The organism is Kluyvera sp. 1366, assembly GCF_054823405.1.
Genome location: NZ_JBTRDW010000011.1, coordinates 1 through 57,671 on the forward strand (window position 1 = coordinate 1; position 57,671 = coordinate 57,671).

The following is a 57,671-nucleotide window of genomic DNA, read 5'->3' on the forward strand; positions in this document are numbered from 1 at the left end:
GAAGTGAAACGCCGTAGCGCCGATGGTAGTGTGGGGCCTCCCCATGCGAGAGTAGGGAACTGCCAGGCATCAAATAGTGAAGAAGCCCCGGACGAGAGTCCGGGGTTTTTTTGCGTCTGAAATCAGCTAAAATCGCATAGAATAGAGCGATTCAGTGTATGAAAATCACGCAAATTTCATCTCAAACTTTCATTTCAAGAAGCAAATCCAGCATAAATACGCCACGACTTATCCCAAATCCCATCTAAAGCTGAAACATTTTCATAAACCGCATGAAGACTCGACATTCTCGACATAACACGTTAATGTCGGGCATCTGGATGTCTAAACGTTTATACGGTTATCAGTACGAGGTGAGCAGGTTATGCCAATCAGGATTCCCGACGAATTACCGGCAGTGAATTTTTTGCGTGATGAAAACGTCTTTGTCATGACGTCGTCGCGCGCCAGTGTTCAGGAGATCCGTCCGCTAAAAGTGCTGATTCTTAACCTGATGCCAAAGAAGATTGAGACAGAAAATCAGTTCCTGCGTCTGCTCTCTAACTCACCGTTGCAGATTGATGTGCAGCTGCTGCGCATTGATAGTCGCGAGTCGCGCAACACGCCGACGGAGCATCTGAACAACTTCTACTGCAACTTCGAAGACATCCAAAACGATAACTTCGATGGACTGATTGTGACCGGCGCGCCGCTGGGATTGGTCGATTTCAATGATGTCGCTTACTGGCCGCAGATTCAGCGCGTGCTGCATTGGGCGAATGAACACGTTACCTCCACGCTCTTTGTCTGTTGGGCGGTTCAGGCGGCACTCAACATTCTGTATGGCATTCCTAAGCAGACGCGGCAGAACAAATTGTCCGGTGTTTATGAGCACCAAATCCTGCATCCCCACGCCTTACTAACGCGCGGGTTTGACGACAATTTCCTGGCCCCGCATTCACGCTATGCTGATTTTCCGAGCCAGCTGATCCGCGATTACACCGATCTCGAGCTATTTGCCGAATCGGAATCCACCGGCGCATATCTGATGGCGAGCAAAGACAAGCGCCTGGCGTTTGTCACCGGCCATCCGGAGTACGATGCCCTGACGCTCTCGGGTGAGTATCATCGCGATTACGATGCTGGCCTGCAGCCGGACGTGCCGTTCAATTACTTCCCGCACGACAACCCAGAGCTGCCACCGCGCGCCACCTGGCGCAGCCACGGCAACCTGCTGTTCTCCAACTGGCTGAACTACTACGTTTATCAGATCACGCCGTTCGATCTGCGCCGGATGAATCCAACACTCGAATAGATCAAACACCTCGTTTGATCCTGCCGCGCTAGCCGAAAGCTATCGCGGCTTTTTTTTTGCCTTCAATTCACCAGTGGAAGTTATTGCCTTTAATTCGAGAGATTAAATTACATAAATATCAATCTGATAAATTAACATAAACATTAAAATGGAAATAGTTTTTGAAATTAAAATAAAAATCATTATGCTCTGATCTTGCAGGTTATAAAACACCCTACATCCGGATCCGATCGTTAAACGATGGATCAACTCAGGAGGCAGCCCGCATGACAGACTCGGTTATCAGCAATACGCTAACCTTCAGCCAGCCCTTTACCCACGCGGAAAAGCAGCTGCTTACCCCAGAAGCGATCGACTTTATACACGCATTAGTGGTGCGCTTTGCACCAGAGCGCGAACGCCTGCTGAAAGCACGCCAGCAACGACAGAAGCGTTACGATCAGGGTGAGTTACCCGGCTTTGATTCGGAAACCGCTTCCATTCGTGAAAATGCGTGGCAAGTTCGTCCTATTCCGCAGCTGCTGCAAGATCGTCGCGTAGAGATCACCGGGCCGCCGGATCGCAAAATGGTGATCAACGCGCTCAACGCGAACGTCAACGTCTTCATGGCCGATTTTGAAGATTCACTGGCGCCAACCTGGCAGAAGCTAATCGACGGACAATTAACACTGCGCGATGCCACCAACGGCACGCTGAGCTTTACCAGTGAAACCGGCAAGATCTATCAGCTGCGCGCCAATCCGGCGCTGCTGATGTGTCGGGTGCGCGGTCTGCATCTGAATGAAAAGCATGTGGAGTGGCGCGATCGGGCCATTCCCGGCGGATTGTTCGACTTTGCGCTCTACTTTTTCCACAACGTTGAAGCGCTGCTGGAGAAGGGCCACGCGCCATGGTTCTATCTGCCGAAAACCGAGCATGCCGCTGAAGTGGCGTGGTGGCGTGAGATCTTCCGCTTCAGTGAAGATCGCTTCGATCTGCCGCGCGGCACCATCAAAGCCACGGTATTGATCGAAACGCTGCCGGCGGTATTCCAGATGGATGAGATCCTGTGGGAACTGCGTGATCACGTCGTTGGCCTCAACTGTGGCCGTTGGGATTACATCTTCAGCTACATCAAAACGCTGGGCCAGCATCCCGATCGTATCCTGCCGGATCGCCAGCAAATCAGCATGGATCAGCCATTCCTCGATGCCTATTCACGCCTGCTGATTCGAACCTGTCATCGTCGTGGTGCGCTGGCGATGGGCGGTATGTCGGCGCTGATTCCGAGCAAAGACGCGGAGCGCAATTTATGGGTGACGCAAAAGGTGCAGGAAGATAAAGCGCGAGAAGCGGGCAACGGTCACGACGGAACCTGGGTGGCGCATCCCGGCCTGGCTGATATCGCGATGGAGGAGTTTGACCGTCGGCTGGGCGATCAGCCCAACCAACTGCACATCACGCGTGAGCAGGATGCGCCAATCACCGCCGAACGTCTGCTGGCGCCCTGTCGCGGCAAGCGTACTGAAGCCGGCATGCGCGCCAATATCCGCGTGGCGCTGCAATATCTGGAAGCCTGGATCAGCGGCAACGGCTGCGTTCCGATTGATGGGTTGATGGAAGATGCCGCCACCGCTGAAATCGCCCGCACCTCCATCTGGCAATGGATTCATCACAAACAAATTCTCAGCGATGGCCAGCCGGTAACGGTGGCGCTGTTTGAACGGCTGCTGGAGGAAGAGCTGGCCACCTTGCAGCAAACCGTTGGCGCAGAACGTTTTCAAAATGGACGCTTCGACGATGCCGCCGCGCTGATGGCGCAAATTACCACCGATGACGAACTGGTTTCCTTCCTCACTCTGCCGGGCTACCGCCTGCTGCCTTGAACCTGGAGATATGACGATGAATCGTACGCAACAGATCAAACAACTGGAATCGAGCTGGAATGATGCGCGCTGGCAGGGAATTACTCGCCCGTACAGTGCGGAGGATGTGGTCAATCTGCGCGGTTCGGTCAATCCCGCCTGCACGCTGGCGGAGCGCGGTGCCACCAAACTCTGGTCGCTGCTGAATGGTGAATCGAGCAAAGGCTACATCAACAGCCTCGGCGCGTTGACCGGCGGACAAGCGGTGCAGCAGGCGAAAGCCGGCATAGAGGCGATTTACCTCTCCGGCTGGCAGGTGGCGGCAGATGCTAACCTGGCCGGGCAGATGTATCCCGACCAATCGCTGTATCCGGTGAATTCGGTGCCAAATGTGGTGGAGCGGATTAATCAGAGCTTCCAGCGTGCCGATCAAATTCAGTGGGCCAGCGGCGTATCGCCAGAAGACAGTGATTTTATTGATTACTTCCTGCCGATTGTCGCCGATGCGGAAGCGGGCTTTGGCGGCGTACTCAATGCGTTCGAGCTGATGAAATCGATGATTCAGGCCGGTGCCGGCGCGGTGCATTTTGAAGACCAACTGGCGGCGGTGAAGAAGTGCGGCCACATGGGTGGCAAGGTATTAGTCCCAACGCAGGAAGCGATTCAGAAACTGGTGGCGGCGCGTCTGGCCGCAGACGTCATGAACGTGCCGACAGTGTTGCTGGCGCGCACCGATGCGGATGCCGCCGATCTGATCACCTCAGATTGCGACCCGCGCGATGCGGCGTTTATCACCGGCGAGCGCACCTCGGAAGGCTTCTTCCGCACGCGTGCCGGGATTGAACAGGCGATCAGCCGCGGGCTAGCGTATGCGCCTTATGCCGATGTGCTGTGGTGCGAAACCTCAACGCCAGATCTGGAGATGGCGCAGCGCTTTGCCGACGCGATTCACGCGCAGTATCCCGGCAAGCTGCTGGCTTACAACTGCTCGCCTTCGTTCAACTGGAAGAAGAACCTCGACGATCGCACTATTGCCCGTTTCCAGCAGGCGCTGAGCGAAATGGGCTATCGCTTCCAGTTCATTACGCTAGCCGGGATTCACAGCATGTGGTTCAACATGTTTGACCTGGCGCACGCCTATGCACAGGGCGAAGGCATGCGCCATTACGTGGAGAAAGTGCAGCAGCCGGAGTTTGCGGCGCGCGATAAGGGTTACACCTTCTCATCGCATCAGCAGGAAGTGGGCACCGGCTATTTCGATCGCGTCACCAACGTCATCCAGGGCGGACAATCCTCCGTGACCGCGCTGACCGGCTCCACCGAAGCCGCACAATTCTGAAGCCGTTGTAAGGTCGCCATTCAATGGCGACCACTTACCGCTAAAGGAGCGTTGCCGATGACGCCGAGAGAATCGCTGATTGCCCACACCATTCTGCAAGGTTTTGACGCGCAGTATGGCCGCTTTCTGGATATCACCGCCGGTGCGCAACAGCGCTTCGAGCAGGCCGACTGGCACGCGGTGCAGCAGGCAATGAAAGCGCGTATCCATCTTTACGATCACCATGTTGGCCTGGTCACCAACCAGCTGCGCATTCTCAATGACACTTCGGACTGGGATGACGCGTTCTGGTTACGGGTGAAAAGCCATTACGAAACCTTGCTGCCCGGCTATCCGCGCCATGAAATCGCCGAAAGCTTCTTCAATTCGGTCTATTGTCGCCTGCAGGGCCACAGCCATTTGTCGTCCGAGCGTCTGTTTATCTTGCCGTCGCAGCCCTATGCGCCTGCACCGGTTGCGCCGCGCCCGCTGTCGCGCCTCTATCGTCCGCAGCAGAATTGGCAGGAAACACTGCGTCAGGTGCTGAATGACATTCCGCTGCGTCTAACGTGGCAGGATCAAACGCGCGATATCGGCTGGATTGTGCGCCATCTGCACGAGCAGTTTGGTGCCACACAGCTGGCGACGGCGACGCTGGATGTCGCCAGCGAACTGTTTTACCGCAACAAAACCGCGTGGATTGTGGCGCGCCTGCAGCTGAGTGATGGCATGGTGCCCTGTTTGCTGCCGATTCAGCGCGATGATGCTGGCCGTTTGTGGATTGATACCTGTCTCACCGACAGCGATGATGCCAGCATCGTGTTTGGTTTTGCCCGCGCCTATTTCATGGTGTACGCGCCGGTGCCAGCCGCGCTGGTGGCGTGGCTGCAACCGATTCTGCCGGGAAAAACCGTGGCAGAGCGCTACATGGCGATTGGCTGTCAGAAGCACGGTAAAACCGAATGCTACCGTGAATACCTGCACTATCTGGCGCACAGTCAGGAAGATTTCACCGTCGCACCCGGCATTCGCGGCATGGTAATGATGGTGTTCACGCTGCCGGGTTTTGATCGCGTATTTAAGGTGATCAAAGACCGCTTCGCACCGCAAAAAGAGGTCACCGATGCGCAGGTGCGCGACTGCTATCGCATGGTCAAAGAGCACGATCGCGTGGGTCGTATGGCGGATACGCAGGAGTTTGAGCACTTTGCGTTACCGCGCGCGCGAATTCCGGCCGAGCTGATGGCGGAGTTTGAGCGCGATATCCCGGAAAAGCTCGAGCTGCGCGACGATGTGGTGATCATCCGCCATTTGTGGCTGGAACGCCGCATGGAGCCGCTTAATCTGTGGCTGGCTCAGGCTTCGCCGGAACAGCGGCAGCACGCGATTGGCGAATACGGTGATGCGATTCGTCAGCTGGCGGCGGCAAATATTTTCCCCGGCGACATGCTGTACAAAAACTTTGGTATGACGCGTCATGGCCGCGTGGTGTTTTACGATTACGACGAAATCCGCCCGATGACCGAACTGGTGTTCCGCGATGTGCCGCAGGCGCGCTATGAGGAAGATGAGCTGCAGGCCGAGCCGTGGTACAGCGTCGGGCCGGATGATGTGTTCCCGGAAACCTTTCGCTATGCGCTGTGCAGCGAACCCTCGACCGGCAAACTGCTGCAGGCGCTGCATCCGCAGCTGTTTGATCCCAACTGGTGGCGCGCGCTGCAAACGCGCATCCGCGAAGGGCATATTGAAGAGGTCATTGCGTGGCGCGCCAGCCAGCGTTTCAGCGCGCGCTATGCGTCGGTGGCCGCTTAGCGGCCAGAATAGGTTTGGGTCACCTGCTTCGCGGCGCGGATCACCAGCGCACCCAGCTCGGTGATACGGTCGTCAGTCATGCGCGCAATCGGGCCGGAGATTGAGATGGCGGCGAAGGGTTCGCCATGTTCGTCATAAATCGGTGCCGCAACGCAGCGCAGACCCAGCGCGTGCTCTTCATCATCGTGCGAAAAGCCCATCTTACGAATCAGCGCCAGATTCTCCTTCAGGCTGTGCGGCGACATCAGCGTTTTCGGCGTGTAGTGATGCAGCCCTTTTTGATGCAGCAGCGCGGTAACTTGCTCATCGCTCAGATGCGCCAGAAACGCTTTGCCGGCGCCGGATGCATGCATCGGCAGCTTGCCGCCAATCGGCGCGGACATGCGCATCAGCTGCGTACACTGCACCTGGTCGATGATCACCGCCTGATAATCGCTGAGATCCAGCACCGCCAGATTCACCGTCTCGCCGGCATCTTCCATCAGCTTGCGCAGCAGCGGATGCACAATCGCCAGCAGATTGCGGCTCTGCAGGAAGCTGCTGCCGACCACAAACGCGTGCGAACCAATGGTCCACAAACCTAAGTCGCCCACCTGATGCACAAAACCTTGCTGCTGCATGGTGGAGAGCAGGCGATGAGTGGTGGAGTTGGGTAAACCGGCCTGTTGTGCCAGTTCGGTCAGCGCCACGCTGCCGTGGGATTCGGCAATCAGCTCCAGCAGGCGCAGACCACGCGTCAAAGATTGTACTTGCCCGCCGACGGGCGCGCTGGTGGTAGCCGTTGTCGCACGCGGTTTCTTGCCGCGTTTCACGGGCGCAGGGGTTGCCATAACGTCTCCAATTCGCATCAATGCTGGAAACCATTTTCGTTTTTAACCGCATTAATGCAAACGCTGACTTTCTGGTCAGACCTGTCATCGGCAATAGCTGAAAATGTCTCATCTGAGCTGACTTTTGATCACCTGCAAGTTGTGCCAGTATGACTGGCTGGCATATTAGCCAACGCAATGACGTGGACGGGGCGAGAGTGAGCAACAAAACAGAAATGCTGCAGCAGCAGCTGGCGCAACGCATTATGATTCTGGACGGTGGCATGGGCACCATGATCCAGAGTTATAAACTGAGTGAGCAGGATTTCCGTGGCAGCCGCTTTGCCGACTGGCCATCTGATTTGAAGGGCAACAACGATCTGTTGGTGCTAACCAAACCGGAGGTGATCCGCGAAATCCACGATGCCTATCTCGCTGCCGGCGCGGATATTCTCGAGACCAACACCTTCAACTCCACCACCATTGCGATGGCCGATTACGCGATGGAAGCGCTGTCGGCGGAGATCAACTTCGAAGCCGCCAAACTGGCGCGTGCCAGCGCCGACGCATGGACGGCGAAAACGCCGCATCGTCCGCGCTACGTGGCAGGCGTGTTGGGCCCGACCAACCGCACCTGTTCTATCTCGCCGGACGTCAACGATCCCGCCTATCGTAACGTCACCTTTAATCAGCTGGTGGAAGCTTACCGCGAATCGACGCATGCGCTGATCGCCGGTGGCTCCGACCTCATCATGATCGAAACGGTGTTCGATACCCTGAACGCCAAAGCGGCGATCTACGCGGTGCAGGCCGAGATGGAAGCGATGGGCGTGAAGCTGCCGCTAATGATCTCCGGCACCATCACCGATGCGTCCGGTCGTACGCTCTCCGGCCAAACCACCGAAGGTTTCTATAACTCGCTGCGCCACGCCGAACCGCTGTCGTTCGGCCTCAACTGTGCTCTTGGCCCGGATGAACTGCGTCAGTATGTGGCGGAGCTGTCGCGCATTGCGGAAGGCTACGTCACCGCGCACCCGAACGCCGGTTTGCCCAACGCCTTTGGTGAATACGATCTCGATGCGACGATCATGGCTGAGCAAATTGGTGAGTGGGCGCGCGCCGGTTTCCTCAATATTATCGGCGGCTGCTGCGGCACCACGCCGGAACACATCGCGGCGATGGCGGCCGCAGTAGAAGGCGTTGCGCCGCGCCAGTTGCCTGAGATTCCGGTTGCCTGTCGCTTAGCTGGGCTTGAACCGCTGAATATTCAGGCCGATTCGCTGTTCGTCAACGTCGGTGAACGCACCAACGTCACCGGCTCGGCCAAATTTAAGCGTCTGATCAAAGAAGAGAAATACAACGAAGCGCTGGATGTGGCGCGCCAGCAGGTAGAGAACGGTGCGCAAATCATCGACATCAACATGGATGAAGGCATGCTGGATGCGGAAGCGGCGATGGTGCGCTTCCTCAATCTGATTGCTGGTGAGCCGGATATCGCCCGCGTGCCAATTATGATCGACTCCTCGAAATGGGAAGTGATCGAGAAAGGCCTGCAGTGCATTCAGGGCAAAGGCATTGTGAACTCTATTTCGATGAAAGAGGGCGTGGAACCGTTTATCGCGCACGCGCGCAAAGTGCGTCGCTACGGCGCAGCGATGGTGGTGATGGCGTTTGACGAAGCGGGTCAGGCGGATACGCGGGCGCGCAAAATTGAGATCTGTCGTCGCGCCTACAAGATTTTGACCGAAGAGGTCGGTTTCCCGCCAGAAGACATCATTTTCGACCCGAATATTTTTGCCGTAGCGACCGGCATTGAAGAACACAACAATTACGCGATGGACTTTATCGGTGCCTGCGAAGACATCAAGCGCGAACTGCCACACGCGATGATCTCCGGCGGCGTCTCCAACGTGTCGTTCTCGTTCCGTGGCAATGAACCGGTGCGTGAAGCGATTCACGCGGTGTTCCTCTATTACGCCATCCGCAACGGCATGGACATGGGCATCGTCAACGCCGGTCAGCTGGCGATTTACGACGATCTGCCTGCCGAACTGCGTGACGCGGTGGAAGATGTGGTGCTGAATCGTCGTGACGATGGCACCGAGCGCTTGCTGGAACTGGCGGAGAAATATCGCGGCAGCAAAAGCGACGGCGAGCAGGAGAAACAGCAGGCCGAATGGCGCAGCTGGGACGTGGTAAAACGTCTGGAATACTCGCTGGTGAAAGGCATCACCGAGTTTATTGAGCTGGATACCGAAGAGGCGCGCCAGGCAGCAGCGCGGCCGATTGGAGTGATTGAAGGGCCGCTGATGTCCGGCATGAACGTGGTTGGCGATCTGTTCGGCGAGGGCAAGATGTTCCTGCCGCAGGTGGTAAAATCAGCGCGCGTGATGAAGCAAGCGGTGGCCTATCTCGAACCTTATATTCAGGCCAGCAAAGAGGCCGGACGCAGCAACGGCAAGATTGTGCTGGCAACGGTAAAAGGCGATGTGCATGACATCGGCAAAAATATCGTCGGCGTAGTGCTGCAATGTAACAACTACGAAATCATTGACCTCGGCGTTATGGTGCCGAGTGACAAAATCCTCAAAACCGCGATTGCCGAGAACGCCGATATCATCGGGCTTTCCGGCCTGATCACGCCGTCGCTGGATGAGATGGTCAACGTCGCCAAAGAGATGGAGCGCCAGGGATTCACCATCCCGCTGCTGATTGGCGGCGCGACTACCTCGAAAGCGCATACCGCAGTGAAAATCGAGCAGAACTATAGCGGACCAACGGTCTACGTGCAGAACGCCTCGCGCACCGTGGGCGTGGTGTCATCGCTGCTGTCCGAAACGCTGAAAGAAGATTTCGTGGCGCGCACGCGCAAAGAGTACGACACGGTGCGTATTCAGCACGCGCGCAAAAAGCCGCGCACGCCGCCGGTGAGCCTGCAAACTGCGCGCGATAATGATTATGTCATTGATTGGGAAAGCTATACGCCGCCGGTGGCGCACCGCCTCGGTGTGAGTCCGGTCGAAGCCAGCATTGAAACGCTGCGCAATTACATCGACTGGACGCCGTTCTTTATGACCTGGTCGCTGGCCGGCAAATATCCGCGCATTTTGGAAGATGAAGTGGTAGGCGAAGAGGCCAAACGCCTGTTTGCCGATGCCAACGCCATGCTCGATATGCTGAGCAGCACCGGCACGCTCAATCCACGCGGCGTGGTGGGAATTTTCCCGGCCAACCGTGTCGGCGATGACATTGAAATCTACAGCAACGAGAACCGCAATCAGGTGCTGTGCGTCAGTCATCACTTGCGTCAGCAGACCGAGAAAACCGACTTCGCCAACTACTGTTTAGCCGACTTTGTGGCACCGAAATCCAGCGGTAAAGCCGATTATCTCGGCGCGTTTGCGGTTACCGCCGGAATTGAGGAAGATGCGCTGGCCGAGGCGTATGACAAGCAGCACGATGATTACAACAAAATCATGGTGAAAGCGGTGTCGGATCGCCTGGCAGAAGCCTTTGCTGAATATCTGCACGAGCGCGTGCGGAAGGTGATTTGGGGCTTTGCCGCCCATGAAAATCTCAGCAACGAAGAGCTGATTCGCGAGAACTATCAGGGCATTCGTCCCGCACCGGGTTATCCGGCTTGTCCGGAACACACCGAGAAAGCACCGATCTGGCAGCTGCTGGAGGTAGAAAAACATACCGGCATGAAGCTCACCGAATCTTTCGCCATGTGGCCAGGCGCAGCGGTTTCCGGCTGGTACTTCAGCCATCCTGATAGCAAATACTTCGCCGTGGCGCAGATTCAGCGCGATCAGGTGGAAGATTACGCCGCGCGTAAAGGCATGAGCGTGAGCGAAGTTGAGCGCTGGCTAGCACCCAATTTGGGTTATGACGCAGATTAATAGTCGGTAACGCGCAATAAATGGCGCCGCTACGGTATGTGCACCTCTCCGTAGCGGCGCGATTTATCGCGCGGGTTTCACACCACCCGCGCTGATGTTAATTAAATCGCGCATCACGATCTGACGTCAGGTCATACAGCTGATATTTACGACCCAGCATCTGCCCACCATCTCGCGTCAACGGCACCCAGTTCACCTGCGCGCGGCCTCGCGTTGGCGTCACGGTAAACAGATCCATCGGCACCGAAATGTAGAAGCCTTTGGTGAAGTCGCCTTCGCCATAGGCTTCCGCCGACACGTTGGTTTTGGTGGCGTAGAAGCCCACCATCACGCCGCTATCAAACCGCTTCGACACATCAACGGTAACGCCTTTATCCTTCGCCAGATATTCACCGACGCTGGCTTTCACCAATACGTCCTGCATAAACCACGGACGCCAGTACGCGGTGAAATGTCCGGTTGGCGCTTTGTAATCGGTGAACTGCATCATGTTGTCCCAATCACGCTGCTTCACGTAGTTGGCATCAACCCCGAAGGCCCAGTTGCTATCTATCGGACGATACAGCACTTCGCCGCCGACGCCGCCGTACATGGTTTCCAGATAACCGCCGTAAACCTGGCCGTAGAAACCGTTGCCGAGCGCCTGCATGTAGTTGGCTTGCAGATCGTTAACGTAAACGTTGTTCTCAACGTAATCACGAATATGCGTACGCACGCGCGGCAGCGTGGAATCCGCCGGTGCGCCGTTGTAGTTGAACTTATCGTAGTTATTGGCGAGGTTGCCAAACAGGCTGCCGCCGACCAACAGGTGATCGGTAAGCCAGTAATCGGCGTTGGCCATCACGCCAACCTGATACATGTAGAAGCTTTCCGGTCCGCCGACGGACTGATTCAGCACCGGCGACAGGCTGTAGTTCAGACGATCTTTGCGGATAAAGAAACCTTGCTCGGTGGTACCGGGATCGACCGGATTTTCACGCGTCTGCTGCAGCGGCTGTTCATGCCCCAGCGGATAACCCACGAGTTCGTTATGCAGGCTGGCAACGTTGGTGCGCGTGCTCACCTGCGGCATATTGAAGCGCGACTCGGTGACGTCGATGGTATCGATGCCGGCCGGCAGGTTGTTCATGATAATGCGATTGGCGCGATCGACCCCTTCGCGCGTATCGCGATATTTGGTCTGCTCGCCGGACACATACAACGTGCTGCCTTTGGTTTGAATATGCGGGCCATTCAGTCCTGCGTTGTACTTCAGATCGGTCAGCTGGTTTGCCACCACCGTTGGCTGCAACAGATCGCCCTGCGGCTGCGGGTTGTAGGCCGGCTTCTCGCTATCGAGATGCGACTGATGCAGATCGTTGAAATTGGTGCGCAGGGTAAAGCCGAACATAAAGGTGTTGCCGCGCTCGTAGCTGGCGTTGATGTCCGCCCAGTCGGTGAGGCGATAAATCGCGCCGACGTTGACCTTACTGCGCTGATCCAAACGACCGGCGAAATCATCCTGATAATCGTTGCCTTCGTACTCCAGCTTGAGGCGCAGCGGCTGCCACGGTGTTTGATACTCTACGCCGCCAAACAGCGCCGCCGGACCGTGGAACATCTGCGAGCCATTAATTGAACCCGCTTCGCCACCGCCGGTGCGGCTACAGAAGCTGTCGCTGTAGGAGCAGAACGGGTTCTTAATGGTGCCGCTGTTGCCGAGATAACCCCAGCCCAGACCCAAGGTGAAATCGAACGGGCCCCACGCTTTGCTCGCCACCAGATATTCGCTGTCGAACAGCCCGGTACCGCCTAAATCGCGTGAGCCAACCGCCACTTCTGGCAGCCAGTAGCTCTCTTGCCATAGGCGCAGCTTCACATCGAAGGCTTTATCTTTATAGCTTTGGTTGCCGCTGAAACCTTCTACTGCGCTGTAACGGCGGGTACGCACATCGGTATAGCGTACGGTGGTTTCCAGCCACGGGAACAGCTGCAGCGAGGCAGAATAGTAGCGATATTGATCGTTATCGCGGAAGTTGACGCTAAATTCGCCCTCTTTCGCCATACGCGCGGTGGGCGTCTGCATCAGGCCAACGCCACCAAAATCCGATTGAGAAGGACCGACCGGTTCAGGCCAGGTTTCCGCATGCACCTGGCAAGCGGCGGAAACAGAAGCAGCCAACAGGCTGAGAAGTAATTGTTTTTTCATCAGTCTGGTATCCGGTGAGTCAGAACGGAAAGCATGCGCTCATTCAAATCGCTGTGGCCCCATGGCAAGCTCCATGAGGTGAAACCGAGCCAGATAATGCTGCCGGGTTCCACTTCGATATGGCGATGATTCCAGTAGGCGACCGGAACTTGCTGGGTGCTGCCGGACGGCGCAATCACCGTGGCATAGCTGCGTTCCGCGCCGGACAGACGATCGTGGCCTTCGAGGTAATCACGCACTTCGCGGCCCGGCTGCCAGCGCGCTTTACCCGGATTGCTCAACGCCCCCAGCACCAGTACCTGCGTCGGCTGCGCCAGCATATAGAGGTCATAGCTGCCTTGCAGCGTGCGGTTATCCTGTGGACGCAGACGCACGTCATCGGGATCGAGCGAGGTGAACTGGCGGCCCGTTACCTGCAGCGCGCCAAGCTGGTGGATAACCGAGCCGATGGTTGCGGCCAACGACTCGCCGCTGTCTGCTTGCCAGGCGCGCAGATCGGCCAGCAGCTGCTTCTGTTGCTGCTGTGCTACCGCCGTTGCGCCGCGTTCGGCAATCACCGTGCCCGGCCACCAACTGCGCAGTTCAGGATGGGTGAGCAACTGACTAAGATTCTGCGCATCGTTAATTTGCAGTGTGTTTTTTCCCGGCAGTTCGTGCACGGTGACTTGCGCCGCCGCCAGTGCGTGGCCAGCCGTGAGCAGCGTCAATGCTGCCAGCATTGGAGTTATTTTTTTCATGATTTCGCCGGCTTCAGAATGGTGGTTTCAACGGGGAAGGCATCGGCGGCCAGCATCTGGTTGGCCTGCAATACCGTGCCATCACGGTTATCGATCCAGAAGGTGTTCTGCCACTCCGCGCCTACGTTCTCCATGCGCACGGTTTCATGCCAGACGCGGCACGGTACGCGTTCACCGGCGATGTCCAGCACCGTATCGTCACCTCGCTCGAAGCGGGAAACCGCTGTGGCGGCACGCACTTTATCTTGCTCGCGCCACTGCACCACGCGCGTCCAGCTGGCACCGTTTTGCAGATGCAGCGCATCGGCGAGCGGATCCTGCGCCAGGTTACTTACGTCAGCGAGGTTGCTCGGTAAACCCAGGGTTTTGATCAGACGGCCATGCTGCATCACCAGCATCGCTTTATCCTGGGTGATCCACTTCTGTTGGCCGTTTTCGTTGTAACCGAGCACCACGAAGATGCGCGGTCCTTCATTGATGCGGGCATAGAGGCTGGCGTAGGGCAGGTTAGCAACCTGCTCGTTGGTGACCGTGACATCATCCGGGCCATTCACGGCCAGCATCACGGTTTGTTCGAGACCTTTTTGTGTTTGTGTGCAGGCCTGCAACAACAGGCAAAGAAGTAGCAAAGAGAGTCGGCGCACGGTGTATCCCTGTCTAAATAAGCCAAGCAAAAAATAACCACACGGGTGTGTGGTTATGCTTAAAGGTGCTACATCAACGAGTGGTGCTCGTTGTGGTGGTTGTTGTTGTACCGGTATTTGCACCGTCACCGCCGCCAGAAGCAGCAATGCCGAGACCCACTAACGCACCGAGCGCGCCGATACCCACAGCGGTAGACGCGCCGGAAGAGATTGCTCCCGCCTGCGCGCCTGCTGCAGCACCAGCTTCTTCCGGCGCGGCAATCGCAGCGGAAGAAACGGCAACGTAAAGTAAGGCTGCACCGGCAACCATCAGTTTTTTCATAACAACGTTTCCTGCATTTATATGAATCAATGAATGTAGGATTTACCCAGATTTCGGGCGCGTTCAGTATAGGGCAACAAATTACCAGAGTTCAGCATGAGTAAAAGAGGGCAGGAAGTCGGGTTTTTTCTGGTGATAAATACGGCGAATTGGCGTTAGCTGCTTTTTTTTAACGCCTTTTTTCAGGCTAATAGGATAAGTGAATGCCTGCGCATTTCACGGCAGAGTTTTTCACTTTTGCACTAATTATTGGTACGGAATGGGAATAATCGGAATTTACTTACAAGGCTTAAATTAAAATCATAGATCTATCAGATGGATAAACTATTTGTCGGGTTAAATTAGGTCCATTTTTAAGCCAGGTAAGGTGCGGTAAATTGAAATGAATTACGAATTTCCTTACGCCACTTTAAGAATTTTCTAACCCTGTTTAAGGCAGTAATTAATAATATTGCGTGTGAGATGGCTTGGTTGACAAAAAAAAGGCGGCAATTACGCCGCCTTATGTAAATTAGCCGGAAAATTAACGCCAGGATTTGTAGCGATTAATTAAGCCATTAGTGGAGCTATCGTGGCTGCTAATTTCAGCGTCATTTTCCAGTTCTGGCAGAATACGGTTTGCCAGCTGTTTACCCAACTCAACACCCCATTGGTCAAAGGTGAAGATGTTGAGAATCGCGCCCTGAGTGAAGATCTTGTGCTCATACAGCGCAATCAGTGCACCCAGGCTAAACGGGGTAATTTCACGCAGCAGGATGGAGTTGGTTGGGCGGTTACCTTCGAACACTTTGAACGGCACGATGTGCGCGACAGATTCGGCAGATTTACCCGCATCGGTAAACTCTTTCTCCACCACATCGCGTGACTTACCAAACGCCAGCGCTTCGGTCTGCGCGAAGAAGTTCGACAGCAGCTTTGGATGGTGATCGGTCAGCACGTTGTGGCTCAGTGCTGGTGCGATAAAGTCGCACGGAATCAGTTTGGTGCCCTGATGAATCAGCTGATAGAACGCATGCTGGCCGTTGGTGCCAGGCTCGCCCCAGATGATTGGGCCGGTCTGGTAATCCACTGGATTACCTTCACGGTCAACGTATTTACCGTTGGATTCCATGTTGCCCTGCTGGAAGTAAGCAGCAAAGCGATGCATGTACTGATCGTACGGCAGAATCGCTTCGGTTTCGGCACCAAAGAAGTTGTTGTACCAGATACCGATCAGCGCCAGCAGGACCGGCAGGTTCTGCTCGGCAGGCGTGTTGGCGAAGTGCTTATCCATGGCGTGCGCGCCGCTCAACAGCTGCTCGAAGTTCTCGAAGCCGATGGAGAGAATGATCGACAAGCCGATAGCTGACCACAGTGAATAGCGGCCGCCAACCCAATCCCAGAACTCAAACATGTTGTCGGTATCAATACCGAACTCACCCACCGCTTTACCGTTGGTCGACAGCGCAGCGAAGTGCTTCGCCACGTGCTGCTGATCGCCCGCAGTTTTCAGGAACCAGTCACGCGCGCTGTGGGCGTTGGTCATGGTTTCTTGCGTGGTGAAAGTTTTAGATGCCACGAGGAACAGCGTGGTTTCCGGGCTGAGATCTTTCAGCGTTTCGGCGATATGGGTGCCATCGACGTTAGAAACAAAGTGCATGTTCAGGTGGTTTTTGTACGGACGCAGCGCTTCGGTCACCATGAACGGGCCGAGGTCTGAACCGCCAATCCCGATATTCACCACGTCGGTGATGGCTTTGCCGGTATAGCCTTTCCAGTCGCCGCTGATGATGCGCTCGGAGAAGCCTTTCATCTTCGCCAGCACCGCGTTGACTTCCGGCATCACATCTTTGCCGTCCACCACAATGGGCGTGTTGCTGCGGTTACGCAGCGCAACGTGCAGAACTGCACGCTCTTCGGTGCGGTTGATCTTCTCGCCAGAGAACATCGATTTGATGGCGCCTGCCAGATCGGTCTCTTTAGCCAGCGCCTGTAATTTTTCGAGGGTTTCCTCGGTGATGCGGTTTTTTGAGAAATCCACCAGCATCTGGTCATCGAAAGTGGCAGAGAATTTCGCAAAACGATCGGCATCTTGCGCAAACAGGTCGGCGATTTGCACCGATTTCATCTGCTCAAAATGCTGCTGCAGCGCTTTCCAGGCAGCGGTTTGGGTCGGATTGATATTTTTCATGGCAACACTCTAGTTGATATAAGAACCGTCATTCCATCCGGGGCGTCCTGCTGGCCCGGCATCCATAGCATTCTTGCACGGGGATGAGTATGACCACAGTTACTGGCTAAGGGAAAAAATTTGTGACCGTGGCCGCACTGTTTCAGGTAAATCCGGCAGCGATTGTCGGTGCTGCGCCAGCAGAATTCCCTGTGCCGCATCAGAAAAAAGCCGCTTTTGTCTGATTCGGACACTACTTTAGGCCGCTGTTGGTGGGCGCGTTTGTTCAACGATGCGTTTACCGAAGTGTAAAAGTGAGAAATCCTCAAAGTGCGGGGATGGACAGGGGGGAAAATAATCAGTAATTTATGCGCGCTACTTACACCTCCGGGTGTAAGCCAGAAGAGGCGCGTCGCCCAGGCAGTGTGTTTGAGGATCCGTATCCGCAGAGAACACATCAGGGGGTGTGACGCCGAGGTGGGGCAACACGCGGGGTGTTGCACTGTCGGCTGCAGGGGCTGAATCCTCTGGGTTGTCACCAGAATCGTCCACAGTCGGACGGTTCGCAAGGTGAAGCGCTTTTGGTGACTTGTCTACTACTGATCTTGTCTGCCCAATTCTGCTCTTCTCTTGTGCCTAGGCTGCTACTATGTCTTCCGCCCCAAAACGGAAGAAAGATAACCTGACACGGGGTTCGTAATATGTCCCAAAATCTTATCGTGGCTAAATTTGGCGGCACCAGCGTTGCCGATTTTGATGCTATGAACCGCAGCGCAGATGTTGTGCTGTCGGACGCCAATACCCGCTTAGTGGTGCTCTCTGCCTCCGCTGGCGTGACCAATCTGCTGGTAGCCCTTGCTGAAGGCCAGGAACAAGCGCAGCGCGCTTACCTGCTGGATGAAATCCGCCGTATTCAATATGCCATCATCGATCGTCTGCAATCGCCGGATGTGATCCGCGATGAGATTGATCGCATGCTGGAAAACATCACCATGCTGTCTGAAGCCACCTCGCTGGCGACCTCACATGCGCTAACCGATGAGCTGGTGAGCCACGGTGAGCTGATGTCGACGCTGCTGTTCGTGGAGATTCTGCGCGAGCGTCAGGTCAACAGCGAATGGTTTGACGTGCGTAAAGTGATGCGCACCAGCGATCGTTTTGGTCGCGCAGAACCCGAAGTGGCGACGCTGAAAGAGCTGGCCGCAACGCAGCTGCAGCCGCGCATTGCGGAAGCGCTGGTGGTGACGCAGGGCTTTATCGGTAGCGAAATCAAAGGGCGCACCACCACGCTTGGTCGTGGCGGCAGCGACTATACTGCTGCGCTGCTGGGCGAAGCGCTGCAGGCCGCGCGCATTGATATCTGGACCGATGTGGCCGGTATCTACACCACCGATCCACGCGTGGTGTCCACCGCTAAACGCATCGAAGAGATTACCTTCGAAGAAGCAGCGGAGATGGCGATCTTTGGTGCCAAAGTGCTGCATCCGGCCACTTTGCTGCCGGCCGTGCGTAGCGATATTCCGGTGTTTGTCGGTTCGAGCAAAGATCCGGCCGCGGGCGGTACGCGCGTGTGCAACGAAACCAAGAATCCACCGCTGTTCCGTGCGCTGGCGCTGCGTCGTAAGCAGACGCTGGTAACGCTGCACAGCCTGAACATGCTGCATGCACATGGCTTCCTCGCCGAAGTGTTTAACATTCTGGCGCGCCACAGCATCTCCGTTGATCTGGTGACCACTTCCGAAGTGAGCGTGGCGCTGACGCTGGACAGCACCGGTTCAACCACCACCGGCGACAGCTTGCTGACCCAGGCGCTGTTGACCGAACTCTCTTCACTGTGCCGTGTGGAAGTGGAAGAGAATCTGGCGCTGGTGGCGATCATCGGCAACAACCTGTCAAAAGCGTGCGGCGTCGGCAAAGAAGTGTTTGGCGCACTCGAGCCGTTCAACCTGCGCATGATTTGTTACGGTGCCAGCAGTTATAACCTTTGCTTCCTGGTGCCGACCCCAGATGCCGAGGAAGTGGTACGTGCGCTGCATAAGAATCTTTTTGGTTCTTAAGGCCAGTTTTTAGCATGCGGAATCAAGCCGGACCGGGTCCGGCTTTTTTTATTGGTGAAATTTTTTAAACAATAATTCAAGCCCAACGACATTCACTGCTTCGCGCCAGACATTTCTGATGAACCCCGTCATATCTCGCGAGAACCGTCTCAAATACGCTGCTATCGCCTAAAAATCACCCTAATCCCTTATTCTTCGGTTGCGCTTCAATCGCCAAAAACGATAATCCCGCCGCGAAAACATTAAATTATTTGAGGGAACAGAGATGAAAAGATTAGTGGCTGAAACGCTGGGCACTTTCGTGCTGGTGTTGGGCGGTTGTGGCAGTGCGGTTTTGGCCGCGGCGTTTCCAGAATTGGGTATTGGTTTTGCCGGTGTTGCGCTGGCGTTTGGTCTGACGGTATTGGTGATGGCATGTGCCGTCGGCCATATTTCGGGCGGCCATTTTAACCCGGCGGTGACCATCGGTCTGACGGTTGGCGGACGTTTCCCGGCGGCGCAGGTTGTGCCTTATATTATCGCGCAGCTGGTGGGTGCGGTTGCGGCTGCCGGCGTGCTGTATTTGATCGCCAGCGGTAAAGCCGGTTTCGATGCCGTGGCCAGCGGCTTCGCGTCGAACGGTTACGGTGAACATTCGCCGGGGGGCTTTAGCCTGCAGGCGGGCATGATCGCCGAGCTGGTGCTGACCGCCGTATTTCTGATTGTGATCATGGGCGCGACCGATAAACGTGCTCCGGCTGGCTTCGCGCCCATTGCAATCGGCCTGGCGCTAACGCTGATTCACCTGGTGAGCATTCCCGTCACCAATACCTCAGTCAACCCGGCGCGCAGTAGCGGTGTGGCGATCTTCCAGGGCGGCTGGGCATTGGAACAGCTGTGGATGTTCTGGTTGTTACCGATTATCGGTGCCGCGATTGGTGGTGCGATCTACCGCTTTGCACTGGAAAAAGCAGAGTAACTTTGCCGTATTTCCGCGGATCGGCAGCAGCCGATCCGCATTTTGCCACGCAAGCGACTTCCCGCCTTACGTCAAGATAATGAAATGTTATGATCCCGCGTCCGTCGCTGTGGTCGTTCCCTGCGCGACATTTCATCTGTGGCAATATAAAAAAATTCCTAAGGAAGTCTGGTTATGCTCGGCAAACTTACCCGCCTGTTCCCGCTTTGGGCCGTGCTGCTCTCGGTCGCTGCGTATTATTCTCCTGGCACCTTTCTCGGCATTGGGCCGTGGGTGACTTACCTGCTGATGCTGATTATGTTCGGCATGGGCGTGACGCTAAACATTGATGATTTCAAACGCGTGCTGGTGCGTCCGGCGCCGGTGATCGCCGGGACTTTCCTGCATTATCTGGTGATGCCGCTGGCCGCGTGGGGCCTGGCGAAGCTGTTCCAGATGCCACCGGATCTGGCGGCAGGCATGATTCTGGTCGGCAGCGTGGCCAGCGGCACCGCTTCAAACGTGATGATTTATCTGGCGAAGGGCGATGTGGCGCTGTCGGTGACCATCTCATCCGTGTCGGCGCTGGTAGGTGTATTCGCCACACCGCTGCTGACACGCTTCTACGTTGATACCCACATTCAGGTGGATGTGGTCGGCATGCTGCTCAGCATCGTGAAAATCGTGGTGATTCCGATTAGCCTGGGTCTGATTATCCATCACTCCATGAATAGCGTGGTGCGCCGCGTTGAGCCTTATCTGCCGGCGTTTTCGATGGTGTGCATTCTGCTGATCATCAGCGCGGTGGTGGCTGGCAGCCAGGGCTTTATCGGTTCTGTCGGCTTGATGGTGATTGTGGCGGTGATCCTGCACAACGCGATCGGTCTGTTGGGCGGTTATTGGGGCGGTAAGCTGTTTGGCTTCGATGAATCGACCTGCCGCACGCTGGCGCTGGAAGTGGGTATGCAGAACTCAGGTCTGGCGGCGACGCTGGGCAAACTTTACTTCTCGCCGTTAGCGGCCTTGCCGGGCGCGCTGTTCTCGGTGTGGCACAACCTGTCAGGTTCGCTGCTGGCCGGTTACTGGTCGGGTAAACCGATCGATAAGAAGCAGAAGTAATATTCAAAAAAGCATCACATTCAATTCATGCACATAGCGTAGCGGCGCAATAAATTGCGCCGCTACGCTGCCTGCGCTCTGAATGTATTACAGCTTCAGATAGGTACGAATCCCATCCAGGAACATCTGCGTCGCCAGCATAATCAAAATCAATCCCATAAGGCGCTCCAGCGCGTTAACGCCTTTGTCGCCCAGCAGGCGTAAAAACAACCCCGACATCAGCAGAATCACCACCGTCACGCCCCACGCGATCAGCAGAGCGCCGACCAGGTGCGTCATTTGGTTGGGATATTGATGCGACAACAGCATCAGCGTCGCCAGCAGGGACGGTCCGGCCACCAGCGGAATCGCCAGCGGCACGAGAAACGGTTCTTCACCGGCCGGCAAGCCACTCGAGCTGCTCTCCTCTGACGGGAAAATCATGCGGATGGCGATCAGGAAAAGAATGATGCCGCCGGAGATCGACACGGTTTCGGTGCGCAGATTGAGAAACGCCAGGATGCGTTCACCGGCGAATAAAAACAGCAGCATCAGAATAAGCGCAATCAGCATTTCGCGCATCAGTACCACGCGGCGGCGTTTGGGTTCCAGATGCTTCAATACCGACATAAAAATCGGCAGGTTGCCCAGCGGATCCATAATCAACAACAGCAATATGGTCGCGGATATCATTTCAGTCATGTGTGGTTAGCCATTATTAGTTGTACTGCTGAAAAAGTTGGCGCAATCGAATTAATTCACTTGCCAGAAGTGCTGCATTTTGTAGAGTTGACGGTCATAGGTAAACCTGATTATTACGCAGACCGGCACGATTATCCGGCCAGTCTTTTCCTCGCACCACACGGCCTCTTTCGAGAGCACCCGAGACGGACAGAAAATGAAGAATGTAGGTTTTATTGGTTGGCGTGGCATGGTCGGCTCAGTGCTGATGTCACGCATGAGCGAAGAACGCGATTTTGATGTCATCAATCCGGTCTTCTTCTCCACGTCACAGCTTGGTCAGGCGGCACCCACATTCGGCGGTAAGTCGACCGGTGCGCTGCAGGATGCTTTTGATATCGAGGCGCTGAAGGCGCTGGATATTATTATCACCTGCCAGGGCGGTGATTACACCAGTGAAGTCTATCCAAAGCTGCGTGAAAGCGGCTGGCAGGGTTACTGGATTGATGCAGCTTCCACGCTGCGCATGAAAGATGACGCCATCATCATTCTCGATCCGGTTAACCATAACGTGATTCGTCAGGGCCTCGATAACGGCATCAAAACCTTTGTCGGCGGTAACTGCACCGTCAGCCTGATGCTGATGTCGCTGGGCGGTCTGTTTGCTAACGATCTGGTTGAGTGGGCCTCGGTGGCGACTTATCAGGCGGCATCAGGCGGCGGCGCGCGTCATATGCGTGAACTGCTGACGCAAATGGGCATGCTGCATGACCACGTGGCGAAATCGCTCCAGGATCCGGCTTCGGCAATTCTGGATATCGAACGCAGCGTGACCGATTTCACCCGTTCTGGCACGTTGCCAACCGACAATTTCGGCGTACCGCTGGCGGGCAGCCTGATTCCGTGGATCGACAAGCAGCTGGATAACGGCCAGAGCCGTGAAGAGTGGAAAGGCCAGGCGGAGACCAACAAAATCCTGCGTACCAGCAGTGTGATTCCGGTTGATGGCCTGTGCGTGCGCGTTGGTGCGCTGCGCTGCCACAGCCAGGCATTCACTCTGAAGCTGAAAAAAGACCTGCCGCTGAGCGAAATCGAACAGCTGCTGGCCTCGCATAACGAATGGGTGAAAGTGGTGCCAAACGACCGCGACATCACCATGCGCGAACTGACGCCAGCCGCCGTCACCGGCACCCTGACCACGCCAGTAGGCCGCCTGCGCAAACTGAATATGGGACCGGAATACCTTTCTGCCTTCACGGTGGGCGATCAGTTACTGTGGGGCGCGGCTGAACCGCTGCGCCGCATGCTGCGTCTGCTGATCGACTAAGCGCAGCGGCAAATCAGAAAGGCCGGGGTTTCCCGGCCTTTTTTTATTATCCAGGCTGCAAAAATTCATGCAAATTGCGCCTGACAAGTGATCCGCTTCCCTTTTTTGCTTGCCCGATAAGTATTTTTCACGATCCTCCCTGGCTTCTGCTATCCCCAAGCTATGATTTAACAGAGATGTGCCGGTTGTTAACTGTTTTTGTTTTTTCGAACTGAATGGTTGTTGTACACGGTGAAGATCTTTCCCACGGACGGTTGTGTCCTCACGGTGTACCTATGGCTCAATGAAAAGCAGCGCACCCGAGGCGATAATCCTGCCGACTCTGGTCGCCTGCGCAAAATCATAGGAAGAAAGTCATGTCAGAGCTTCCCGATCGCCAGGCGATCAATGCCCTTTTTGCCGGGAATTATGCCGATCCCTTTTCACTACTGGGCATGCACCAAACGGCTGCAGGCCTTGAAGTGCGTGCGCTGCTGCCCGATGCCTCCGATGTTTGGGTCATTGAAACCAACACCGGACGCAAATGTGCTCAGCTTACCTGCCTCGACTCACGCGGTTTCTTCAGTGGCGTGATTCCGCGTCGTAAAAACCGCTTTGGTTATCAGCTGGCAGTGAACTGGCACGGCCAGCAAAACCTGATTGATGATGCCTATCGCTTCGGCCCGCTGCTGGAGGAGATGGATGCATGGTTATTGGGTGAAGGCACGCATCTGCGTCCCTACGAAACCCTCGGCGCGCACGGCACCACCATTGATGGCGTGCACGGCACGCGGTTCGCCGTTTGGGCACCTAACGCGCGTCGCGTATCGGTGGTAGGCGAGTTCAACTTCTGGGATGGCCGACGTCATCCCATGCGTTTTCGCCGTGAACTTGGCGTCTGGGAACTGTTTGTGCCGGGCGCGGTAAACGGTCAGCTGTATAAATTTGAAATCGTGGATAATTCCGGCCAGATGCGCATCAAAGCCGATCCCTTCGCCTTTGAAGCGCAGATGCGTCCGCAAACCGCCTCGATGATCTGCGGGCTGCCGCCGAAAACCGAGATGCAGCCGCAGCGTAAGGCCGCCAATGCTTTTGACCAGCCGATTTCGATTTATGAAGTGCACCTCGGTTCATGGCGACGTCACACCGATAACAACTTCTGGCTCAGCTACAAAGAGCTGGCGGAACAGCTGATTCCTTACGTTAAAGAGATGGGCTTCACCCACATCGAACTGATGCCGATTAACGAACACCCCTTCGACGGCAGCTGGGGCTATCAGCCGCTCGGCATGTATGCGCCGACGCGCCGTTTCGGTACGCGCGATGAGTTCCGCCACTTCGTGGCCGCCGCGCATGATGCTGGCATTAACGTGCTGCTCGATTGGGTGCCAGGCCACTTCCCGAGTGATGATTTTGGCCTGGCGAAGTTCGATGGCACCGAACTCTACGAACACAGCGATCCGCGCGAAGGTTTTCATCAGGACTGGAACACGCTTATCTACAACTTTGGTCGCCGTGAAGTGAGCAATTATCTCTCCGGCAACGCCTTGTACTGGATGGAGCGTTTCGGCATTGATGGGCTGCGCGTCGATGCGGTGGCATCAATGATCTACCGCGACTACAGCCGCGCCGAAGGCGAATGGGTGCCGAACCAGTTTGGTGGACGCGAGAACCTCGAAGCGATTTCGTTCCTGCGTCACACCAACCGCGTTTTGGGTCGCGCCGCACCGGGCAGCGTCACGGTGGCGGAAGAGTCCACCGATTATCCCGGCGTTACGCGCCCTTCAGAAGATGGCGGCCTCGGCTTCTGGTTCAAATGGAACCTCGGCTGGATGCACGACACGCTGGACTATATGAAGCTCGACCCGGTGCATCGCCGTTATCATCATCAGCTGATGACCTTTGGCATGATCTACAACTACACCGAAAACTTCGTGCTGCCGCTGTCGCACGACGAAGTGGTGCATGGCAAACGTTCGATTCTCGATCGCATGCCGGGCGATGCCTGGCAGAAGTTCGCTAACCTGCGCGCCTATTACGGCTGGATGTGGGGTTTCCCCGGTAAGAAGCTGCAATTTATGGGCAATGAATTTGCGCAGGGTCGCGAATGGAACCACGACACCAGCCTCGACTGGCACCTGCTGGAAGGTGAGGATAACTGGCACAACGGCGTACATCGTCTGGTGCGCGATCTCAATCACACCTATCGCCATTACGCGCCGCTGCATCAGCTCGACTTTGATGGGCAAGGTTTTGAGTGGCTGGTGGTCGATGACTACGAAAACTCCGTGTTTGTATTTGTGCGCCGCGATCGCGACGGCAATGAAATCATCGTAGCCAGCAACTTTACGCCAGTGGCGCGTCACAACTATCGCTTTGGCGTCAACCAGCGTGGCGGCTGGCGCGAGATCATGAACACCGATCAGCACGATTATCACGGCAGCGACACGCGCAATCACGGCGTGGTACACACCGATGAGATGGAGAGTCACGGTCGGCCGCAGTCGCTGAGTTTGACCTTACCGCCGCTGGCAACGCTTTGGCTGGTGCGGGAGAGCGACTGATGCTGGAGCAGGGGCAGCCGGAACCGTTAGGTGCGCACTATGATGGGCACGGCGTTAATTTCACGCTGTTCTCCCAGCATGCCGAACGCGTCGAACTCTGCCTGTTCGACGCGCACGGTGCTGAGCGCCGTTTCGCGCTGCCCGCGCGCAGCGGTGATATCTGGCACGGCTATTTTCCCGCGCTGAAGCCCGGCCAGCGCTACGGCTATCGCGTCCACGGTCCGTGGGCGCCGCAGCAGGGACATCGCTTCAATCCGGCTAAGCTGTTGGTCGATCCCTGCGCCAAAGCGGTGGCGGGTGAAGTGGCGGACGACGCGCGTTTCAACGGCGGCGAACGCGAGCCGGATGGTTTGGATAACGCCGCCATCGCGCCGAAATCGTTGGTAACTGCCGAAGATTTCGACTGGGAGGACGATCACGCGCCGCGCACGCCGTGGGGCAACACGGTGATCTATGAAGCGCACGTACGCGGCTTAACCCAGCAGCATCCGGAAATTCCGGAAAGGTTGCGTGGCACTTATGCGGCGCTGGGTCATCCTGCTATGGTGAAGTACCTGCGCCACCTCGGCATCACCGCGCTGGAACTGCTGCCGATTGCCCAATTCACCAGCGAGCCGCGCCTGCGTCGTTTGGGATTGAGTAATTACTGGGGCTACAACCCCTTTGCCTTGTGGGCGGTGGATGCGCGTTACGCCTCGGGCGAAAACGGTTTAACGCCGCTGCAGGAGTTTCAGCAGGCGGTTAAAGCACTGCATGCCGCGGGCATCGAAGTGATTCTGGATGTGGTGTTCAACCACACCGCCGAGCTGGAAGAGATCGGGCCAACGATTTCCCTGCGCGGCGTGGATAACGCCAGCTATTACTGGCTGGATGGCAACGGCGACTATCAAAACTGGACCGGCTGCGGCAACACGCTAAATCTCAGTCATCCGCAGGTGATGACGTGGGCGCTGGAAGCGCTGCGCTACTGGGTGCGTGTTTGCCATGTTGATGGGTTCCGTTTTGACCTCGCCAGCGTGTTGGGACGCACACCGGAGTTTCATCAGGACGCGCCGCTGTTTGCCGCCATCAAAGCCTGTCCGCTGCTGTCGCAGGTGAAGCTGATTGCCGAGCCGTGGGACATCGGCCCCGGCGGTTATCAGGTCGGCAACTTTCCGCCGGACTTCGCCGAGTGGAACGACCATTTTCGCGATGCGGCGCGCCGTTACTGGCTGCATGGTCAACTGAATAATGGCGATTTCGCCCGCCGTTTTGCCGCATCCAGCGACGTTTTCCAGCGTGAGGCGCGGCTGCCGCACGCCAGCATCAATCTCATTACCGCTCACGACGGCTTCACGCTGTGCGATGTGGTGAGTTTTAACAACAAACACAATCAGGCTAACGGCGAAGACAATCGCGACGGCAGCAGCAGTAACTTCAGCCATAACCACGGCAAAGAGGGACTGCAGGTCAATTTCGATATTGTCGAACGGCGGCGGCGCAGCGTGCATGGCTTACTGACCACGCTGCTGCTGGCGCAGGGCACGCCGATGCTGCTGGCGGGTGACGAACGCGGTCACAGCCAGCATGGCAACAACAACGCCTATTGTCAGGACAACCCGCTGACCTGGTTGAACTGGCAACAGGATGATTTTGGCCTGGTCGACTTCACTGCTGCGTTAATCCGTCTGCGCCAGCGCATTCCCGCGTTGACGCAGGATCGCTGGTGGCAGGAGGGCGATGGCAGCGTGCAGTGGTGCAATGCCAGCGGCACACCACTGGAAACCGAGCAGTGGGAACAGGGGACGCACCGAATGCAGATCCTGCTCTCCGGCCGCTGGTTAATAACAATAAACGCCACGGAATCGGTGAGTGATATCGCCTTACCAGACGGAGAGTGGCGTGCCATTCCTCCTTTCGCCGGGGAAGATAACCCCATCCTGACAACTGTCTGGCACGGTCCCGCACACGGTGTGTGTGTGTTCCTAAAGCAATCATAAGGAGTCAGACATGGTGAAATTAGATAGAACAGATCATCTGATGCTGGCGCGCCAGCTCCCTACACAAACGGTCGCCCTGATCCTTGCTGGCGGGCGCGGTACGCGCCTGAAAGATCTCACCGCGAAACGCGCCAAACCTGCCGTGCACTTCGGTGGCAAGTTCCGCATCATCGACTTTGCGCTGTCCAACTGCATCAACTCGGGCATTCGGCGCATCGGCGTGATCACCCAATATCAGTCGCATACGCTGGTGCAGCACATCCAGCGTGGCTGGTCGCTGTTCAACGAAGAGATGAACGAGTTTGTCGATCTGCTGCCGGCGCAGCAGCGTGCCGCTACCGAACATTGGTATCGCGGGACTGCCGATGCGGTGACGCAAAACCTCGACATTATTCGCCGCTATAACGCGCAGTACATCGTGATCCTCGCCGGGGATCACATCTACAAAATGGATTACTCGCGCATGCTGCTCGACCACGTCGATCGCGGTGCCAAATGCACCATCGCCTGCTTGCCGGTGCCGTTAGCTGAAGCCACGGCGTTTGGGGTGATGGCGGTGGATGCCGAAAACAACGTGATCGATTTTGTCGAAAAACCGCCGAAGCCGCCGTCAATGCCGGGTGACGATACCCGCGCGCTGGCCAGCATGGGCATTTATGTGTTCAACGCCGATTACCTTTACCAGCTGCTGGAAGAGGATCTGCATGTAGCCGATTCCAGCCATGATTTTGGCAAAGATCTGCTGCCGAAAATTGTCGCCAGCGGCGAGGCGTATGCGCACTCCTTCACGCTCTCCTGCGTGCAGGTTGATGAAAACGCTGAGCCGTACTGGCGCGACGTCGGAACGCTGGAAGCTTACTGGCGCGCCAATCTCGATTTAGCGTCGGTCACGCCTGAGCTGGATATGTACGATCACAGCTGGCCGATTCGTACCCACATGGAGCCGCTGCCGCCGGCGAAATTTGTTCAGGATCGATCCGGTAGCCACGGCATGACAATGAATTCGCTGGTCTCGGGCGGCTGCATCATCTCCGGTTCGGTGGTGGTGAACTCGGTGCTGTTCCCGCGTATTCGCATCAACTCGTTTTGCAATATTGATTCCGCAGTGCTGCTGCCTGATGTGGTGGTTGGCCGATCGTGTCGTCTGCGTCGCTGCGTGATCGATCGCGCCTGCGAACTGCCAGAAGGCATGGTCATTGGCGAAAACCCCGACGAAGACAGCCGTCGTTTTTACCGTTCTGAAGAGGGCATCGTACTGGTGACGCGCGCCATGCTGGCCAAATTGGCCGGAGGCGGTCAGTAAGTGACGAAAGAATATAGAGAAAATTGCCGCGTGGAACGTGTGCGATAACAATAGGGGTTCAGGATGCAGGTTTTACATGTCTGTTCAGAGCTTTTCCCGCTGTTGAAAACCGGCGGACTGGCTGATGTCGTCGGTGCATTACCACAGGCGCAAATAGCCGATGGTACGGATGCGCGGGTGTTGATTCCCGCCTTTCCGGATCTGCGTAAAGGGATTCCTGATACAGAGGTCCTGGCGGAGTTGCAAACTTTTGCGGGACCGGTACGCTTACTTTTTGGACAATTTAACGGCGTTGGTATTTATTTAATCGATGCGCCGGGATTGTATGAACGTCCCGGCAGCCCGTATCACGATACGTCGCAGTTTGCTTACGTCGATAACTACCTGCGTTTTGCGCTGCTGGGCTGGATGGGCGCCGAGATTGCCAGCGGGCTGGATACCGACTGGCAGCCAGATATCGTGCATGCGCATGACTGGCATGCTGGCTTAACCTGCGCCTATATTGCGGCGCGCGGGCGTCCGGCGAAAACGGTGTTCACCGTGCATAATCTGGCGTATCAAGGGCTGTTTTCGGCGCGTCATTTGGATGAGATCCAGATCCCGCGCGCGTTCTTCGACATGCATGGACTGGAGTTCTTCGGGCAAATTTCCTACCTCAAGGCGGGGCTGTTCTTTGCCGATCACATTACGGCGGTCAGCCCGACTTACGCGCTGGAGATTACCCGACCGGAATTTGGTTACGGCATGGAATCACTGCTCGAACAGCGACTGCGTGAAGGGCGCCTGAGCGGGATTTTGAACGGCGTCGATCCCGGCATCTGGGACCCGGCGCACGACCTGCTGCTCACCGCGCGCTACGACAGCGAAACGCTGGAGAGCAAAGCGGAGAACAAGCGCCAGCTGCAAATTGCCATGGGCCTGAAGGTGGATGACAAAGCACCGGTGTTCTGCGTCATCAGCCGCCTGACCAAACAGAAAGGGCTGGATCTGGTGCTGGAAGCGCTACCGGGCTTACTGGCGCAGGGCGGACAGTTGGTGCTGCTCGGCCAGGGCGATGCGGAGCTGCAGCAAGGTTTCCTTGCGGCGGCGGCGGAGCATCCGGGCCGCGTTGGCGTGCAGATTGGTTATCACGAAGCCTTCTCGCACCGCATTGTCGGCGGCGCGGATGTGATTATGGTGCCGAGCCGTTTTGAGCCGTGCGGCTTAACCCAGCTGTATGGTTTGAAATACGGTACGCTGCCGCTGGTGCGTCGCACTGGCGGACTGGCGGATACGGTGCAAGACAGCTCGCTTGAGAATCTGGCGGATGGCGTCGCCAGCGGTTTCACTTTTGAAGACAGTAATGCCTGGTCGCTGCTGCGGGCGATTCGGCGCGCATTTGTTCTGTGGTCTCGTCCTGCACTCTGGCGTTACGTTCAGCGGCAGGCGATGGGGATGGATTTTAGTTGGCAGGTGGCAGCACAAGCCTACCGCGATCTTTATCAACGTTTGCTGTAATGAGAGATTGGGATACTTGATATGAATGCACCTTTCACCTATGCCTCACCCACGCTGACGGTTGATGCACTGAAGCACTCAATCGCCTATAAGCTGATGTTTACTATTGGTAAAGATCCATCGATCGCGAATAAGCATGAGTGGCTCAACGCCGCGCTGCTGGCGGTGCGTGATCGCATGGTGGAACGCTGGCTGCGCTCCAGCCGCGCGCAGCTCTCGCAGGATGTGCGGCAGGTTTATTACCTGTCGATGGAGTTCCTGATGGGGCGCACGCTCGGCAACGCGTTGCTGGCGATGGGCATTTATGAGGATCTCAATCAGGCGCTGGAAGAGATGGGCCTCGACCTCAGCGAACTGATGGAAGAGGAGAACGATCCCGGCCTCGGTAATGGCGGTTTAGGGCGTTTGGCGGCCTGCTTCCTGGATTCGCTCGCCACGCTCGGTTTACCGGGGCGCGGCTACGGCATTCGTTATGACTACGGCATGTTTAAGCAGAATATCGTTGACGGCCAGCAGCGCGAATCGCCGGATTACTGGCTGGAGTACGGCAATCCGTGGGAATTCCAGCGCTTTAACACGCGCTACAAAGTGCGCTTCGGCGGCCGTCTGCAACATGAAGGCGCGCGGGTGCGCTGGGTGGAAACCGAGGAGATCGTGGCGATGGCTTACGATCAAATCATTCCCGGTTTTGATACCGATGCCACCAACACGCTGCGCTTGTGGGGCGCGCAGGCCAGTAACGAAATCAACCTCGGTAAGTTCAACCAGGGTGATTACTTCGCCGCGGTAGAAGATAAAAACCACTCGGAAAACGTGTCGCGCGTGCTCTATCCCGATGACTCCACCTATTCGGGGCGCGAGCTGCGTCTGCGTCAGGAGTATTTCCTCGTCTCCTCGACGGTGCAGGATATTCTCAATCGTCACTGGCAGATGCATGAAACCTGGGACAATTTGCCGGACAAAATTGCCATCCACCTCAACGATACGCATCCGGTGCTGGCGATCCCGGAACTGATGCGCATACTGATCGACGAGCAGAAATTCAGCTGGGACGATGCCTTTGAAGTGACCTGTCAGGTGTTCTCCTACACCAACCACACGCTGATGACGGAAGCGCTGGAAACCTGGCCGGTGGATATGATTGGCAAGATCCTGCCGCGTCATCTCAGCATTATTTTTGAAATTAACGACTACTTCCTGAAAACCATTCAGGAATATTACCCGGATGATTGGGAGCTGTTAGCGCGCATCTCGATCATCGATGAGAACGACGGCCGCCGCATTCGCATGGCGTGGCTGGCGGTGGTGGTGAGCCACAAAGTTAACGGCGTGTCAGAGTTGCACTCCAACTTGATGGTGCAATCACTGTTCGCTGACTTCGCGCGTCTGTTCCCGGGCCGTTTCTGCAATAAAACCAACGGCGTGACGCCACGTCGCTGGCTGGCGCTGGCGAATCCGGCGCTCTCCGAGGTGCTGGACGAGGCGATTGGCCGCAACTGGCGCACCGATCTTGGCCAGCTCAACGAATTGACCACGCAGATCGATTATCCGGCCTTTATCCAGCAGATCGCCGACGCCAAGTTTGCCAACAAAAAACGCCTGGCGGATTGGGTGGCGAAGAACATGGATATCGTGCTCGATCCGCATGCGCTGTTTGATGTGCAGATTAAGCGCATCCACGAATACAAACGTCAGCTGCTGAACGTGCTGCACGTTATCACGCGCTACAACCGCATCAAGGCCGATCCCAGCGCAGAATGGGTGCCGCGCGTTAATCTCTTCGCCGGCAAAGCGGCGTCGGCCTATTACGTGGCGAAACACATCATTCACTTGATCAACGATGTCGCCAATGTGATCAACAACGATCCGCAGGTGAAGAACAAGCTGAAGGTGGTGTTCATTCCAAACTATGGCGTGAGCCTGGCGCAGATCATCATTCCGGCGGCGGATCTCTCCGAGCAGATCTCCACTGCCGGTACCGAAGCCTCTGGCACCAGTAACATGAAGTTTGCGCTGAACGGCGCGTTAACCATTGGTACGCTGGATGGTGCCAACGTTGAGATGCTGGAGCATGTCGGCAAGGAGAATATCTTTATCTTCGGCAACACTACGCCGCAGGTTGAGAAGCTGCGCACCGACGGTTACAACCCGCGTAAGTATTATGAGGATGATCCTGAGCTGCATCAGGCGCTGACGCAAATCGCCAGCGGGGTGTTCAGCCCGCAGGAGCCAGGGCGCTATCGCAATCTGTTTGATGCGCTGGTGAACTTCGGCGATCACTATCAGCTGCTGGCGGATTACCGCAGCTATGTGGACACGCAGGACAAGGTGGACAAGCTGTATCGCCAGCCGGATAAGTGGCAGCGCAGCGCGGCGCTGAATATCGCCAATATGGGTTATTTCTCGTCGGACCGCACCATTCAGGAATATGCGGATGAGATCTGGCACATTTCGCCAGTGAGATTGTAAGGCGAGGATTGCAGAACCAAGTCGCCATGAATGGCGACCCTTCGTGAACACCCAAATCGATACCCAAAATCATTTGGACGGCAGGAAGGCGGCAAATGAGCGAATCCCCGGGAGCTTACTTTAGTAAGTGACCGGGGTGAACGAATGCAGCCAACGCACCTGCCGTTCGAAGGATGAAGGGTATTATTTCAACGTGATGCTTTTGACGATCCCATCTGCATCGCTCTGTGCTTGCTGCTGATTATCTGCTGGCAAGGTAATTTGCAGCGTCAGCAGTTTGCCATCCACTTTCGCCAGAATCACCGAAGACCATGAGGTCTGATTGTTGGCAGAAATCACCGTATCCAGCTGCTGTGCCGGCTGGTCTTTCAGCGTCACCGCTTTGTTAGACACCACCTGCAGCTGTGGGTCGCGACCGCGCTGCTGCTGTTCCAGACGCTGTGCCAGCGCATCAAGCGCTTCGTTGGTGGGATCGCCGGCAATCACGATAATCGCGCGCTGACCGGTTTCGTCGGCATAGACGTGCATGTTGGTGGATTCAGAGCCGAGCTTGCCGCTCTTGTCAGACATGCCCGCCGGTAGAGAGAAACTCAGTTTGCCGTCCATCAGGTTAACCGTCTGGGCCGACTGGCTGGCGCTCGCACCGTTGCTGTTCGCTGCCGCATCATCTTTCTTCTGGTCACATGCCGCCAGGCCGATAACCAACAGGCCAATACCCACATATTTCACTACGTTACGCATTCTTTTCCCTTTTACATGATTCCAGTCAGCCGTTATACAAGCGGATTTAGTTAGCAAAAGCAACCGCCGGAGTGTCAGGAAATCTTAGCGTAATGCGGCATTTAGTGTATGTGCAATTAGCCGAAATTGATCTGCTGCTGCGCGGAACGTTCGGCTAAGCGCTTCAGCATGGCATTTAGCAGCACGCCGTAAGCGGGTAGGAAGAAGATCATGCAGATCAGCACTTTGAAGCTGTAATCCACCAGCGCGATTTCGACCCAATGCGTGGCCATAAACGGATCTGGGCTCTTGTAGAAGGCGATGAAGAAGAAGGCCAGCGTATCGCTGATATTACCGAGGAACATCGCTGCCGCTGGCGCAATCCACCACTGCGATAAACGGCGCAAACGGTTAAAAACGTGCACATCGAGGATTTGTCCCAGCGCATAAGCCATAAAGCTGGCGCAGGCGATACGGGCAACAAACAGATTCACCTCTTCCAGTGACGCCCAACCTTGCCATTCGCCCTGATAGAACACACACGAAACAATGTAGGAGATCACTAGCGCGGGAATCATCACCGCCAGAATAATGCGACGTGCCAGCGGCGCGCCAAAGATGCGCACGGTCAGATCGGTGGCGAGGAAAATAAACGGAAAGCTAAACGCGCCCCATGTGGTGTGAAAACCGAAGATGGAAACCGGCAGCTGGACCAGATAGTTACTGGAGGTGATCACCAGCAGATGGAATAGCGATAGCCAAAACAGCGCATGCATGCGCTGACGTGCAGAGAAGTTAATCATTGTAAGCCTTTTTAGTGATGGGGTGAGGGAACCCAGATTCGTGCATTGGCACGGTGGTAAATAAAAATCGGCGGCATCTTAACGCGTTGCGCAATTTATGCAATGGTTAATTTTAACGCAATCGTTATCGCCTTGCGTTGGCTTATTCGCGCGCTAGAATGAGCGCCCATCCCTAACAACTGACAGAGAATCATGAGCGATCCCTTTTCTGCGCCTGACCATCAGCTTGATGCCCTTGGCCTGCGCTGCCCGGAGCCGGTAATGATGGTGCGTAAAACCGTGCGCAGCATGCAGGCCGGTGAAACCTTGCTGATCATTGCTGACGATCCCGCCACCACGCGCGATATCCCCGGTTTCTGCCGCTTTATGGAGCATGAGTTGCTGGCACAGCAGACCGAAAGCCTACCGTACCAGTTTCTGATTAAAAAAGGCGCCTAACGCTGACGCAGCAAGCGCAGCGCGTTGGCTGTCACCAGTGCGGTGGCACCGGAATCCGCTAAGACCGCCAGCCACAAACCGGTGAAGCCGAGCAGCGTGGTGACCAGAAAAATCGCCTTTAATCCCAACGCCAGCGCCACGTTCTGACGAATGATGGCACGCGTGCGCCGTGCCAGCACAATGGTGCGCGGCAGAATCGCCAGCTGATTTTGCGTTAATGCCACATCTGCGGCTTCCAGCGCCACATCGGTGCCGCTGCCCATCGCAATGCCGATGGTGGCGGCTTTCATGGCGGGCGCATCGTTAATGCCATCGCCGACCATCGCCAATGCGTGCTGTGTGCCTAACGTCCTCACCGCCGCAACTTTATCGGCGGGCAGTAAACCTGCCCGATAATCGATGTTGAGCTTAGCGGCAATGGCCGCAGCCGCGCGTGGATTGTCGCCGGTCAGCATCATGCTGTTAACACCAAGCTTCTTCAGTTCAGACAGCGCGCTGAGGGCTTCAGTGCGCAACTGATCCTGCAAGGCTAACGCGCCAAGAACCTGCTGCTCCTGCAACAGCAGCACCACAGTTTGGCCTTGCGCTTCCAGCTGAGCAATCTGCTGCTGTTGTGCATTATCAAGATGGCTGACTTCGCGCGGCGTCAGCAGTTGATAGGTCACGCCATCTATCGCAGCACGAATACCACTGCCGGCCAGCGTTTGCTGCTGTGCAGCTTGCGGAAGCCTGAGCGCGCGCCGCTCGGCCTCGCTGACAATCGCCCGCGCCAGCGGATGGGTGGAACCCTGTTCAACGGCGGCGGCGATGGTGAGCAAGTTGTTTTCCGCCATCACGCCAAATGGCTGGATGTGGCTGATCTGCGGTTTACCGGCGGTCAGCGTGCCGGTTTTATCGAACGCCATCATATTTACGCGACTGAGCCGCTCCAGCGCCGCGCCGCCTTTGATCAGCGCGCCCTGACGCGCGGCAGCAGCCAGGCCGGAAGTGATGGCAGCGGGCGTGGAGATCACCAGCGCACAGGGGCAACCAATCAGCAACAGCGTCAGCCCTTTATAAATCCACGGCAACCACGCGCCAAAGCCCAGTAGCGGCGGCAGCACCATCACCAGCAGCGCCAGCAGCATAATGGCGGGCGTATAGATGCGGCTAAAGCGATCGATAAAGCGCTCAACCGGCGCACGATGGGTTTCGGCTTCCTCAATCAGTTGCAGGATGCGGTCGATGGCACTTTGGCCCGGCTGGGAAATGACTTTCAGCGTCACCAGACGATCAAGGCTGGTGGCACCGGCCATGATCTGCTCGCCTGGCTCACGCGCTACCGGCAGCGATTCGCCGGTCAACGCGCTTTCATCAAAGCTGGCGCTGGCGTGCAGCAGTTCGCCATCGGCGGGTAAACGTCCGCCGGCCGCCACTTCAATCACATCGCCGGGCTGCAGCGCTTCTAAGCGGACGTTTTCCCGCTGTGTGCCGTTAATGCGCGTGGCGATAGCGGGACGCAGCGCCATCAGCGCGGTGACGCCAAGGCGTGCGCGTGTGGCGGCGTACGCTTCGAGGCGTTCACCCAGTTGAAACAGCAGCAGCACCATCGCGGCTTCGGCGTGCGCGCCAATCACCAGCGCACCGGCGGCGGCAATGGTCATCAGCATCTCAATGCTGAACGGCGAACCACTGCGCAGGAGCTTCCAGGCGCTGCGCGCGATCGGCGCTAAACCTATCAACGTGGTGGCAATAAACAGGCGATCGCCCCAAACCGGCGAAAGCTGGCTCAGCAGCCAACTGGCGAGCATCAGTACGCCAAGCAGCAGCAAACCGGCGTTTTCCTGCCAGCGGCTTTCGGGTTGTGGAGGCGATGGGGAATCACTGGCGCTCAGCGCGAAGCCGGCATTTTTCACCACCTGTTCAATGGTGGCGCGGATATCCTGGTCGGCATCGACCACCAGTTTTTCACTGGCAAAAATCACGCGTGCTTGCTGAACCTGCGGTACACGTTGCACGGCAGTTTCGATTTTACGCGCGCAGCTAGGGCAATCCATGCCCGCAATCTGCCAGCGGAATTGATGTGAAGAGAGGGCGGGCCTGTCGCTTTCGGCGTCGCTTTCGCCGCCTGGCGATCCGCTGTCGCTGTCACAGCAGCCGCAATCGCTGTCTGGCGTGATGGGCTGCGCTGCGGAGATGTTCAATGTTGCGGGTTTTACGCTGCGAATCGAGCATAGCGGCTGTGGCTGACGGTGTGATTTGCCACAGCGGCAAGGGTGAGCATGTTGATGCATGTAGCCTCCGGAATCAGGGGCGGGCTGTTGCCCGCACCCTAATGCTACACTCTGGAGTGGACTCCAGAGTCAAGCGGAAGGTAAGGTTATCTTCAGTAGAGCCACAGTGAACGCACAATCATGAAGTGACCGGCGAAGTAGCAAGCGGCGACGATGGCGCTATCGGCGCTGAAACGGCGGCGATAATGCGAGATAAACCAGACAATATTGGCTAACAGCAGCAACGCGGCACCCACCAGCAGCGAGAAACTGAAGTCAGTTGGACGGAAGAAGTAGTTCTCCGCCGCCATCCAGTTCATCACTAGCGTCATGCCGATCAAGGTGCAGATAGGCCAGCGCAGATCTTCCAGTTTGCTCCACAGAATCCCGATAACGATCACGCCAATGATCAGGAAGGTGAGGGGAATCGGCCAGAAGAAACTCATGGTCATGTGTGCGGCAAAACTGATGGTGTACAGCAGATGCGACAGGAAGAATGCGCCTAGCGCATAGAGCATTTGCTGACGCGGTAACAGCATTAACGCGTCACCCACCAGCGTGGCGACCAGCCCGGCCAGAATCAAATAATCGGTGGTGTTGAAGGTTGGCGCTTGCCACGCCCAGGCAACGAGTAACAGCAAGGTGACAGGTTTAAATAGCCAGCGTTGCCATTGCGGACCGCGATATGAAGCATCGACGTAAAGCCAGCCGGAAAAAAGTACGGCAAGGAAAGACCAAAGCATGTTTTCTCCCTTTTCTGGACGAAATGTCCGCCAGTTTGATGAATTTTCCCAAAATCACCCTCTCAGTGTAAGTTACCGGCGCCAAATGTGACAATCAGCCGACTCTGGTTGTATGCTTTGTCGTCTTTACCCGTTCCGAATTAACGCAAAGCACGAGATAAATCATGAGCAAACCACCGCTAATCTTTTTCATCGTACTGGCCATTATTGCCGTTTTGGCGACCCGTCAGTTTATTAAACAGCGCCGCGAAACGGCGGTGAACGATGCCTCGCCGGTGCGCTCGCTGAGCGTGGAAGTGAAAACCAAACGCGAATTTCCGTCGCCCAATCGCCGTTCACGACAGCGCGAAGAGATTGTGGCGGAAGAGATGAAATATGAAGCCTGGTTCCATCCGCTGAACGGTGCCAGCGATATTAAAGTGACGGTGAATGCGAACCAGTATCACCAGATCGATAAAGGCGCGAAGGGCGAGTTGAAGATGAAAGGCACGCGTTTTGTGAGTTTTACTCCGGCCCAATAGGGCCGCCATTCATGGCGACCTGGCTATAAACCGCACGAAACTACATCTTCGGATAATGCTTTTTCTGCCACGCCAGCAGCTCAAACACGCCAAAAAAGAAGATCTTCGCCTGGGTTACGCCGCTCAGTTTTGGGGCGTCTTTGGGCTGGGTGGCGCGCAGCAACACCAGCTGCAGGCCGTGCATAATCACCATAAAGAACAGCGCCACGTGCACGAAATAGCGCAGCGGCGTTGGGAAAGGTTGCACCAGATTGAGCAATAAAAAGGCCCAGACGCAAATCATCAGCAAACGTCCCAAATTAAGCCACATCGTGCGTCTCCTGTTGGCGTTGATATAAGCGATAAGCCACCTGACCGGCAATCTTCTCGCGGTACAAATCCCAATTTGCGGGTGCGACAGGCGTGCCATTTTCCACTTCGCTCTCGACATAAATCAGCGCTTCAGCCGCTAACCAGCCATTTTGCTCCAGCAGCGACAATGTTTCCTGTAACAGCCCTTTACGGAAAGGCGGGTCAACAAACACCACGTCAAACGGTTCGCCCGGCTGGCTTAACCACTGCAGCGTGTTGGTTTGCACCACTTTTGCCTGCGTAGCACGCAGCGTTTGCAGATTCTGTGACAGCTGTTGCGCCACCGAACGCTCCAGCTCCAGCAGCGTGGCCGACGCTGCATAGCGAGACAGCGCTTCCAGCCCTAACGCGCCGCTGCCGGCGAAGCAATCGAGGCAGCGCGCTTCCTGAATATCCGGCGCCAGCCAGTTAAACAGGGTTTCACGTACGCGATCGGTGGTCGGGCGCAAACCTGCGCTATCCGGCACCGGTAATTTACGGCCGCGCCACTGACCGCCAATGATGCGGATCTGGCCAGCGCTGCTGCTGCGGGGGGATTTACTCATTTCGCTCACAACTCGTCATATTTTGTTGCGTAGTTTAACGGGCGTAGCGGGCAGAAGAAACGTTAAAAAAGGGTGCTGTGGTGCGCTGGCTGGAAAGTGTTAGACTACTGAGTTGGTATAGCGCGCGTAATTACCTGATTTTTACGCCGCTCACCCGCTTAAAATTGAATATTTTATCCCCTGGGAACAAGCGTGCTACCGGGAATAAGCCATCGAGGAGTAGGGTCACACAATGGCAAAAGAGAAAAAACGCGGCTTTTTTTCCTGGTTAGGCTTTGGCAAAGAAGAAGAGACGCAACAACCTGCTGAAGAGCAGCAGCAAACTGCCGAGGTGGTCGCTGAGCCTGCCGTTGAAGAGAGTGCGCTCGATCGCGCCGAAGCGCAGGCTGTTGAAACCGTCGCCGTCACCGAACAGGTGGCGGAACAGCAGCAGGTTGAACCGGAACTGATTGAAGAGCCGGTCATCGAGCCGCAGGAACCTGAGCCGGTTACCGCAATCGTTGAAGAGGTGCTGCCAGAAGAGATAGCAGCGCCGGATGTGGCACCTATCGAAGAAGAGCCGCAGCTGGAAGAGCTGGCAATTGATGAGCCTGAACTGCACGAAGAAGCGCCATTAACTGACGAAGAACTAGAAGCGCTGGCGTTAGCGGAAACCTATGCGGAAGATGCTGAGCTAGCCGAAGCCACGCAGGATACCGTGAGCGATCTGCCGCTGGCCGCTGCGCCAATCATCGCGCAGGAGCAGGAGCGTCCGACCAAAGAGGGCTTCTTCGCCCGACTGAAACGCAGCCTGGTAAAAACCCGCGAAAACCTCGGTTCGGGCTTTATCAGCCTGTTCCGCGGCAAGAAAATCGATGACGATCTGTTTGAAGAGCTGGAAGAGCAGCTGCTGATTGCCGACGTTGGCGTCGAAACCACCCGCCGCATCATCACCAATCTGACACAACAGGCCAACCGCAAGCAGCTACGCGATGCGGAAGCGCTGTATGGCCTGCTGAAAGCGGAAATGTCCGGTATTCTGGAAAAAGTGGATCAGCCGCTGGAAGTGGGTGGCAAAATGCCATTCGTCATCCTGATGGTGGGCGTCAACGGCGTGGGTAAAACCACCACCATCGGTAAGCTGGCGCGTCAGTATCAGGCGCAGGGCAAATCGGTGATGCTGGCAGCGGGCGATACCTTCCGTGCCGCCGCCGTTGAGCAGCTGCAGATTTGGGGCCAGCGCAACAACATTCCTGTGGTGGCGCAGCATACCGGCGCAGATTCTGCCTCGGTGATTTTTGACGCCATCCAGGCAGCCAAGTCGCGCAATGTGGATGTACTGATCGCCGATACCGCGGGTCGTCTGCAGAACAAATCGCACCTGATGGAAGAGCTGAAGAAAATTACCCGCGTGATGAAGAAGCTGGACGAAGATGCGCCGCATGAAGTGATGCTGACGCTCGACGCCAGCACCGGGCAAAACGCTATCAGCCAGGCCAAACTGTTCCATGAAGCGGTGGGCCTGACCGGCATCACCCTGACGAAACTGGATGGAACCGCCAAAGGTGGCGTGATCTTCTCGGTTGCCGATCAGTTCGGCATTCCGATTCGTTATATCGGTGTTGGGGAAGGCATCGAGGATTTACGGCCGTTTAAGGCCGCAGACTTTATTGAGGCACTGTTTGCCCGAGAGGAATGATTGGGATGATTCGCTTTGAAGAGGTCAGTAAAGCTTACCTGGGAGGACGTCAGGCGCTGCAGGGAGTGGATTTCCATCTGCGTCCCGGCGAAATGGCGTTCCTGACCGGCCATTCCGGTGCGGGGAAAAGTACCTTACTAAAGCTGATTTGTGGCATTGAGCGCCCGAGCGCCGGGCAGATCTGGTTTAGCGGCCACGATATTTCGCGTCTGCGTCACAGCGAAGTGCCTTTCCTGCGACGTCAAATCGGCATGATTTTCCAGGATCACCATTTGTTGATGGATCGTTCGGTCTACGACAACGTGGCGATCCCGCTGATCATTTCCGGTGCCAGCGGCGAAGATATTCGTCGGCGCGTGTCGGCCGCGCTGGATAAAGTCGGCCTGCTCGACAAAGCGAAAAGCTATCCGATTCAGCTCTCTGGCGGTGAACAGCAGCGCGTCGGCATTGCCCGCGCGGTGGTGAACAAGCCCGCGGTGCTGCTGGCGGATGAACCCACCGGTAACCTCGACAATGCGCTGTCGGAAGACATCCTGCGCCTGTTCGAAGAGTTCAACCGCGTTGGTGTCACGGTGTTAATGGCAACGCACGATGTCGGGCTGATTGCACGCCGGAATTACCGCGTGATGACGCTCAATCAGGGACGTCTGCACGGAGGCCACGATGGTCAATAAACGCAACAAGCGCGCACCAGCGCCGAAAGCGAAGCAGCCCTCTAAAAGCAAGGCGCTGAAAGGCGGCTGGCAGGAACAGTGGCGCTATGCGCTGCGCGGCACGCTGTCGGATATGTGGCGTCAGCCGCTGGCGACGCTGCTGACGGTGATGGTGATCGCCATTTCCCTGACGCTGCCGAGCGTGTGCTACATGGTGTGGAAGAACGTCAGCCAGGCGGCGACGCAGTGGTATCCCGCGCCGCAGCTAACGGTTTATCTGGATAAAGCGCTGGATGACACTGCAGCGGAGAATGTCACCGCGCAGCTCAAGCAGCTCGATGGCGTGGACAACGTCAACTATCTGACGCGTGAAGAAGCGTTGAATGAGTTCCGCAACTGGTCTGGTTTTGGTGGTTCGATGGACATGCTGGAGCAGAATCCGCTGCCGGCGGTGGCCATCATCACGCCTAAACTTAATTTCCAGAATTCGGACACCATGGCGAATCTGCGCGATCGCGTATCTAAAGTGCAGGGCGTTGATGAAGTGCGTATGGATGACAGCTGGTTCGCGCGTTTAGCGGCGCTAACCGGGCTGGTGGGACAGATTGCCTCAATGATTGGCCTGCTGATGGTGGTTGCGGTGTTCCTGGTGATCGGCAACAGCGTGCGGCTCAGCATCTTTGCGCGGCGCGATACTATTAACGTGCAGAAGCTGATTGGTGCCACTGACGGCTTTATCCTGCGTCCATTCCTGTACGGCGGTGCGCTGTTAGGTTTGGGCGGCGCGGTGCTGTCGCTGCTGCTCTCGGAAGTGCTGGTGTTGCGCCTGCAATCGGTGGTGGCGCAAGTAGCAACCGTATTCGGTACCACCTTTGTGCTGGAAGGTTTTTCCTGGGATGAAGGGCTGCTGTTACTGCTGATCGCTGCCATCATCGGCTGGATTGCCGCCTGGCTGGCAACAGTGCAACATTTACGCCGTTTTACGCCGCAGTAACCAAAAGCAACGTTTTTTGCTATACTCTTCCTCTGCTGCCGACGACCTGGGAGCAGAGGAATTCTCCTATATCCCCCGCCGTCATCTGTGTGTAAAATATTCACTGCTATAATTGAACTTGTGGATAACTTTGTCGTCCAAGTAGCACAGATTGCTTCTGGTTTTTTCGCGACGTTGACATAATGTAGCGTCTGCGCAAGGAACTGTGCAGCAAGTCCATTGAATTTGTGAGGGTTTGAATGACCAAAGAAATGCAAACTTTAGCGATTGCTCCTCTGGGTAACCTGGAATCTTACGTTCGGGCTGCCAACAACTGGCCGGTGCTGACGGCAGAAGAGGAAAAAGCATTGGCTGAGCGGCTGCATTACCAGGGCGATCTGGATGCAGCAAAGACGCTGATCCTGTCTCACCTGCGCTTTGTTGTTCATATTGCTCGTAACTACTCCGGTTACGGCTTGCCGCAGGCGGACCTGATTCAGGAAGGTAACATCGGCCTGATGAAGGCGGTGCGTCGCTTCAACCCTGAAGTCGGCGTGCGTCTGGTGTCGTTCGCCGTGCACTGGATTAAAGCAGAGATTCACGAATACGTGCTGCGTAACTGGCGTATCGTGAAAGTCGCGACCACCAAAGCTCAACGCAAGCTGTTCTTTAACCTGCGTAAAAGCAAACAGCGTCTCGGTTGGTTTAACCAGGACGAAGTAGAAATGGTCGCACGCGAGCTGGGCGTTAGCAGCAAAGACGTGCTGGAAATGGAATCGCGCATGGCTGCGCAGGATATGACTTTCGACATGTCGTCTGATGACGAAGCAGGCGAAGGCAAAGCGATGGCGCCGGTGCTGTATCTGCAGGATAAAACCTCTGACTTTGCCGATGGCATCGAAGAGGACAACTGGGATGCACATGCGGCTGATAAGCTGAGCGATGCGATGCTGAGCCTCGACGAGCGTAGTCAGGACATTATCCGTGCCCGCTGGCTGGACGATGACAACAAAACCACGCTGCAGGAGTTGGCCGACAAATACGGCGTCTCTGCGGAGCGCGTGCGTCAGCTGGAAAAGAACGCCATGAAGAAACTGCGTGTGGCGATTGAAGCCTGATAGTGATCGGGTGGAAAAACGGGGCGACTTTTAAGTCGCCCTTTTTATTACCTGGTCGCTACGCATCACGTTCAGACATTCCGCGCGACATCCTTTCAACGTACCCAACCATCAGCCTGCGCACGAAAACCACAAGCCTGCATAAACGCCGCACGCACCCCCTGATCGGCGTCGCCGTCATCGGCAATCCACCAATCTGCTAACGCGCTATTCTGCGCGATTGTCTCTTCCAGCAAGTATTGCCCCACGCCACGTCGACGCGTGACTTCGCGAACGTTGAGGTGGATGATTTTCCCCTGCGTGCCGCTGAGGGTCAGCTGCAGCGCCGCCAGTAATCGGTCGTTAAAACGCGCCGCATACAAACGCTGCGTGTCGCTGAGTTGTGCTTCCAGTTGCACAATATCGATTTCCGGCCAGACTTTAGCTAAATCGATACGATCCTGAGCGGTTAACGATGCTAAGCGCTGGATTGTCAGCTTCATACCTAATACCTGTACTAGTGCAAAGGCGATAGTGTAGCGAATTTAGACAGTCAGAGCGCTGTCACTTTTTTCTGATGAAAATAGGTCAAATGCCGGTCAGTTTGCCAGGATTGTGGAGTAAGCCATCAACGATAGTTGAAAAAGCCAGCATAACGCGCTGGTATCCTGCTGAAAAATCGGCCATAACAACCAGACGATTCTGCTGATCCACTCAGTCAATTCTGAATATGTCAGTTGATTTACAGAAGAAAGTTCCTGTTTAATAACCTGAAAAATAAAGCCTTATTACCTATAAATGCCAGAAAAGCGCGCTAACCCATTATTGCAGAATGAGTTTTCCTCTTTGACTGGCAGAAAATAAACAATCACAACAAACACGACACAACAGATGGGGAAGTTCGCATGAAAATGAGTAAAGGACGCGCATTACTGGCGGGCTGCGTTGCCCTGGCGATGAGCCATGCGGCGCTGGCTAAAGACATCAAAATTGCCATCGTAGGCGCATCAACCGGTCCGGTCGCGCAGTACGGTGACATGCAGTTTACCGGTGCCGCGCAGGCGATTAAGGACATCAACGCCAAAGGCGGCGTTAACGGTGACAAACTGGTTGGCGTGGAATATGACGATGCCTGTGACCCGAAACAAGCGGTTGCGGTTGCCAACAAAGTGGTTAACGACGGCATCAAATACGTTATCGGCCATCTGTGCTCCTCCTCTACTCAGCCAGCTTCAGACATCTATAACGACGAAGGCGTGCTGATGATCACCCCAGCCGCTACCGCGCCTGAACTGACTGCACGTGGCTATGCTGACGTGCTGCGTACTACCGGTCTGGATTCCGATCAGGGCCCAACGGCGGCGACCTACATCCTCGACCACATCAAACCAAAACGTATCGCTGTGGTGCATGACAAACAGCAATATGGTCAGGGTCTGGCGGAATCGGTGCAGAAAACCCTGAAAGCCAAAGGCGGCAACGTGGTGCTGTTTGAAGGTATCACCGCCGGTGATAAAGACTTCTCCACGCTGATTGCGCGTCTGAAGAAAGAAAACGTCGATTTCGTTTACTACGGTGGCTATTACCCGGAGCTGGGCCAGATTCTGCGTCAGGCAAAATCCGCTGGCCTGAATGCCGGTTTCATGGGGCCGGAAGGCGTGGGCAACGCTTCCCTGTCTAACATCGCTGGCGATGCGTCTGAAGGCCTGTTCGTGACCCTGCCGAAACGTTATGACCAGCTGCCAGAGAACAAGGCGATTGTTGATGCGATTAAAGCCAACACCGCGTCTAACCGCAAAGATCCAACCGGTCCATTCGTCTGGACCACCTACGCCGCGATTCAATCGCTGGTGGCGGGTATCGAGCGCAGCAAGAGCGATGAGCCTGATGCAATTGCGAAGAACCTGAAAGAGGGCGCTGCCGTTCCAACCGTGATGGGCAACCTGAACTGGGATGAGAAAGGCGATCTGAAGGGCTTCGAATTTGGTGTCTTCAAATGGCACAAAGACGGCTCTTCTACCGCAGTTAAGTAATCCCCCAAAATTCCCTTTCCCGCACGCGGGAGAGGGAATTATTCAGCTCCAGAGCAGGTCCTCACTATGTCCGAGCAGTTTCTCTATTTTATTCAGCAGATGTTCAACGGGGTGACCCTCGGGAGCACCTACGCGCTGATCGCCATCGGTTACACCATGGTTTACGGCATTATCGGCATGATCAACTTCGCCCACGGCGAGGTGTACATGATCGGTAGCTATGTCTCCTTTATCGTGATTGCCGCCCTGATGATGATGGGCATCGATACCTCGTGGCTGATGATCGCCGCCGGTTTCGTGATGGCGGTGATCATCTCCAGCGCCTATGGCTGGAGCATCGAGCGCGTGGCGTACCGGCCGGTGCGATCGTCTAAGCGCCTGATCGCGCTGATCTCCGCGATCGGTATGTCGATCTTCCTGCAAAACTACGTCAGCCTGACGCAAGGCTCGCGCGATCTCGCGCTGCCAAGCCTGATCACCGGCCAGTGGACGTTGGGCGAGAGCAACGGCTTTGCGGCCACGCTCTCCACCATGCAACTGGTGATTTGGGTGGTGACCTTCCTGTCGATGCTGGCGCTGACGCTGTTTATCCGTTATTCGCGCATGGGCCGCGCCTGCCGCGCCTGTGCAGAAGACCTCAAAATGGCCAGCCTGCTGGGCATCAACACCGACCGCGTTATCTCTCTCACCTTTATCATTGGTGCGGCGATGGCGGCGGTAGCGGGCGTATTACTCGGTCAATTCTATGGCTCCATTAACCCGTTCATCGGCTTTATGGCCGGGATGAAAGCCTTCACCGCCGCAGTATTGGGCGGCATCGGCAGTATTCCGGGCGCGATGATTGGCGGCCTGGTGCTGGGTATCGCAGAAGCGCTGACCTCGGCGTATCTGTCGACCGAGTATAAAGATGTGGTCTCCTTCGCGCTGCTGATTGTGGTGCTGCTGGTGATGCCAACCGGGATTCTTGGCCGTCCGGAGGTGGAGAAAGTATGAAACGCCTCGGTTTGGTCAACGCCGTGATCTCCACGGTGATGTTGCTGATTCTCGCTACCTTCTTTATGGGCGTGCGCCTCGATCTGGACGGCACCAAACTGGTGGTCGCCAATGCGGGCGCGGTGCGCTGGAACTGGATTTTCATGGGTTGTGCGGTGGTGTTTGTCTTCCAGCTGCTGCGTCCGCTGGTGCAGGGCAAATTCAAACGCAGCGGCAAAGGTTTTGTTCTGCCGGGTTTTGATGGATCAACGCCAAAGCAGAAGCTGTTGATGGCGCTGGTGATTGCCGCCGCCGTTATCTGGCCGTTTCTGGTCTCGCGCGGCAGCGTCGATATCGCCACGCTGACGCTGATCTACGTGATGCTCGGTCTCGGGTTGAACGTGGTGGTGGGTTTGTCTGGTTTGCTGGTGCTGGGCTACGGCGGTTTCTACGCCATCGGCGCTTACACCTTCGCGTTGCTTAATCACTATTACGGTTTTGGTTTCTGGGAAAGTCTGCCGCTGGCCGGTTTAGTCGCCGGTGCGTTTGGCCTGATGCTTGGCTTCCCGGTGCTGCGCCTGCGCGGTGACTATCTGGCGATCGTCACGCTCGGCTTTGGTGAAATTGTGCGTATTCTGCTGCTGAATAACACCGCGATCACTGGCGGTCCGAACGGCATCGCGCAGATTCCCAAGCCAAGTCTGTTTGGTCTGGAGTTTGGCCGCCGCGTCAGCGAAGGCGGCTGGAGCACTTTCCATGATTTCTTCGGCCTGAAATACGATCCCAGCGACCGCGTGATTTTCCTCTATCTGGTGGCGCTGCTGCTGGTGGTGCTGACGCTGTTTGTGATCAACCGTTTGCTGCGTATGCCGCTGGGCCGCGCGTGGGAAGCGCTGCGTGAAGATGAGATCGCCTGCCGTTCGCTCGGCCTGAGCCCAACGCGCATCAAGCTGACCGCTTTCACCATCAGCGCCGTGTTCGCAGGCTTCGCGGGGACGCTGTTCGCCGCTCGTCAGGGCTTCGTCAGCCCGGAATCCTTCACCTTCGTCGAATCGGCCTTTGTGCTGGCGATTGTGGTGTTGGGCGGCATGGGTTCGCAGCTGGCAGTGATCCTTGCAGCGATTCTGCTGGTGGTATCACGCGAGCTGATGCGTGATTTGAACGAGTACAGCATGCTGGTGCTCGGCGGTTTGATGGTGCTGATGATGATCTGGCGTCCGCAAGGTCTGCTGCCGATGAAGCGTCCGCATCTGAAGATGAAAAGCAGTAAACAAGGAGAGCAGGCATGAGTCAGCCTTTATTAGCCGTTGAAGGCCTGATGATGCGCTTCGGCGGCCTGTTAGCCGTCAACAACGTGGCGCTTGAGCTGCATCCACAGGAAATTGTTTCGCTGATCGGTCCGAACGGTGCCGGTAAAACCACGGTGTTCAACTGCCTGACCGGTTTCTACAAACCGACCGGCGGCACCATCAAACTGCGCGATCAACAACTGCAAGGTTTGCCAGGCCAGAAGATTGCGCGCATGGGCATTGTGCGTACCTTCCAGCATGTGCGTCTGTTCCGTGAAATGACGGTGATTGAGAACCTGCTGGTGGCACAACATCAGCACCTGAAAAGCGGCGTGTTCTCCGGCTTGTTCAAAACCCCGGCTTTCCGTCGCGGTGAGAGCGAAGCGCTGGATCGCGCGGCAACCTGGCTTGAACGCATCGGTTTGCTGGATCTGGCTAACCGTCAGGCGGGTAACCTTGCTTATGGTCAGCAGCGTCGTCTGGAGATTGCGCGCTGCATGGTGACGCGTCCGGAAATCCTGATGCTGGATGAACCGGCGGCGGGTCTTAACCCGCGTGAAACGCACGAACTCGATGAGCTGATCGCCGAACTGCGCGGTGAGCACAAGGTTGCCGTGCTGCTGATTGAACACGATATGAAGCTGGTGATGGGCATTTCTGACCGCATTTACGTGGTGAATCAGGGAACGCCGCTGGCTAACGGCACGCCGGAACAGGTGCGTAACAATCCGGATGTGATCCGTGCTTATTTAGGTGAGGCGTAATATGGCAAACCCGATTTTAACCTTGCAGGGTGTCAGCGCCCATTACGGTCCGATTCAGGCGCTGCACAACATCAACCTGCACATTAATCAGGGTGAAATCGTCACGCTGATCGGTGCCAACGGCGCGGGTAAAACCACGTTGCTCGGCACTTTGTGTGGCGAACCACGCGCCACCAGCGGTACCATCACCTTTGATGGTAAAACGATCACCGACTGGCAAACCGCGAAAATCATGCGTGAAGCGATTGCCATCGTGCCGGAAGGCCGTCGGGTGTTTTCGCGCATGACGGTGGAAGAGAACCTGGCGATGGGCGGTTTTTTCGCCACGCGTCAGCAGTATCTGGAGCGTATCGATCGCGTTTATCAGCTGTTTTCACGGCTGGCAGAACGTAAAGCACAGCGCGCGGGCACCATGTCTGGCGGTGAGCAGCAGATGCTGGCGATTGGTCGCGCGTTGATGAGCCAGCCGCGTTTGCTGCTGCTGGATGAGCCGTCGTTGGGTTTGGCGCCGATTATCATTCAGCAGATCTTCGACACCATTGAGCAGCTGCGTAAAGAGGGCATGACCATCTTCCTCGTCGAGCAGAACGCCAATCAGGCGCTGAAGCTGGCAGATCGCGGCTATGTGCTGGAGAACGGCCACGTGGTGCTGGAGGATAGCGGCGAAGCGCTGCTGTCCAACGAAGCGGTGCGGAGTGCTTATTTAGGCGCGTAAGTTGGTGCTCGCTGTCCCCCATCCCGGCCTTCCCCCGCAAGCGGGGGAAGGAGACGCTGCCACATGCCACTCCCAACTCACATATAGCAGCATCTTCCTCCCCCATTAATGGGGGAGGACCGAGGAGGGGGACAGCCAGCACGTACCAGCCAGCACTCCCAACCCACCTGTCACATCCCCGTCATAAACCTGTTATTAATCCGTCATTTCCCCGTGTCATGTTACGTCGCGAACTAAAAAATGCGCGCATTCGCGCGTACTTAACAGCACAGGAAAAACCTTATGTCCGCTTTTACGCTTCGTCCCCGCCTGATGAGTGTCTTGCTCGGTCTGGCGCTCAGCGGTAATGCGCTGGCTGCAACTGAGATCCCTTTCTGGCACTCAATGGAAGGCGAGTTAGGCAAAGAAGTTGATTCTCTGGCACAACGTTTTAACCAGGCTCATCCCGATTACAAAATCGTTCCGACTTACAAAGGCAACTACGAGCAGAGCTTAGCGGCGGGTATCGCGGCAGTGCGCGCCGGTAAAGCACCTGCGCTGCTGCAGGTGTATGAAGTCGGTACGGCGACCATGATGGCGTCAAAAGCTATCGTGCCGGTCAACCAGGTGTTTAAAGACGCCGGCGTGCAAATGGATCCCAGGCAGTTCGTGCCAGCCGTTGCCGGTTACTACAGCGACAGCAAAGGCCAGCTGATCTCGCAGCCGTTCAACAGCTCCACGCCGGTGCTGTACTACAACAAAGATGCGTTCAAAAAAGCCGGTCTGAACCCGGATCAGCCACCAAAAACCTGGCAGGAGCTGGCGAAAGACGCCGAAGCGCTGCGCAAAGCGGGCCTGACCTGCGGTTACGCCAGCGGCTGGCAGGGCTGGATTCAGATTGAAAACTTCAGCGCCTGGCACGCGTTGCCGGTCGCCACCAAAAACAACGGCTTTGACGGTACCGATGCGGTGCTGGAGTTCAACAAGCCGGTGCAGGTGCGCCATATCGAAATGCTGGAAGCGATGAACAAGAAGGGGGATTTCACCTACTTCGGTCGCAAAGATGAATCCACCGCCAAGTTCTACAACGGCGATTGCGGCATCACCACCGCGTCGTCCGGTTCGCTGGCCGATATCAAACACTACGCCAAATTTAACTTCGGCGTTGGCATGATGCCGTACGATGAAACCGTTCCAAATGCACCGCAAAACGCCATCATTGGCGGCGCGAGCCTGTGGGTGATGAAAGGCAAAGATGCCAACACCTACAAAGGCGCGGCGGAGTTCATGAAGTTCCTCGCACAGCCGGAAATCGCTGCCGAATGGCATCAGAAAACCGGTTACCTGCCTATCACCACCGCCGCATACGAACTGACTAAGCAACAGGGCTTCTATGATAAGAACCCCGGCGCAGACATCGCTACGCGTCAGATGCTGAACAAAGATCCGCTGCCGTTCACCAAAGGCATGCGTCTGGGCAACATGCCACAGATTCGTACCATCGTGGACGAAGAGCTGGAAGGCGTGTGGACCGGCAAACAGGCGCCGCAAGCCGCGCTGGATAACGCTGTGAAACGCGGTAACGAACTGCTGCGCCGTTTTGAGCAGCAAGTGAAGTAACGCTGTTATCTCGGGGCCGACGCCTGGCGTTCGCCCCGATTTTTCTCCTGGATTGAGCCTGCTATGTCCTCATCGCGCCCGGTATTTCGCTCCCGTTTTCTGCCCTATTTGCTGCTGCTGCCGCAACTGGTGATCACGGCCATCTTCTTTCTGTGGCCAGCCGGTGAAGCCTTGTGGTATTCGCTGCAAAGCATTGATCCTTTTGGCATCTCCAGCACATTCGTCGGAATGGCGAACTTTAAACGCCTGTTCAGCGACGAGTACTATCTGGCGTCCTTTTGGACCACCATTGAATTCAGTGCGCTGGTCACGATTTGCGGTATGACCTTTTCCCTGCTGCTGGCGGCGCTGGTGGATTACGTGATTCGCCTGCGCAAGCTTTACCAAACCTTGCTGCTGCTGCCATACGCGGTGGCGCCGGTAGTAGCGGCGGTGCTGTGGATGTTCCTGTTTAATCCGGGCCTCGGTTTGTTCAGCCATCTGCTGAACCAAATGGGCTACAACTGGAACTACGCGCAAAACAGCGGTCAGGCGATGTTCCTGATTGTGCTGGCGTCGATCTGGCAGCAAATGAGCTACAACTTCCTGTTTTTCTTTGCCGCGCTGCAGTCGATTCCCAAATCGCTGGTGGAAGCGGCGGCGATCGATGGCGCCGGTCCGGTGCGTCGCTTCTTCAATTTATCCCTGCCGCTGATTACGCCGGTGAGCTTTTTCCTGCTGGTGGTCAATCTGGTGTACGCCTTCTTCGATACCTTCCCGGTGATCGATGCCGCCACCGGCGGCGGTCCGGTGCAGGCCACCACTACGCTGATCTACAAAATCTATCGCGAAGGCTTCACCGGGCTGGATCTCTCATCCTCCGCCGCGCAATCGGTGGTGCTGATGCTGCTGGTGATTGGCCTGACTATCCTGCAATTCCGCTTTGTCGAGCGTAAGGTGCAATACCAATGATTGAGAATCGACGCGGGCTGGACATCTTCAGCCATACCTTGCTGGTGCTGGGCGTGCTGACCATTCTGTTCCCGCTCTACATCGCTTTTGTCGCGGCGACGCTGGATAACGAGGCGGTGTATCAGGTGCCGATGACGCTGCTGCCGGGCACGCATTTGTGGGAGAACATCGCGCGCATCTGGACGCATGGCGTGAATGGCAACGGTCCGGCGTTTGGCATGATGATGCTCAACAGCCTGCTGATGGCGCTCGGTATCACTATTGGCAAAATCAGCGTCTCGATGCTCTCCGCCTTCGCGCTGGTGTGGTTCCGCTTCCCGCTGCGTTCGCTGTTTTTCTGGCTGATTTTCATCACCCTGATGTTGCCGGTGGAAGTGCGTATTTTTCCGACGGTGGAAGTGATTTCGACGCTGAATATGCTCGACAGCTACAGCGGCTTAACGCTGCCGCTGATGGCATCGGCGACGGCCACTTTCCTGTTCCGTCAGTTCTTTATGTCGCTGCCGGACGAGCTGATTGAGGCGGCGCGTATCGACGGTGCCAGCCCGATGCGCTTCTTCTGGGACATTGTGTTACCGCTGTCCAAAACCAATCTCGCCGCGCTCTTCGTGATCACCTTTATCTACGGCTGGAACCAATATCTGTGGCCGCTGCTGATCATCAACGATGCCAGCCTCAGCACCGCCGTCGCCGGAGTGAAAAGCATGATCAACAGCAGCGGCGGGCCGACGCAGTGGAATGAAGTGATGGCGGCAATGTTATTAACCCTGATTCCACCGGTGGTGGTGGTACTCGTGATGCAACGTGCGTTTGTGCGTGGCCTGGTAGAGAGTGATAAATAAATGGCAGGCGTAACCCTTCAAACCGTTACCAAATCGTATGACGGCAAAAATCAGATCATTCAGCCACTGAATATCACCATTAACGATGGCGAATTTATGGTGATGGTCGGCCCTTCCGGCTGCGGTAAATCGACGCTGCTGCGCATGGTGGCGGGCCTTGAGCGCGTATCGTCGGGCGACATCTACATCGACGACAAACGCGTCACCCACATGGAGCCGAAAGATCGCGGCATCGCCATGGTGTTCCAGAACTACGCGCTCTATCCGCACATGACGGTGGGTGAAAACATGGCGTATGGCCTGAAAATTCGCGGCATGGGCAAAGTGCAGATCGCGCAGCGCGTGATGGAAGCCGCGCGCAGCCTCGAACTGGATCATCTGCTGCATCGCCGCCCGCGTGAGCTGTCGGGCGGACAGCGTCAGCGCGTGGCGATGGGGCGCGCTATCGTGCGTGAACCGGCGGTTTTCCTGTTTGATGAGCCGCTGTCGAATCTGGATGCGCGCCTGCGCGTGCAGATGCGTCTTGAGCTGCAACAGCTGCATCGCCGCCTGAAAACCACCAGCATCTACGTGACGCACGACCAGGTAGAAGCGATGACGCTGGCGCAACGCGTGATGGTCATGAACAAAGGCGTGGTGGAGCAGGTGGGCACGCCGGTGGAAGTCTATGAGCGTCCGGCCAGCCAGTTTGTTGCCTCGTTTATCGGCGCGCCCGCCATGAATTTGCTGCCAGGGCAAATCAGCAGCGACGGCACGCGTTTCACGCTGGATGCGCTTAATAGCTTGCTGCTGGGCGAGAGCAGAGCCAAATGGGCCAATCGCCCGCTGACGCTCGGCATTCGTCCCGAACACATCAAACTCAGCAGCCGCGATGCGGGCGGCATTCCGCTGGTGGTTGAAACGCTGGAGATGCTCGGCGCGGACAATCTGGCGCACGGCCGCATCGGTAACGCGCGCATGGTGGTTCGTTTGCCGCACAGCGAGCGCCCGCTGGCGGGCAGCACCTTGTGGCTGCATCTGCCGTCAGATGCGTTACACTTCTTCGATTCAACCTATGGAAAGCGTCTGGAATGAGTCAACACAACTGGCCTTATCCGTACATTGTCGCGCATCGCGGCGGCGGCAAACTGGCCCCGGAAAATACCCTCGCGGCGATTGATGTCGGCGCGCAGCACGGTCACACCATGATCGAGTTTGATGCCAAGCTGTCGCAAGATAAGCAAATTTTCCTGCTGCACGACGATACGCTGGATCGCACCAGCAACGGTTGGGGCGTGGCGGGCGCGCTGTCGTGGCATAAGCTGTCACAGCTGGATGCCGGCGGCTGGTTTAGCCGCGATTACGAAGGCGAACCGCTGGCGCTGCTGAGCGAAGTGGCCGAGCGTTGTCGCCAGCATCAGATGATGGCGAACATCGAGATCAAACCCACCACCGGGCAGGAGGTGGAAACTGGCCGCAATGTGGCGCTGGCCGCACGCGAACTGTGGCAAGGACAAACCGCGCCGCTGCTCTCCTCCTTCTCTTACGCTGCGCTGGAGGCGGCAATGGAGTCAGCACCTGAACTGCCGCGCGGGTTGCTGCTGGATGAGTGGCACGACGATTGGCAGGCGCTGACGGCGCGTCTGGATTGCGTGTCGATCCATCTCAACCACAAATTACTCGACGCCGAACGCACCGCGCAGCTGAAAGCGGCCGGTCTGCATATTCTGGTGTATACCGTGAATCAGCCCGCGCGGGCGCGCGAGCTGTTGAGTTGGGGCGTCGATGCTATCTGCACCGACCGCATCGATATTATCGGTCCCGACTTCCGCTAGTTCTGCTGCTGTTTCTGGCCCGGCTGCGACTGAATCACCCGCTGCTGGGCGCTATCCCGCTGTTCCTGCACCTTGCGCTGGACATCCTGACTTTGCTGCTGCTGATTCTGCTGCAACCTGAGCTTCTGCTGTTGCTGCTGATTCTGCATCTGCGACTGCATCCGCTGCTGGCTCGGGTTGAAGCCGGGTTTGTTCGGATCGTTGGTGCTGTTCAACGTATTTGCCATGCTGCTTAACGGCAGCAATGCTGCGATCACAATTAGCCATTTGTTCATGATCTTCCTCCATTCATGCAGCCTGCTGTGTGCTGATGCTGCCAAAGTGGCAACACGCGCTGCAGCCATAAGTTTATGCGATATCACAAACCTATGATCCAGGAGTGCGCCGAATTTAGCTTACTGCTACGCTTTTTACCGTGTTTGCAAACACTTGCATCAATAAATAACAAATGGATACCCAAAATAATTCAAGGCGCAGGAAGGCGGCAAACGAGAGAGTCCCGATGAGCTTACACAAGTAAGTGATTCGGGTGAACGAGAGCAGCCAACGCATCTGCACCTTGAAGTATGAAGGGTATAAATAACTTTAAAAGGGTGGTGGCAGGATGAGGATACAGGGCAACGTGCGTCAGTTCGGCTGGGCATTATTGATGAGTTTTACCGTGGTGCAGGGCGCACACGCTGCGCCCGCCAACGCGCCGCCGGTTTCGTATGGCGTTGATAGTGATACCTTTCACCCGGTAAAAGCCAAACATGGCATGGTGGCATCGGTGGATGCGATGGCGACAGAAGTCGGCGTCGATATTCTTAAGCAGGGCGGTAACGCGGTGGATGCGGCCGTTGCGGTGGGTTTCGCGCTGGCGGTGACGCATCCGCAGGCCGGTAACCTCGGCGGCGGGGGCTTTATGCTGCTACGTACCGCATCGGGCCGCACCACCGCCATCGACTTCCGAGAAATGGCACCGGCGCGCGCGTCACGCGATATGTTCCTTGATAAGCAGGGCAACGCTGATAGTAAGTTGTCACTCACTTCTCACTTAGCCTCAGGCACGCCGGGCACCGTGGCCGGTTTTGCGCTGGCGGCGCAGAAATACGGCACCTTGCCGCTGAGCACATTACTGGCGCCTGCTATCAAACTGGCGCGTGACGGTATCGTAGTGAACGATGCGCTGGCCGACGATCTCGCCACTTATGGCAAAGAGACGCTGATCAATCACGACAACAGCCGCGCGATTTTCTACAAAGCCGACTGTAAGCCGTATCAGAAGGGCGAACGTCTGGTGCAGAAAAACCTCGCGCGCAGCCTGCAGCTGATCGCCCAGCAAGGGCCGGATGCGTTCTATAAAGGCAAAATCGCCGATGAAATTGCCGGTGAAATGGCGCAGCACGGCGGCCTGATCGGCAAGCCGGATCTGGCGGCTTATCGCGCGATAGAACGCAAACCGGTGAGCGGCACCTATCGCGGCTATGAAGTGTTCTCCATGCCGCCGCCATCGTCCGGCGGGATTCACATCGTGCAGATCCTCAATATCCTGGAAAACTTCGACCTGGCGAAATCGGGCTTTGGTAGCGCGGATGCGATGCAGGTGATGGCGGAAGCGGAAAAATACGCTTACGCCGACCGTTCCGAATACCTTGGCGATCCTGATTTCGTCAAAGTGCCGCAGCAGGCGCTGACCAGCAAAGCCTACGCCAAAACCCTGGCGCAGCAGATTGACGTCAATAAAGCGCGTCCATCCAGCGAGATCAAGCCGGGCAAACTGGCGCCGTATGAAAGCAATCAAACCACGCACTTTTCGGTGGTGGATAAAGATGGCAACGCGGTCGCGGTGACTTACACGCTGAATACTTACTTCGGCAGCGGCATTGTCGCCGGACAAAGCGGCATCTTGATGAACAATGAAATGGATGATTTCTCGGCCAAACCGGGTACGCCAAACGTCTACGGCTTAGTCGGTGGCGAGGCGAATGCGGTGCAACCGGCTAAACGTCCGCTGTCATCGATGTCGCCCACTATTGTGGCAAAAGACGGTAAAACCTGGCTGGTGACCGGTAGCCCAGGCGGCAGCCGTATTATCACCACCGTGCTGCAAATGGTGGTGAACAGCATCGATTTCGGCATGAACGTCGCGGAAGCGACCAACGCACCGCGCTTCCATCATCAATGGTTGCCCGACCAGTTGCGCGTAGAGAAAGGCTTCAGCCCGGATACGTTGCGCCTGCTGGAAGCCAAAGGCCAGCATGTGAAAGTGATGCCCGCGATGGGCAGCACGCAGAGCATTATGATTGGGCCGGACGGCACGCGTTATGGCGCATCGGATCCGCGTTCAGTGGATGATTTAAGCGCAGGTTATTGAACGCTAATGCGCAATAAATTGCGCCGCTACGGTATGTGCACGCATTTGTAGCGGCGCGATTTAACAGGTTATTTCAAGCGCGCCATATAGTGCGTATCCACCATTTCGCCGTCGCGCATGGCGTGGCGACGTGCGGTGCCTTCGATCTCAAAGCCAAACTGCCGATACAGGCCAAGCGCTTTATGATTATCGGCGAACACCGTCAGCTCAATGCGCGTCACCTGCAGCCAGTTGTCGCACAAATCAATCATCGCTGACATCAGCGCTTTACCGACGCCGCGCCGATGAAAAGCAGAATCGACGCCCATGCCAAATGTCGCGGTATGGCGACGGCGCGCCACCGACAGCACTTCCACCGTGAGTTGCCCGGCAATCTGATCGTCAATGCACGCCACTAGCATATGCACACCCGGACGCAGATTACTGAGGCGGTCCTGCCACAGCGTCGGCGATTGATACGGCAGATGCAGCGTGTTGGCCTGCGGTTCAGGCTGACTGTACATGCGCGTTAAAGCAGCAGCATCTTCGGGAATAGCGTGACGAACAACGATCTGACTCATGAGCGACTCCTTGTGCAAAATGGATAAAATCCCCTTTAACATCAAGGAATTCTCGCTCTTCGTCAATGCAAAATAATTCGCAAAAGGGCTTT

General features: G+C 56.3%; 48 protein-coding genes and 1 riboswitch. Of the genes, 31 read left to right on the forward strand and 17 right to left on the reverse strand.

The window, feature by feature from the left end; all coding sequences use genetic code 11:
* Window positions 1–364 precede the first annotated feature (364 nt).
* The 4 genes from metA (at window position 365) to aceK (ending at window position 6,268) form a co-directional block, all read left to right on the forward strand.
* Window positions 365–1,294 (forward strand): homoserine O-acetyltransferase MetA, encoded by a 930-nt coding sequence (gene metA, locus ACVLVH_RS21080; RefSeq protein WP_101763126.1) that lies wholly within the window; start codon window positions 365–367, stop codon window positions 1,292–1,294.
* A gap of 266 nt (window positions 1,295–1,560) precedes the next feature.
* Window positions 1,561–3,159, forward strand: a complete 1,599-nt coding sequence (gene aceB / locus ACVLVH_RS21085; protein ID WP_192412745.1) for a malate synthase A — start codon at window positions 1,561–1,563, stop codon at window positions 3,157–3,159.
* Window positions 3,160–3,175: 16 nt separating this feature from the next.
* Complete coding sequence (gene aceA, locus ACVLVH_RS21090) at window positions 3,176–4,477, forward strand: isocitrate lyase (RefSeq protein WP_101763124.1); 1,302 nt, start codon at window positions 3,176–3,178, stop codon at window positions 4,475–4,477.
* 57 nt (window positions 4,478–4,534) lie between these two features.
* Window positions 4,535–6,268: a bifunctional isocitrate dehydrogenase kinase/phosphatase gene (aceK, locus tag ACVLVH_RS21095; RefSeq protein WP_498950013.1), complete on the forward strand. Its 1,734-nt coding sequence runs from the start codon at window positions 4,535–4,537 to the stop codon at window positions 6,266–6,268.
* On the opposite strand, the gene iclR is transcribed toward aceK, so the two are convergent.
* The gene (iclR, locus tag ACVLVH_RS21100; protein WP_101763122.1) at window positions 6,265–7,098 is read right to left on the reverse strand and encodes a glyoxylate bypass operon transcriptional repressor IclR; all 834 of its coding nucleotides are present in this window, start codon (window positions 7,096–7,098) and stop codon (window positions 6,265–6,267) included. The genes aceK and iclR overlap by 4 nt on opposite strands.
* Window positions 7,099–7,295: 197 nt before the next feature.
* Here iclR and metH point away from each other — a divergent pair, with 197 nt between their 5' ends.
* Window positions 7,296–10,979 carry a methionine synthase gene (gene metH, locus ACVLVH_RS21105; protein ID WP_498950014.1) on the forward strand — a complete coding sequence of 1,228 codons (3,684 nt, stop codon included), beginning with the start codon at window positions 7,296–7,298 and terminating at the stop codon, window positions 10,977–10,979.
* Window positions 10,980–11,076: 97 nt separating this feature from the next.
* Here metH and ACVLVH_RS21110 read toward each other — a convergent pair whose 3' ends face one another.
* From ACVLVH_RS21110 to pgi, 5 genes are all read right to left on the reverse strand, one after another.
* Window positions 11,077–13,167: a YjbH domain-containing protein gene (locus ACVLVH_RS21110; protein WP_498950015.1), complete on the reverse strand. Its 2,091-nt coding sequence runs from the start codon at window positions 13,165–13,167 to the stop codon at window positions 11,077–11,079.
* Window positions 13,167–13,904 carry a capsule biosynthesis GfcC family protein gene (locus ACVLVH_RS21115; protein ID WP_498950016.1) on the reverse strand — a complete coding sequence of 246 codons (738 nt, stop codon included), beginning with the start codon at window positions 13,902–13,904 and terminating at the stop codon, window positions 13,167–13,169. The genes ACVLVH_RS21110 and ACVLVH_RS21115 overlap by 1 nt, the downstream gene beginning before the upstream one ends.
* Entirely contained in the window at window positions 13,901–14,548 is a 648-nt protein-coding gene (locus tag ACVLVH_RS21120; protein ID WP_110868119.1) for a YjbF family lipoprotein, read from the reverse strand. Before ACVLVH_RS21120 ends, ACVLVH_RS21115 begins: the two co-directional genes overlap by 4 nt.
* A 73-nt stretch (window positions 14,549–14,621) precedes the next feature.
* Complete coding sequence (yjbE, locus tag ACVLVH_RS21125) at window positions 14,622–14,870, reverse strand: exopolysaccharide production protein YjbE (RefSeq protein ID WP_101763117.1); 249 nt, start codon at window positions 14,868–14,870, stop codon at window positions 14,622–14,624.
* 523 nt (window positions 14,871–15,393) lie between these two features.
* The gene (pgi, locus tag ACVLVH_RS21130; RefSeq protein WP_137384941.1) at window positions 15,394–17,040 is read right to left on the reverse strand and encodes a glucose-6-phosphate isomerase; all 1,647 of its coding nucleotides are present in this window, start codon (window positions 17,038–17,040) and stop codon (window positions 15,394–15,396) included.
* Window positions 17,041–17,413: 373 nt separating this feature from the next.
* Window positions 17,414–17,608, forward strand: a riboswitch (Lysine riboswitch).
* A 112-nt stretch (window positions 17,609–17,720) separates the two neighbouring features.
* Between pgi and lysC the strand changes: the two genes are divergently transcribed.
* The 3 genes from lysC to panS all read left to right on the forward strand — a co-directional run bounded on the left by lysC (window position 17,721) and on the right by panS (window position 21,132).
* Window positions 17,721–19,076, forward strand: a complete 1,356-nt coding sequence (gene lysC, locus ACVLVH_RS21135) for a lysine-sensitive aspartokinase 3 (protein WP_110868121.1) — start codon at window positions 17,721–17,723, stop codon at window positions 19,074–19,076.
* A 265-nt stretch (window positions 19,077–19,341) separates the two neighbouring features.
* A complete protein-coding gene (aqpZ, locus tag ACVLVH_RS21140; RefSeq protein WP_222211760.1) occupies window positions 19,342–20,034 on the forward strand; it encodes an aquaporin Z in 693 nt (230 codons plus the stop codon).
* Window positions 20,035–20,208: 174 nt separating this feature from the next.
* Window positions 20,209–21,132, forward strand: coding sequence for a ketopantoate/pantoate/pantothenate transporter PanS (gene panS, locus ACVLVH_RS21145; RefSeq protein ID WP_101763113.1), 924 nt, complete (start codon window positions 20,209–20,211; stop codon window positions 21,130–21,132).
* Between the two features lie 87 nt (window positions 21,133–21,219).
* On the opposite strand, the gene ACVLVH_RS21150 is transcribed toward panS, so the two are convergent.
* On the reverse strand, window positions 21,220–21,813 hold the full coding sequence (locus tag ACVLVH_RS21150; RefSeq protein ID WP_008109858.1) for a YhgN family NAAT transporter: 594 nt from the start codon (window positions 21,811–21,813) through the stop codon (window positions 21,220–21,222).
* Window positions 21,814–22,009: 196 nt separating this feature from the next.
* Between ACVLVH_RS21150 and asd the strand changes: the two genes are divergently transcribed.
* From asd to glgP, 6 genes are all read left to right on the forward strand, one after another.
* The gene (gene asd, locus ACVLVH_RS21155) at window positions 22,010–23,119 is read left to right on the forward strand and encodes an aspartate-semialdehyde dehydrogenase (RefSeq protein ID WP_101763112.1); all 1,110 of its coding nucleotides are present in this window, start codon (window positions 22,010–22,012) and stop codon (window positions 23,117–23,119) included.
* Window positions 23,120–23,475: 356 nt separating this feature from the next.
* Window positions 23,476–25,662: a 1,4-alpha-glucan branching enzyme gene (glgB, locus tag ACVLVH_RS21160; RefSeq protein ID WP_101763111.1), complete on the forward strand. Its 2,187-nt coding sequence runs from the start codon at window positions 23,476–23,478 to the stop codon at window positions 25,660–25,662.
* Window positions 25,662–27,641, forward strand: coding sequence for a glycogen debranching protein GlgX (glgX, locus tag ACVLVH_RS21165; protein ID WP_498950017.1), 1,980 nt, complete (start codon window positions 25,662–25,664; stop codon window positions 27,639–27,641). The genes glgB and glgX overlap by 1 nt, the downstream gene beginning before the upstream one ends.
* Before the next feature lie 10 nt (window positions 27,642–27,651).
* Window positions 27,652–28,944, forward strand: a complete 1,293-nt coding sequence (gene glgC / locus ACVLVH_RS21170) for a glucose-1-phosphate adenylyltransferase (protein ID WP_101763109.1) — start codon at window positions 27,652–27,654, stop codon at window positions 28,942–28,944.
* A 63-nt stretch (window positions 28,945–29,007) separates the two neighbouring features.
* Window positions 29,008–30,441 (forward strand): glycogen synthase GlgA, encoded by a 1,434-nt coding sequence (gene glgA, locus ACVLVH_RS21175; RefSeq protein WP_101763108.1) that lies wholly within the window; start codon window positions 29,008–29,010, stop codon window positions 30,439–30,441.
* A 21-nt stretch (window positions 30,442–30,462) separates the two neighbouring features.
* The gene (glgP, locus tag ACVLVH_RS21180; protein ID WP_101763107.1) at window positions 30,463–32,910 is read left to right on the forward strand and encodes a glycogen phosphorylase; all 2,448 of its coding nucleotides are present in this window, start codon (window positions 30,463–30,465) and stop codon (window positions 32,908–32,910) included.
* Between the two features lie 183 nt (window positions 32,911–33,093).
* Here the strand turns inward: glgP and ACVLVH_RS21185 are convergent, their stop codons facing one another.
* Both ACVLVH_RS21185 and ACVLVH_RS21190 read right to left on the reverse strand, forming a co-directional pair.
* Window positions 33,094–33,651, reverse strand: coding sequence for a DcrB family lipoprotein (locus ACVLVH_RS21185; RefSeq protein WP_061718408.1), 558 nt, complete (start codon window positions 33,649–33,651; stop codon window positions 33,094–33,096).
* 116 nt (window positions 33,652–33,767) lie between these two features.
* Complete coding sequence (locus ACVLVH_RS21190; protein ID WP_137384947.1) at window positions 33,768–34,433, reverse strand: 7-cyano-7-deazaguanine/7-aminomethyl-7-deazaguanine transporter; 666 nt, start codon at window positions 34,431–34,433, stop codon at window positions 33,768–33,770.
* A gap of 192 nt (window positions 34,434–34,625) precedes the next feature.
* On the opposite strand from ACVLVH_RS21190, the gene tusA reads away from it, so the two are divergent.
* On the forward strand, window positions 34,626–34,871 hold the full coding sequence (gene tusA, locus ACVLVH_RS21195) for a sulfurtransferase TusA (protein WP_036649974.1): 246 nt from the start codon (window positions 34,626–34,628) through the stop codon (window positions 34,869–34,871).
* Here tusA and ACVLVH_RS21200 read toward each other — a convergent pair.
* On the reverse strand, window positions 34,868–37,144 hold the full coding sequence (locus ACVLVH_RS21200; RefSeq protein ID WP_498950018.1) for a zinc/cadmium/mercury/lead-transporting ATPase: 2,277 nt from the start codon (window positions 37,142–37,144) through the stop codon (window positions 34,868–34,870). The genes tusA and ACVLVH_RS21200 overlap by 4 nt on opposite strands.
* Before the next feature lie 92 nt (window positions 37,145–37,236).
* Window positions 37,237–37,866, reverse strand: a complete 630-nt coding sequence (locus ACVLVH_RS21205) for a lysoplasmalogenase (RefSeq protein ID WP_101763104.1) — start codon at window positions 37,864–37,866, stop codon at window positions 37,237–37,239.
* Between the two features lie 164 nt (window positions 37,867–38,030).
* On the opposite strand from ACVLVH_RS21205, the gene ACVLVH_RS21210 reads away from it, so the two are divergent.
* Window positions 38,031–38,387 (forward strand): DUF2500 domain-containing protein, encoded by a 357-nt coding sequence (locus tag ACVLVH_RS21210; RefSeq protein ID WP_101763103.1) that lies wholly within the window; start codon window positions 38,031–38,033, stop codon window positions 38,385–38,387.
* Between the two features lie 40 nt (window positions 38,388–38,427).
* On the opposite strand, the gene ACVLVH_RS21215 is transcribed toward ACVLVH_RS21210, so the two are convergent.
* Both ACVLVH_RS21215 and rsmD read right to left on the reverse strand, forming a co-directional pair.
* The gene (locus ACVLVH_RS21215) at window positions 38,428–38,697 is read right to left on the reverse strand and encodes a DUF1145 family protein (protein ID WP_008109883.1); all 270 of its coding nucleotides are present in this window, start codon (window positions 38,695–38,697) and stop codon (window positions 38,428–38,430) included.
* A complete protein-coding gene (rsmD, locus tag ACVLVH_RS21220; protein ID WP_101763102.1) occupies window positions 38,687–39,283 on the reverse strand; it encodes a 16S rRNA (guanine(966)-N(2))-methyltransferase in 597 nt (198 codons plus the stop codon). The genes ACVLVH_RS21215 and rsmD overlap by 11 nt, the downstream gene beginning before the upstream one ends.
* A gap of 232 nt (window positions 39,284–39,515) precedes the next feature.
* On the opposite strand from rsmD, the gene ftsY reads away from it, so the two are divergent.
* The 4 genes from ftsY (at window position 39,516) to rpoH (ending at window position 43,705) form a co-directional block, all read left to right on the forward strand.
* The gene (ftsY, locus tag ACVLVH_RS21225) at window positions 39,516–40,961 is read left to right on the forward strand and encodes a signal recognition particle-docking protein FtsY (RefSeq protein WP_498950019.1); all 1,446 of its coding nucleotides are present in this window, start codon (window positions 39,516–39,518) and stop codon (window positions 40,959–40,961) included.
* A 5-nt stretch (window positions 40,962–40,966) separates the two neighbouring features.
* Window positions 40,967–41,635 carry a cell division ATP-binding protein FtsE gene (ftsE, locus tag ACVLVH_RS21230; RefSeq protein WP_008109888.1) on the forward strand — a complete coding sequence of 223 codons (669 nt, stop codon included), beginning with the start codon at window positions 40,967–40,969 and terminating at the stop codon, window positions 41,633–41,635.
* Complete coding sequence (gene ftsX, locus ACVLVH_RS21235; RefSeq protein ID WP_101763100.1) at window positions 41,625–42,608, forward strand: permease-like cell division protein FtsX; 984 nt, start codon at window positions 41,625–41,627, stop codon at window positions 42,606–42,608. Before ftsE ends, ftsX begins: the two co-directional genes overlap by 11 nt.
* A 239-nt stretch (window positions 42,609–42,847) precedes the next feature.
* Entirely contained in the window at window positions 42,848–43,705 is an 858-nt protein-coding gene (gene rpoH, locus ACVLVH_RS21240) for an RNA polymerase sigma factor RpoH (RefSeq protein ID WP_064737937.1), read from the forward strand.
* Between the two features lie 95 nt (window positions 43,706–43,800).
* On the opposite strand, the gene panM is transcribed toward rpoH, so the two are convergent.
* Together panM and ACVLVH_RS21250 are read right to left on the reverse strand one after the other, a co-directional pair.
* On the reverse strand, window positions 43,801–44,187 hold the full coding sequence (panM, locus tag ACVLVH_RS21245; protein ID WP_101763099.1) for an aspartate 1-decarboxylase autocleavage activator PanM: 387 nt from the start codon (window positions 44,185–44,187) through the stop codon (window positions 43,801–43,803).
* A gap of 85 nt (window positions 44,188–44,272) precedes the next feature.
* Window positions 44,273–44,398: a hypothetical protein gene (locus ACVLVH_RS21250; RefSeq protein ID WP_255527713.1), complete on the reverse strand. Its 126-nt coding sequence runs from the start codon at window positions 44,396–44,398 to the stop codon at window positions 44,273–44,275.
* Window positions 44,399–44,589: 191 nt separating this feature from the next.
* Here ACVLVH_RS21250 and ACVLVH_RS21255 point away from each other — a divergent pair, with 191 nt between their 5' ends.
* The 10 genes from ACVLVH_RS21255 (at window position 44,590) to ugpQ (ending at window position 54,663) form a co-directional block, all read left to right on the forward strand.
* Window positions 44,590–45,717 (forward strand): branched-chain amino acid ABC transporter substrate-binding protein, encoded by a 1,128-nt coding sequence (locus ACVLVH_RS21255; protein ID WP_061718403.1) that lies wholly within the window; start codon window positions 44,590–44,592, stop codon window positions 45,715–45,717.
* Window positions 45,718–45,783: 66 nt separating this feature from the next.
* Complete coding sequence (gene livH / locus ACVLVH_RS21260) at window positions 45,784–46,710, forward strand: high-affinity branched-chain amino acid ABC transporter permease LivH (protein WP_101763097.1); 927 nt, start codon at window positions 45,784–45,786, stop codon at window positions 46,708–46,710.
* The gene (locus ACVLVH_RS21265; protein WP_110868130.1) at window positions 46,707–47,978 is read left to right on the forward strand and encodes a high-affinity branched-chain amino acid ABC transporter permease LivM; all 1,272 of its coding nucleotides are present in this window, start codon (window positions 46,707–46,709) and stop codon (window positions 47,976–47,978) included. Before livH ends, ACVLVH_RS21265 begins: the two co-directional genes overlap by 4 nt.
* Entirely contained in the window at window positions 47,975–48,742 is a 768-nt protein-coding gene (livG, locus tag ACVLVH_RS21270; RefSeq protein ID WP_101763095.1) for a high-affinity branched-chain amino acid ABC transporter ATP-binding protein LivG, read from the forward strand. The genes ACVLVH_RS21265 and livG overlap by 4 nt, the downstream gene beginning before the upstream one ends.
* Window position 48,743: 1 nt before the next feature.
* Complete coding sequence (gene livF / locus ACVLVH_RS21275) at window positions 48,744–49,457, forward strand: high-affinity branched-chain amino acid ABC transporter ATP-binding protein LivF (protein WP_312462805.1); 714 nt, start codon at window positions 48,744–48,746, stop codon at window positions 49,455–49,457.
* A 282-nt stretch (window positions 49,458–49,739) separates the two neighbouring features.
* Complete coding sequence (ugpB, locus tag ACVLVH_RS21280) at window positions 49,740–51,056, forward strand: sn-glycerol-3-phosphate ABC transporter substrate-binding protein UgpB (RefSeq protein ID WP_280172334.1); 1,317 nt, start codon at window positions 49,740–49,742, stop codon at window positions 51,054–51,056.
* A 63-nt stretch (window positions 51,057–51,119) separates the two neighbouring features.
* Window positions 51,120–52,007 carry a sn-glycerol-3-phosphate ABC transporter permease UgpA gene (gene ugpA / locus ACVLVH_RS21285; protein ID WP_101763092.1) on the forward strand — a complete coding sequence of 296 codons (888 nt, stop codon included), beginning with the start codon at window positions 51,120–51,122 and terminating at the stop codon, window positions 52,005–52,007.
* Window positions 52,004–52,849: a sn-glycerol-3-phosphate ABC transporter permease UgpE gene (ugpE, locus tag ACVLVH_RS21290; RefSeq protein ID WP_101763091.1), complete on the forward strand. Its 846-nt coding sequence runs from the start codon at window positions 52,004–52,006 to the stop codon at window positions 52,847–52,849. The genes ugpA and ugpE overlap by 4 nt, the downstream gene beginning before the upstream one ends.
* Window positions 52,850–53,923, forward strand: coding sequence for a sn-glycerol-3-phosphate import ATP-binding protein UgpC (locus ACVLVH_RS21295; RefSeq protein ID WP_498950020.1), 1,074 nt, complete (start codon window positions 52,850–52,852; stop codon window positions 53,921–53,923). It begins immediately after the preceding gene.
* The gene (ugpQ, locus tag ACVLVH_RS21300) at window positions 53,920–54,663 is read left to right on the forward strand and encodes a glycerophosphodiester phosphodiesterase (RefSeq protein ID WP_498950021.1); all 744 of its coding nucleotides are present in this window, start codon (window positions 53,920–53,922) and stop codon (window positions 54,661–54,663) included. The genes ACVLVH_RS21295 and ugpQ overlap by 4 nt, the downstream gene beginning before the upstream one ends.
* Here the strand turns inward: ugpQ and ACVLVH_RS21305 are convergent.
* Window positions 54,660–54,938 carry a DUF2756 domain-containing protein gene (locus ACVLVH_RS21305; protein ID WP_101763088.1) on the reverse strand — a complete coding sequence of 93 codons (279 nt, stop codon included), beginning with the start codon at window positions 54,936–54,938 and terminating at the stop codon, window positions 54,660–54,662. The genes ugpQ and ACVLVH_RS21305 overlap by 4 nt on opposite strands.
* A gap of 329 nt (window positions 54,939–55,267) precedes the next feature.
* Between ACVLVH_RS21305 and ggt the strand changes: the two genes are divergently transcribed.
* Window positions 55,268–57,019, forward strand: a complete 1,752-nt coding sequence (gene ggt, locus ACVLVH_RS21310; protein WP_498950022.1) for a gamma-glutamyltransferase — start codon at window positions 55,268–55,270, stop codon at window positions 57,017–57,019.
* A gap of 68 nt (window positions 57,020–57,087) precedes the next feature.
* Here ggt and ACVLVH_RS21315 read toward each other — a convergent pair whose 3' ends face one another.
* Window positions 57,088–57,579 (reverse strand): GNAT family N-acetyltransferase, encoded by a 492-nt coding sequence (locus ACVLVH_RS21315; RefSeq protein WP_101763085.1) that lies wholly within the window; start codon window positions 57,577–57,579, stop codon window positions 57,088–57,090.
* Window positions 57,580–57,671: the final 92 nt, after the last annotated feature.

Coding starts and splice junctions, on each gene's coding strand:
- metA (WP_101763126.1), top strand. CDS start 365: ATGCCAATCAGGATTCCCGACGAATTACCGGCAGTGAATTTTTTGCGT.
- aceB (WP_192412745.1), top strand. CDS start 1,561: ATGACAGACTCGGTTATCAGCAATACGCTAACCTTCAGCCAGCCCTTT.
- aceA (WP_101763124.1), top strand. CDS start 3,176: ATGAATCGTACGCAACAGATCAAACAACTGGAATCGAGCTGGAATGAT.
- aceK (WP_498950013.1), top strand. CDS start 4,535: ATGACGCCGAGAGAATCGCTGATTGCCCACACCATTCTGCAAGGTTTT.
- iclR (WP_101763122.1), bottom strand. CDS start 7,098: ATGGCAACCCCTGCGCCCGTGAAACGCGGCAAGAAACCGCGTGCGACA.
- ACVLVH_RS21110 (WP_498950015.1), bottom strand. CDS start 13,167: ATGAAAAAACAATTACTTCTCAGCCTGTTGGCTGCTTCTGTTTCCGCC.
- ACVLVH_RS21115 (WP_498950016.1), bottom strand. CDS start 13,904: ATGAAAAAAATAACTCCAATGCTGGCAGCATTGACGCTGCTCACGGCT.
- yjbE (WP_101763117.1), bottom strand. CDS start 14,870: ATGAAAAAACTGATGGTTGCCGGTGCAGCCTTACTTTACGTTGCCGTT.
- pgi (WP_137384941.1), bottom strand. CDS start 17,040: ATGAAAAATATCAATCCGACCCAAACCGCTGCCTGGAAAGCGCTGCAG.
- lysC (WP_110868121.1), top strand. CDS start 17,721: ATGTCCCAAAATCTTATCGTGGCTAAATTTGGCGGCACCAGCGTTGCC.
- aqpZ (WP_222211760.1), top strand. CDS start 19,342: ATGAAAAGATTAGTGGCTGAAACGCTGGGCACTTTCGTGCTGGTGTTG.
- panS (WP_101763113.1), top strand. CDS start 20,209: ATGCTCGGCAAACTTACCCGCCTGTTCCCGCTTTGGGCCGTGCTGCTC.
- ACVLVH_RS21150 (WP_008109858.1), bottom strand. CDS start 21,813: ATGACTGAAATGATATCCGCGACCATATTGCTGTTGTTGATTATGGAT.
- asd (WP_101763112.1), top strand. CDS start 22,010: ATGAAGAATGTAGGTTTTATTGGTTGGCGTGGCATGGTCGGCTCAGTG.
- glgB (WP_101763111.1), top strand. CDS start 23,476: ATGTCAGAGCTTCCCGATCGCCAGGCGATCAATGCCCTTTTTGCCGGG.
- glgX (WP_498950017.1), top strand. CDS start 25,662: ATGCTGGAGCAGGGGCAGCCGGAACCGTTAGGTGCGCACTATGATGGG.
- glgC (WP_101763109.1), top strand. CDS start 27,652: ATGGTGAAATTAGATAGAACAGATCATCTGATGCTGGCGCGCCAGCTC.
- glgA (WP_101763108.1), top strand. CDS start 29,008: ATGCAGGTTTTACATGTCTGTTCAGAGCTTTTCCCGCTGTTGAAAACC.
- glgP (WP_101763107.1), top strand. CDS start 30,463: ATGAATGCACCTTTCACCTATGCCTCACCCACGCTGACGGTTGATGCA.
- ACVLVH_RS21185 (WP_061718408.1), bottom strand. CDS start 33,651: ATGCGTAACGTAGTGAAATATGTGGGTATTGGCCTGTTGGTTATCGGC.
- ACVLVH_RS21190 (WP_137384947.1), bottom strand. CDS start 34,433: ATGATTAACTTCTCTGCACGTCAGCGCATGCATGCGCTGTTTTGGCTA.
- tusA (WP_036649974.1), top strand. CDS start 34,626: ATGAGCGATCCCTTTTCTGCGCCTGACCATCAGCTTGATGCCCTTGGC.
- ACVLVH_RS21200 (WP_498950018.1), bottom strand. CDS start 37,144: ATGCATCAACATGCTCACCCTTGCCGCTGTGGCAAATCACACCGTCAG.
- ACVLVH_RS21205 (WP_101763104.1), bottom strand. CDS start 37,866: ATGCTTTGGTCTTTCCTTGCCGTACTTTTTTCCGGCTGGCTTTACGTC.
- ACVLVH_RS21210 (WP_101763103.1), top strand. CDS start 38,031: ATGAGCAAACCACCGCTAATCTTTTTCATCGTACTGGCCATTATTGCC.
- ACVLVH_RS21215 (WP_008109883.1), bottom strand. CDS start 38,697: ATGTGGCTTAATTTGGGACGTTTGCTGATGATTTGCGTCTGGGCCTTT.
- rsmD (WP_101763102.1), bottom strand. CDS start 39,283: ATGAGTAAATCCCCCCGCAGCAGCAGCGCTGGCCAGATCCGCATCATT.
- ftsY (WP_498950019.1), top strand. CDS start 39,516: ATGGCAAAAGAGAAAAAACGCGGCTTTTTTTCCTGGTTAGGCTTTGGC.
- ftsE (WP_008109888.1), top strand. CDS start 40,967: ATGATTCGCTTTGAAGAGGTCAGTAAAGCTTACCTGGGAGGACGTCAG.
- ftsX (WP_101763100.1), top strand. CDS start 41,625: ATGGTCAATAAACGCAACAAGCGCGCACCAGCGCCGAAAGCGAAGCAG.
- rpoH (WP_064737937.1), top strand. CDS start 42,848: ATGACCAAAGAAATGCAAACTTTAGCGATTGCTCCTCTGGGTAACCTG.
- panM (WP_101763099.1), bottom strand. CDS start 44,187: ATGAAGCTGACAATCCAGCGCTTAGCATCGTTAACCGCTCAGGATCGT.
- ACVLVH_RS21255 (WP_061718403.1), top strand. CDS start 44,590: ATGAAAATGAGTAAAGGACGCGCATTACTGGCGGGCTGCGTTGCCCTG.
- livH (WP_101763097.1), top strand. CDS start 45,784: ATGTCCGAGCAGTTTCTCTATTTTATTCAGCAGATGTTCAACGGGGTG.
- ACVLVH_RS21265 (WP_110868130.1), top strand. CDS start 46,707: ATGAAACGCCTCGGTTTGGTCAACGCCGTGATCTCCACGGTGATGTTG.
- livG (WP_101763095.1), top strand. CDS start 47,975: ATGAGTCAGCCTTTATTAGCCGTTGAAGGCCTGATGATGCGCTTCGGC.
- livF (WP_312462805.1), top strand. CDS start 48,744: ATGGCAAACCCGATTTTAACCTTGCAGGGTGTCAGCGCCCATTACGGT.
- ugpB (WP_280172334.1), top strand. CDS start 49,740: ATGTCCGCTTTTACGCTTCGTCCCCGCCTGATGAGTGTCTTGCTCGGT.
- ugpA (WP_101763092.1), top strand. CDS start 51,120: ATGTCCTCATCGCGCCCGGTATTTCGCTCCCGTTTTCTGCCCTATTTG.
- ugpE (WP_101763091.1), top strand. CDS start 52,004: ATGATTGAGAATCGACGCGGGCTGGACATCTTCAGCCATACCTTGCTG.
- ACVLVH_RS21295 (WP_498950020.1), top strand. CDS start 52,850: ATGGCAGGCGTAACCCTTCAAACCGTTACCAAATCGTATGACGGCAAA.
- ugpQ (WP_498950021.1), top strand. CDS start 53,920: ATGAGTCAACACAACTGGCCTTATCCGTACATTGTCGCGCATCGCGGC.
- ACVLVH_RS21305 (WP_101763088.1), bottom strand. CDS start 54,938: ATGAACAAATGGCTAATTGTGATCGCAGCATTGCTGCCGTTAAGCAGC.
- ggt (WP_498950022.1), top strand. CDS start 55,268: ATGAGGATACAGGGCAACGTGCGTCAGTTCGGCTGGGCATTATTGATG.
- ACVLVH_RS21315 (WP_101763085.1), bottom strand. CDS start 57,579: ATGAGTCAGATCGTTGTTCGTCACGCTATTCCCGAAGATGCTGCTGCT.